The sequence below is a fragment of the Ectothiorhodospira sp. 9100 genome (assembly GCF_022227565.1).
Lineage (GTDB): Bacteria > Pseudomonadota > Gammaproteobacteria > Ectothiorhodospirales > Ectothiorhodospiraceae > Ectothiorhodospira > Ectothiorhodospira marina.
This window is the reverse complement of sequence record NZ_JAJNAN010000023.1, coordinates 1-45,688: the sequence shown is the minus strand read 5'-3', so window position 1 is coordinate 45,688 and position 45,688 is coordinate 1. Positions and strand designations below refer to the sequence as shown.

General features: G+C 61.2%; 50 protein-coding genes and 1 tRNA gene. 38 read left to right on the top strand and 13 right to left on the bottom strand.

Annotated elements, in window-relative coordinates; translation table 11 throughout:
- Positions 1 to 195 precede the first annotated feature (195 nt).
- Positions 196 to 834 (bottom strand): pyridoxamine 5'-phosphate oxidase, encoded by a 639-nt coding sequence (pdxH, locus tag LPW29_RS08955; RefSeq protein ID WP_238627717.1) that lies wholly within the window; start codon positions 832 to 834, stop codon positions 196 to 198.
- A 6-nt stretch (positions 835 to 840) separates the two neighbouring features.
- Positions 841 to 2,319, bottom strand: a complete 1,479-nt coding sequence (locus LPW29_RS08950; protein WP_238627716.1) for a phytoene desaturase family protein — start codon at positions 2,317 to 2,319, stop codon at positions 841 to 843.
- A gap of 234 nt (positions 2,320 to 2,553) precedes the next feature.
- Between LPW29_RS08950 and LPW29_RS08945 the strand changes: the two genes are divergently transcribed.
- Genes LPW29_RS08945 through hypB form a run of 3 tightly spaced genes read left to right on the top strand, consistent with a single transcriptional unit; the run spans position 2,554 to position 6,122 of the window.
- On the top strand, positions 2,554 to 4,926 hold the full coding sequence (locus LPW29_RS08945; protein WP_238627715.1) for a Tex family protein: 2,373 nt from the start codon (positions 2,554 to 2,556) through the stop codon (positions 4,924 to 4,926).
- 24 nt (positions 4,927 to 4,950) lie between these two features.
- Positions 4,951 to 5,292: a hydrogenase maturation nickel metallochaperone HypA gene (gene hypA, locus LPW29_RS08940; RefSeq protein ID WP_238627714.1), complete on the top strand. Its 342-nt coding sequence runs from the start codon at positions 4,951 to 4,953 to the stop codon at positions 5,290 to 5,292.
- Between the two features lie 20 nt (positions 5,293 to 5,312).
- On the top strand, positions 5,313 to 6,122 hold the full coding sequence (gene hypB, locus LPW29_RS08935) for a hydrogenase nickel incorporation protein HypB (protein ID WP_238627713.1): 810 nt from the start codon (positions 5,313 to 5,315) through the stop codon (positions 6,120 to 6,122).
- A 168-nt stretch (positions 6,123 to 6,290) separates the two neighbouring features.
- Here the strand turns inward: hypB and metK are convergent, their stop codons facing one another.
- From metK to LPW29_RS08920, 3 genes are read right to left on the bottom strand one after another with little or no spacing between them, the layout of a single operon-like run.
- On the bottom strand, positions 6,291 to 7,448 hold the full coding sequence (metK, locus tag LPW29_RS08930) for a methionine adenosyltransferase (RefSeq protein WP_090252776.1): 1,158 nt from the start codon (positions 7,446 to 7,448) through the stop codon (positions 6,291 to 6,293).
- 57 nt (positions 7,449 to 7,505) lie between these two features.
- Positions 7,506 to 8,342: a methyltransferase domain-containing protein gene (locus LPW29_RS08925; protein ID WP_238627712.1), complete on the bottom strand. Its 837-nt coding sequence runs from the start codon at positions 8,340 to 8,342 to the stop codon at positions 7,506 to 7,508.
- Complete coding sequence (locus LPW29_RS08920) at positions 8,342 to 9,151, bottom strand: glycine/sarcosine N-methyltransferase (RefSeq protein ID WP_370642776.1); 810 nt, start codon at positions 9,149 to 9,151, stop codon at positions 8,342 to 8,344. Before LPW29_RS08920 ends, LPW29_RS08925 begins: the two co-directional genes overlap by 1 nt.
- Positions 9,152 to 10,031: 880 nt before the next feature.
- On the opposite strand from LPW29_RS08920, the gene LPW29_RS08915 reads away from it, so the two are divergent.
- The 11 genes from LPW29_RS08915 to ispF all read left to right on the top strand — a co-directional run bounded on the left by LPW29_RS08915 (position 10,032) and on the right by ispF (position 18,503).
- Positions 10,032 to 10,574: a flavodoxin gene (locus LPW29_RS08915; RefSeq protein WP_090252781.1), complete on the top strand. Its 543-nt coding sequence runs from the start codon at positions 10,032 to 10,034 to the stop codon at positions 10,572 to 10,574.
- 130 nt (positions 10,575 to 10,704) lie between these two features.
- The gene (locus LPW29_RS08910) at positions 10,705 to 11,448 is read left to right on the top strand and encodes a MotA/TolQ/ExbB proton channel family protein (RefSeq protein ID WP_238627711.1); all 744 of its coding nucleotides are present in this window, start codon (positions 10,705 to 10,707) and stop codon (positions 11,446 to 11,448) included.
- Positions 11,438 to 11,836 (top strand): ExbD/TolR family protein, encoded by a 399-nt coding sequence (locus LPW29_RS08905; RefSeq protein ID WP_238627710.1) that lies wholly within the window; start codon positions 11,438 to 11,440, stop codon positions 11,834 to 11,836. Before LPW29_RS08910 ends, LPW29_RS08905 begins: the two co-directional genes overlap by 11 nt.
- Before the next feature lie 6 nt (positions 11,837 to 11,842).
- The gene (locus tag LPW29_RS08900; RefSeq protein WP_255705505.1) at positions 11,843 to 12,268 is read left to right on the top strand and encodes an ExbD/TolR family protein; all 426 of its coding nucleotides are present in this window, start codon (positions 11,843 to 11,845) and stop codon (positions 12,266 to 12,268) included.
- Positions 12,269 to 12,276: 8 nt separating this feature from the next.
- Positions 12,277 to 13,035, top strand: a complete 759-nt coding sequence (locus LPW29_RS08895) for an energy transducer TonB (RefSeq protein ID WP_238627708.1) — start codon at positions 12,277 to 12,279, stop codon at positions 13,033 to 13,035.
- Positions 13,036 to 13,153: 118 nt separating this feature from the next.
- A complete protein-coding gene (locus tag LPW29_RS08890) occupies positions 13,154 to 14,812 on the top strand; it encodes a CTP synthase (protein ID WP_238627707.1) in 1,659 nt (552 codons plus the stop codon).
- Positions 14,799 to 15,650 carry a 3-deoxy-8-phosphooctulonate synthase gene (kdsA, locus tag LPW29_RS08885; RefSeq protein WP_090252794.1) on the top strand — a complete coding sequence of 284 codons (852 nt, stop codon included), beginning with the start codon at positions 14,799 to 14,801 and terminating at the stop codon, positions 15,648 to 15,650. Before LPW29_RS08890 ends, kdsA begins: the two co-directional genes overlap by 14 nt.
- Before the next feature lie 12 nt (positions 15,651 to 15,662).
- Complete coding sequence (gene eno, locus LPW29_RS08880; protein WP_238627706.1) at positions 15,663 to 16,943, top strand: phosphopyruvate hydratase; 1,281 nt, start codon at positions 15,663 to 15,665, stop codon at positions 16,941 to 16,943.
- Positions 16,944 to 17,008: 65 nt separating this feature from the next.
- Complete coding sequence (ftsB, locus tag LPW29_RS08875) at positions 17,009 to 17,302, top strand: cell division protein FtsB (protein WP_090252800.1); 294 nt, start codon at positions 17,009 to 17,011, stop codon at positions 17,300 to 17,302.
- Complete coding sequence (gene ispD / locus LPW29_RS08870) at positions 17,299 to 18,027, top strand: 2-C-methyl-D-erythritol 4-phosphate cytidylyltransferase (protein WP_238627705.1); 729 nt, start codon at positions 17,299 to 17,301, stop codon at positions 18,025 to 18,027. Before ftsB ends, ispD begins: the two co-directional genes overlap by 4 nt.
- Positions 18,024 to 18,503: a 2-C-methyl-D-erythritol 2,4-cyclodiphosphate synthase gene (gene ispF / locus LPW29_RS08865; RefSeq protein ID WP_238627704.1), complete on the top strand. Its 480-nt coding sequence runs from the start codon at positions 18,024 to 18,026 to the stop codon at positions 18,501 to 18,503. The genes ispD and ispF overlap by 4 nt, the downstream gene beginning before the upstream one ends.
- Positions 18,504 to 18,625: 122 nt before the next feature.
- On the opposite strand, the gene fdxA is transcribed toward ispF, so the two are convergent.
- Together fdxA and mutS are read right to left on the bottom strand one after the other, a co-directional pair.
- Positions 18,626 to 18,949 (bottom strand): ferredoxin FdxA, encoded by a 324-nt coding sequence (gene fdxA / locus LPW29_RS08860; protein WP_063465319.1) that lies wholly within the window; start codon positions 18,947 to 18,949, stop codon positions 18,626 to 18,628.
- A 144-nt stretch (positions 18,950 to 19,093) separates the two neighbouring features.
- Positions 19,094 to 21,676, bottom strand: a complete 2,583-nt coding sequence (gene mutS, locus LPW29_RS08855) for a DNA mismatch repair protein MutS (RefSeq protein WP_238627703.1) — start codon at positions 21,674 to 21,676, stop codon at positions 19,094 to 19,096.
- 231 nt (positions 21,677 to 21,907) lie between these two features.
- Here mutS and LPW29_RS08850 point away from each other — a divergent pair, with 231 nt between their 5' ends.
- Complete coding sequence (locus LPW29_RS08850) at positions 21,908 to 22,702, top strand: DUF2189 domain-containing protein (protein WP_238627702.1); 795 nt, start codon at positions 21,908 to 21,910, stop codon at positions 22,700 to 22,702.
- A 171-nt stretch (positions 22,703 to 22,873) separates the two neighbouring features.
- Complete coding sequence (locus LPW29_RS08845) at positions 22,874 to 23,308, top strand: host attachment protein (RefSeq protein ID WP_090252813.1); 435 nt, start codon at positions 22,874 to 22,876, stop codon at positions 23,306 to 23,308.
- Between the two features lie 64 nt (positions 23,309 to 23,372).
- Here LPW29_RS08845 and LPW29_RS08840 read toward each other — a convergent pair whose 3' ends face one another.
- Entirely contained in the window at positions 23,373 to 24,032 is a 660-nt protein-coding gene (locus LPW29_RS08840) for a protein-L-isoaspartate(D-aspartate) O-methyltransferase (protein WP_090252816.1), read from the bottom strand.
- A 135-nt stretch (positions 24,033 to 24,167) separates the two neighbouring features.
- Between LPW29_RS08840 and LPW29_RS08835 the strand changes: the two genes are divergently transcribed.
- The 8 genes from LPW29_RS08835 (at position 24,168) to LPW29_RS08800 (ending at position 31,148) form a co-directional block, all read left to right on the top strand.
- The gene (locus tag LPW29_RS08835; protein ID WP_177169883.1) at positions 24,168 to 24,449 is read left to right on the top strand and encodes a PilZ domain-containing protein; all 282 of its coding nucleotides are present in this window, start codon (positions 24,168 to 24,170) and stop codon (positions 24,447 to 24,449) included.
- On the top strand, positions 24,449 to 24,952 hold the full coding sequence (locus LPW29_RS08830) for a CinA family protein (RefSeq protein WP_090252821.1): 504 nt from the start codon (positions 24,449 to 24,451) through the stop codon (positions 24,950 to 24,952). The genes LPW29_RS08835 and LPW29_RS08830 overlap by 1 nt, the downstream gene beginning before the upstream one ends.
- 129 nt (positions 24,953 to 25,081) lie before the next feature.
- Positions 25,082 to 26,122: a recombinase RecA gene (gene recA, locus LPW29_RS08825; protein ID WP_274520322.1), complete on the top strand. Its 1,041-nt coding sequence runs from the start codon at positions 25,082 to 25,084 to the stop codon at positions 26,120 to 26,122.
- Complete coding sequence (locus LPW29_RS08820) at positions 26,088 to 26,564, top strand: regulatory protein RecX (protein WP_238627700.1); 477 nt, start codon at positions 26,088 to 26,090, stop codon at positions 26,562 to 26,564. The genes recA and LPW29_RS08820 overlap by 35 nt, the downstream gene beginning before the upstream one ends.
- Complete coding sequence (gene alaS / locus LPW29_RS08815; RefSeq protein WP_238627699.1) at positions 26,561 to 29,176, top strand: alanine--tRNA ligase; 2,616 nt, start codon at positions 26,561 to 26,563, stop codon at positions 29,174 to 29,176. The genes LPW29_RS08820 and alaS overlap by 4 nt, the downstream gene beginning before the upstream one ends.
- A gap of 141 nt (positions 29,177 to 29,317) precedes the next feature.
- Positions 29,318 to 30,547 (top strand): aspartate kinase, encoded by a 1,230-nt coding sequence (locus LPW29_RS08810; protein WP_090252829.1) that lies wholly within the window; start codon positions 29,318 to 29,320, stop codon positions 30,545 to 30,547.
- A gap of 160 nt (positions 30,548 to 30,707) precedes the next feature.
- The gene (gene csrA / locus LPW29_RS08805; protein ID WP_090252830.1) at positions 30,708 to 30,911 is read left to right on the top strand and encodes a carbon storage regulator CsrA; all 204 of its coding nucleotides are present in this window, start codon (positions 30,708 to 30,710) and stop codon (positions 30,909 to 30,911) included.
- A 146-nt stretch (positions 30,912 to 31,057) separates the two neighbouring features.
- Positions 31,058 to 31,148: transfer RNA gene (locus tag LPW29_RS08800), tRNA-Ser, on the top strand.
- Between the two features lie 24 nt (positions 31,149 to 31,172).
- Here the strand turns inward: LPW29_RS08800 and LPW29_RS08795 are convergent.
- On the bottom strand, positions 31,173 to 31,709 hold the full coding sequence (locus LPW29_RS08795) for a TraI domain-containing protein (RefSeq protein WP_370642831.1): 537 nt from the start codon (positions 31,707 to 31,709) through the stop codon (positions 31,173 to 31,175).
- 10 nt (positions 31,710 to 31,719) lie between these two features.
- Complete coding sequence (locus tag LPW29_RS15505) at positions 31,720 to 31,851, bottom strand: hypothetical protein (protein WP_255705772.1); 132 nt, start codon at positions 31,849 to 31,851, stop codon at positions 31,720 to 31,722.
- 83 nt (positions 31,852 to 31,934) lie between these two features.
- On the opposite strand from LPW29_RS15505, the gene LPW29_RS08790 reads away from it, so the two are divergent.
- The 13 genes from LPW29_RS08790 to LPW29_RS08730 all read left to right on the top strand — a co-directional run bounded on the left by LPW29_RS08790 (position 31,935) and on the right by LPW29_RS08730 (position 43,228).
- Positions 31,935 to 32,303 (top strand): DNA-binding protein, encoded by a 369-nt coding sequence (locus tag LPW29_RS08790; protein WP_238627698.1) that lies wholly within the window; start codon positions 31,935 to 31,937, stop codon positions 32,301 to 32,303.
- An 81-nt stretch (positions 32,304 to 32,384) separates the two neighbouring features.
- Positions 32,385 to 32,828, top strand: a complete 444-nt coding sequence (locus LPW29_RS08785; RefSeq protein WP_238627697.1) for an RES family NAD+ phosphorylase — start codon at positions 32,385 to 32,387, stop codon at positions 32,826 to 32,828.
- A gap of 108 nt (positions 32,829 to 32,936) precedes the next feature.
- A complete protein-coding gene (locus tag LPW29_RS08780) occupies positions 32,937 to 33,158 on the top strand; it encodes a type II toxin-antitoxin system RelE/ParE family toxin (protein ID WP_238627696.1) in 222 nt (73 codons plus the stop codon).
- Positions 33,159 to 33,437: 279 nt separating this feature from the next.
- Entirely contained in the window at positions 33,438 to 34,568 is a 1,131-nt protein-coding gene (locus LPW29_RS08775; protein ID WP_238627695.1) for an efflux RND transporter periplasmic adaptor subunit, read from the top strand.
- Positions 34,568 to 37,744 carry an efflux RND transporter permease subunit gene (locus tag LPW29_RS08770; RefSeq protein WP_238627694.1) on the top strand — a complete coding sequence of 1,059 codons (3,177 nt, stop codon included), beginning with the start codon at positions 34,568 to 34,570 and terminating at the stop codon, positions 37,742 to 37,744. The genes LPW29_RS08775 and LPW29_RS08770 overlap by 1 nt, the downstream gene beginning before the upstream one ends.
- A 46-nt stretch (positions 37,745 to 37,790) precedes the next feature.
- A complete protein-coding gene (locus tag LPW29_RS08765; protein WP_238627693.1) occupies positions 37,791 to 38,237 on the top strand; it encodes a cache domain-containing protein in 447 nt (148 codons plus the stop codon).
- 327 nt (positions 38,238 to 38,564) lie between these two features.
- Positions 38,565 to 38,765, top strand: coding sequence for a light-harvesting antenna LH1, alpha subunit (gene pufA, locus LPW29_RS08760; RefSeq protein ID WP_090252844.1), 201 nt, complete (start codon positions 38,565 to 38,567; stop codon positions 38,763 to 38,765).
- Between the two features lie 26 nt (positions 38,766 to 38,791).
- A complete protein-coding gene (pufB, locus tag LPW29_RS08755) occupies positions 38,792 to 38,929 on the top strand; it encodes a light-harvesting antenna LH1, beta subunit (protein WP_090252848.1) in 138 nt (45 codons plus the stop codon).
- Between the two features lie 514 nt (positions 38,930 to 39,443).
- A complete protein-coding gene (locus LPW29_RS08750; protein WP_238627692.1) occupies positions 39,444 to 40,214 on the top strand; it encodes a motility protein A in 771 nt (256 codons plus the stop codon).
- Positions 40,211 to 41,143, top strand: a complete 933-nt coding sequence (locus LPW29_RS08745) for an OmpA/MotB family protein (protein ID WP_238627691.1) — start codon at positions 40,211 to 40,213, stop codon at positions 41,141 to 41,143. The genes LPW29_RS08750 and LPW29_RS08745 overlap by 4 nt, the downstream gene beginning before the upstream one ends.
- Positions 41,144 to 41,172: 29 nt before the next feature.
- Positions 41,173 to 42,261: an SO_0444 family Cu/Zn efflux transporter gene (locus LPW29_RS08740; protein ID WP_238627718.1), complete on the top strand. Its 1,089-nt coding sequence runs from the start codon at positions 41,173 to 41,175 to the stop codon at positions 42,259 to 42,261.
- A 44-nt stretch (positions 42,262 to 42,305) separates the two neighbouring features.
- Complete coding sequence (locus tag LPW29_RS08735; protein ID WP_238627690.1) at positions 42,306 to 43,022, top strand: DUF429 domain-containing protein; 717 nt, start codon at positions 42,306 to 42,308, stop codon at positions 43,020 to 43,022.
- A 50-nt stretch (positions 43,023 to 43,072) separates the two neighbouring features.
- The gene (locus LPW29_RS08730; RefSeq protein ID WP_370642832.1) at positions 43,073 to 43,228 is read left to right on the top strand and encodes a PQQ-dependent sugar dehydrogenase; all 156 of its coding nucleotides are present in this window, start codon (positions 43,073 to 43,075) and stop codon (positions 43,226 to 43,228) included.
- Between the two features lie 18 nt (positions 43,229 to 43,246).
- Here the strand turns inward: LPW29_RS08730 and LPW29_RS08725 are convergent, their stop codons facing one another.
- On the bottom strand, positions 43,247 to 43,894 hold the full coding sequence (locus tag LPW29_RS08725) for a DUF938 domain-containing protein (RefSeq protein ID WP_238627689.1): 648 nt from the start codon (positions 43,892 to 43,894) through the stop codon (positions 43,247 to 43,249).
- Between the two features lie 181 nt (positions 43,895 to 44,075).
- On the opposite strand from LPW29_RS08725, the gene LPW29_RS08720 reads away from it, so the two are divergent.
- On the top strand, positions 44,076 to 44,948 hold the full coding sequence (locus LPW29_RS08720) for a Fic family protein (RefSeq protein ID WP_238627688.1): 873 nt from the start codon (positions 44,076 to 44,078) through the stop codon (positions 44,946 to 44,948).
- A 168-nt stretch (positions 44,949 to 45,116) separates the two neighbouring features.
- Here the strand turns inward: LPW29_RS08720 and LPW29_RS08715 are convergent, their stop codons facing one another.
- Both LPW29_RS08715 and LPW29_RS08710 read right to left on the bottom strand, forming a co-directional pair.
- Positions 45,117 to 45,314, bottom strand: coding sequence for a type II toxin-antitoxin system Phd/YefM family antitoxin (locus LPW29_RS08715; protein ID WP_238627687.1), 198 nt, complete (start codon positions 45,312 to 45,314; stop codon positions 45,117 to 45,119).
- A gap of 1 nt (position 45,315) precedes the next feature.
- Positions 45,316 to 45,591 (bottom strand): type II toxin-antitoxin system RelE family toxin, encoded by a 276-nt coding sequence (locus tag LPW29_RS08710; RefSeq protein WP_238627686.1) that lies wholly within the window; start codon positions 45,589 to 45,591, stop codon positions 45,316 to 45,318.
- Between the last annotated feature and the right edge of the window lie 97 nt (positions 45,592 to 45,688).

Sequence of the window (45,688 nt, the reverse complement as noted above, 5' to 3'; positions counted from 1 at the left end):
CCCCCCCCCCCCCCCCCCCCGGGGGGGGGGGGGGGGGGCCCCCCCCCCCCCCAGGGCCAGCACAGTGCCTGCCTCACCCCCTCATCCCCGGCCCTTCTCCCCCGAGGGGAGAAGGGAGCTTCCGTAGCTGAACCTGGGGGCTTTCACGTCAAGGTGAGAAGGGCTCAGTGTGGTCATCACCGTGATGGATGAGCGTCAGGGCATCAGCCGCTGGATCTCCCAGGTCTCGTACTGCAGCCGGTACTGAAACCGGTCATGCAGGCGGTTGTCCCGCCCCTGCCAGAACTCGAAGGTATCCGGGACCAGCCGGTACCCCCCCCAGGTCTCGGGGCGGGTCACATCCCCATGGGGATAGCGCAGTTGCACCCGCTCAAGACGTTGCTCCAGGGCCTCCCGGTTCTTCACCGGGCCGCTTTGTTCCGAGGCGGCTGCAGCCAGCTGGCTGCCCCGTGGGCGGGACCGGAAATAGGCATCCGCATCCTTCGCGGGCAGGCGTTCCACGTAGCCCTCCACACGGATCTGACGCTCCAGCCCGGCCCAGTAAAACAGCAGGGCCGCCATGGGGTTCTCTGCCAATTGCCGACCCTTGAGGCTGCAACCATCGGAGTACCAGCACAGCCCCCGATCATCCACGTGCTTGAGCAGCACCGCCCGGGCCGAGGGGCGCCCCTTGGCATCCGCAGTGGCCAGCACCATGGCCGTGGCGTCGGGCTCGCCTTCGGCGTCCTTGAGCCAGTCGGCCAGCTGTTCAAAAGGGTCCAGGGCCAGGTCGGCACGGCGCAGGCTGGCGCGCTGATACGACCGGCGGGTCTGGCGATGGTCAATGGGCGACATGGGCCGTCAACTCCTGCACTGGTTGAGGATCTGTTCAGCGGCGATGGTGCCGGACAGGATCGTCGGGGGCACGCCAGGGCCGGGCACCGTGAGCTGGCCGGCATAGTAGAGGTTATCCAGCTTGCGGCTCTTGAGCCTGGGCTTGAGCATGGCCGTTTGCATCAGGGTGTTGGCCAGGCCGTAGGCATTGCCCTTGAAGGCATGATAGTCGTGGATGAAATCCTTGTGGGCGTAGGATCGGCAGAACACCACGTGATCGCGGATGGACTGGCCGGTGATGGCTTCCAGCCGTTCCAGGATCAGCTTCTGGTAATGGCGTCGCGTCTCGGGGGTGTCCTCCAGGCCAGCGGCCACCGGGATAAGCACCATGAGGTTCTCCTGACCCTCCGGGGCCACCGAGGGGTCTGTCTGCGAGGTGGCACTTACATACAGGGCAGGCTCGGTGGGCCAGGCAGGATCCTGATAGATCTGCGCCGCATGGGCCTCGAAGTCGGCATCGAACAGCAGGGTATGATGTGGCAGCCCCTCCAGCTTCTTGTCCACGCCCATGTAGAAGATGATGGAGGAGGGCGACATGACCCGTTTGTCCCAGTAGGCCGGTGAGTACATGCGGTCGGCCTCGGGGAGCAGATCCTGTTCCACATGATGATAGTCCCCGGCGCCGATCAGATAATCCGCCTCGAAGCGCCCCTGGTCCGTGTTCACGGCCACCACCTTGCCATCCCGGGTTTCAATGCCGCTGGCCTCGGTGCCGAACTGGAAGCGGGCCCCCATCTCCTCGGCCAGTTGATGCATCGCCTTGACCAGTTCGTACATCCCGCCCATGGGGTACCAGGTGCCCAGCTTGAGATCGCCATAATTCATCATGCTGTACAGGGCCGGTGTGGTGCGGCCCGTGCCCCCCAGAAACAGGATGGGAAACTCCAGCATGCGATGCAGGCGCGGGCTTTTGAAGTAACGGGTGATATGGCTGCGGTAGGAACGCAGCAGATGCATGGAGAAGAGATAACGCAACAGACGCAACTGGGCAAATTCCATGAAGGACAGGCAGGGTTTGTTGGCAAACTCGCCAATGCCCACCGTGTATTTCACCTCGGCCTCGTCCAGGAACCGTTCCAGCTGGAAACCGGCGCCCGGCTCGATGCTCTCGAACAGCTCAACGGTCTGTTTCACGTCCGCCGGGATCTCCACATAGTCATCCTTGCCGAAGTAGATCCGGTAGGATGGGTCCAGGCGTTTGAGTTCAAAGTAGTCGGAACTCTTGCGCCCGAATTCGGCGAAGAACCCATCGATGACATCGGGCATCCAGTACCAGCTCGGCCCCATGTCGAAGGTGAATCCCTTTGCGGAGAACTGCCGCCCCCGGCCGCCGGGGATATCGTGGCGCTCAATGACGGTGACATCCATGCCCTCACGGGCCAACGTGGCGGCAGCGGCGAGCCCGGCAAAGCCGGCACCGATGATGACGATCTTGTTTTTCTTCATGATTTCTTCAAGAGATGACGGTGAACGGGGACGTTACCCCGGTCGCCAGGAACTGGCAAGGATGTACCCCTCCAATGCCCTGATTGAAGGCGCGTACCCCCGATCCCGTAGGGGCCGTTCGCGAACGGCCCGCGCGGTGTATCAGATGTTGGGACTCACGCCGGGCCTCCCATGGGCGACGGGGCACACCTGGGGTATCATTGCCCTCTCATTTTGTTCAAGTAATGGCCTCCCATGACCTCCATATCCTCCCGTATCGCCCAGGAACTGGGCGTTCAACCCAGCCAGGTGAACGCTGCCGTGGAACTGCTGGACGGCGGCTCCACCGTGCCGTTCGTGGCCCGCTATCGCAAGGAGGCCACCGGCGGCCTGGACGATACGCAGCTGCGTAACCTGGAGGAGCGACTGATCTATCTGCGGGAGCTGGAGGGGCGTCGTCAGGTGGTGCTCAAGGCCATCGAGGAGCAGGGCAAGCTGACCGATACCCTGCGACAGGCCATCGATACCGCCGAGACCAAGACCCGTCTCGAGGACCTCTACCGGCCCTACATGAAAAAGCGCCGCACCAAGGCGCAGATCGCCCGGGAGAATGGCCTGGAGCCGTTGCTGGATACCCTGCTGGCGGATCCCGCTCAGTCTCCCGAGGCGGTGGCCGCGCGCTTCATCAGCGAGGAGATCACCGTGGAGGCCGCCCTGGAAGGGGCCGGGCATATCTTCATGGAGCGGATTGCCGAGGATGCCGATCTCATTGAAGAGATGCGCCAATTCGGCTGGGAGAAGGGCTATATGGTCAGCCGGGTGGTGGAGGGCAAGGAACAGGCCGGTGCCCGTTTCCGCGACTATTTCGATCATGTGGAGCCTTTGTGCAAGGTGCCTTCCCACCGGGCCCTGGCTATGTTCCGGGGGCAGGCGGAGGAGGTGTTGCGCCTGGAAGTGGCCTGGAGCCAGGCCCAGGCCCGGGGTGAGAAGGAAGAGCCCGGTGCCTCCCCCGGCGAGCGCGCTGTGGTGCGTCGCTTTGGCCTCTCGGACCAGGGGCGGCCCGCCGATGCCTGGCTGGCCCGGCACGCCCGTCTGGCCTGGCGGGCCAAACTCTCCATCCACCTGGATGTGGCCCTGAAGCGCCGTATCAGGGAACTGGCGGAGGAAGAGGCGATCCGTGTCTTCGGCGCCAACCTGGAGGACGTGCTGCTGGCCGCGCCGGCAGGATCCCGGGCCACCATGGGCCTGGACCCGGGCGTGCGCACCGGTGTGAAGGTGGCCGTGGTGGATACGGAGGGTGCGGTGGTGGACACCGCCACCGTGTATCCCTTCCCGCCGAAGAATCAGGTGGATGCCACGTTGCACACCCTGGAGACGCTGGTGAAGCGTCATCAGGTGGAGCTCATTGCCATCGGTAACGGGACCTTTTCCCGGGAGACGGATGCCCTGGCGGCGGAACTGTTGAAGCGCCTGAAACGGCCCGGGATGAGCAAGGTGATCGTGTCCGAAGCCGGGGCCTCGGTGTACTCCGCCTCGGAGAGTGCCTCCCGCGAGCTGCCGGATCTGGATGTCTCTCTGCGGGGCGCGGTCTCCATTGCCCGGCGTCTGCAGGACCCGTTGGCGGAACTGGTGAAGATCGAGCCCAAGGCCATCGGTGTGGGCCAGTATCAGCATGACGTGAATCAGAGCCAACTGGCCCGCAAGCTGGATGCCGTGGTGGAGGACTGCGTGAACGCCGTGGGCGTGGACGTGAACACCGCCTCCGTGCCCCTGTTGGCCCGGGTGTCCGGCCTGGGCCCGACGCTGGCGGAGAACATCGTGGTGCACCGTACCGAGAACGGGGCCTTCAGGAACCGGACGGCCCTCAAGGCCATCCCTCGCCTGGGGGCCAAGGCCTTTGAGCAGGCGGCGGGCTTTCTGCGTGTGCCCTCCGGGGATAACCCGCTGGACGCCTCGGGGGTGCACCCGGAGGCCTATCCCGTGGTCAAGCGCATCATGGCCAGGACCCAGCGGGATGTGAGGCAGTTGATCGGAGACGAGGCGTTCCTCAAGAGCCTCGACCCGCGGGACTTCACCGATGACGCCTTTGGTGAACCCACGGTGCGGGATATCCTCGCCGAACTGGCCAAGCCCGGCCGCGACCCCCGGCCCGAGTTCCGCACGGCCGCCTTCCGCGAGGGGGTGGACAAGCTGGAGGATCTGGAGCCGGGGATGGTGCTGGAAGGTACGGTGACCAATGTGGCCAACTTCGGGGCCTTTGTGGATGTGGGTGTGCATCAGGATGGCCTGGTGCACATCTCCGCCCTGGCCGAGGGCTTCGTCAAGGACCCCCGGGACGTGGTGCGGGCCGGGGACGTGGTGAAGGTCAAGGTCATGGAGGTGGACCCGGAGCGTCGACGCATCGGCCTCACCATGCGCCTGGGGGATGAACCCGGGCAGGAGAGCCGCGGCGGGCGCAAGGCATCTCGGGGCCCGAAGCCCTCCCAGCCCGGTCGCCAGGGCCACGGTAGGGGCCAGGCAAAGGGCAAGAGTGCCCCCGGGCAGGGCGCGCCTCGTGGCAAATCACGCGAGCCCGAGCCGGAGGGCGCCCTGGCCGCAGCCCTGAAGGCGGCCGCTGGCAAGGGCTGATATCCGCCGTCCGGGGGGCAGACCATGCATGAGATGTCCCTGGCCCGTGAGGTGCTGCACATCCTGGAAAACCAGGCCCGTTTGCAGAAATTTTCCCGGGTCCATGCGGTCACAGTGACCATAGGCCCGCTGGCGGCGGTGGATGGCCCGGCCCTGCATTTCGCCTTCGAAGCCGTGACCCAAGGGACGCTGGCTGAAGGGGCCGAACTGCATATGGAGCATCCTGCTGCCCGAGGGTGTTGCCGACACTGCGGGCACTGTTTCACCATGGACTCATGGCTGACCCCCTGTCCTCACTGCGGTGGTCCCGCGCAGGCCGAAGGTGGCCAGGAGATGCAGGTCAAGGACCTTCAGGTCAGTGATTAGGGCACGCGGAGGAAGCGATCATGTGCACGGTTTGCGGTTGTGGTGATGAAGGTCACCGTCACGAGCACCACGACAAGGAGGAGACCCGCCAGGTGTCCGTTGAAATCGACCTTCTTGCCCGCAACGATGCTCATGCCCGGGACAACCGGGCCTGGTTCGAGCGTGAACGGGTATTGGCTCTGAACCTTGTCTCAAGTCCCGGGTCCGGCAAGACCCACCTGCTGACGGCGACCATCGAGCAGTTACGGGATCGCCTGCCGATGGCGGTGATCGAAGGGGATCAACAGACCTGTCGCGACGCCGACCGCATTCGTCAGACTGGGGCGCCCGCCGTGCAGATCAATACCGGCAAGGGCTGCCACCTGGATGCCCATAGGGTGGGGCACGCCTGCGAAGACCTGGAGCCACCCCGGGGCGGCATCCTGTTCATCGAAAACGTGGGCAATCTGGTTTGCCCCGCAGCCTTTGATCTGGGCGAGGCCCGCCGAGTGGTGGTGCTCTCGGTCACCGAGGGGGATGACAAGCCGTTCAAGTACCCGGATATGTTTCAATCTGCCCACGTGATGATCGTGAACAAGCTGGACCTGCTTCCCCATGTGGACTTCGACATGGATGCCTGCATTGAACAGGCCCGTCGGCTCAATCCCGGGATTGAGGTCTTTCATCTTTCGGCCCGCACAGGGCAGGGCATGGAGGCCTGGGTGCAGTGGCTCGAGGCCCAGTGTGCCGGGTGGGGAGAGAGATCGGATGGACAGGAACTGGAGGCCTTGCGCCAGCGCGTGGCCGAACTGGAGTCCCGCCTGCAGCAGGCGGGACTGATGAAGTCCTGAGGGGCTGTGACTCGGGGGGCGTTCGCCTGCACCTGTGTATCCAGGGCCGTGTTCTGGGCCACTGAAGGGGCGGCCAGATATGCCAGACACAAAAAAGCCGGGAGAGGTTGCCCCCTCCCGGCCTTGAATATGCATCGGGCGATGCCCGATGCACCAGGCGCCAGATGCTTACTTGGCCGCCTTGGCCAGCGCGTCAGCGCGGTCGGTGCGCTCCCAGCTCACGCCCAGGTCTTCGCGACCGAAGTGGCCGTAGGAAGCGGTCGGACGGTAGATCGGCTTCTCCAGGTCCAGCATGGTCAGGATGCCGAACGGGCGCAGATCGAAGACGTCGCGGACGATTTCCGTCAGACGGGTCTCGTCGATCTTGCCGGTGCCGAAGGTTTCCACGGCAATGGAGGTGGGCTCGGCCACGCCGATGGCGTAGGAGACCTGAACTTCGCAGCGCTCGGCCAGGCCGGCAGCCACGATGTTCTTGGCCACGTAGCGGGCGGCGTAGGCAGCTGAACGGTCCACCTTGGAGGGGTCCTTACCGGAGAAGGCACCGCCACCGTGACGGGCCATGCCGCCGTAGGTGTCCACGATGATCTTCCGGCCGGTCAGGCCGCAATCGCCCAGTGGGCCGCCGGTGACAAAGCGACCGGTGGGGTTGATGTGGAACTTGGTGTCCTTGTGCAGCCACTTCTCGCCCAGCACAGGCTTGATGATCTCTTCCATCACGGCTTCCTGCAGATCCTTCTGTTCGATCTCGGGAGCGTGCTGGGTGGAGAGCACCACGGCGTCGGCAGCCACGGCCTTGCCGCCTTCATAGCGGAAGGTCACCTGGCTCTTGGCGTCGGGACGCAGCCAGGGCAGGGTGCCATTCTTGCGCACTTCGGCCTGACGCTGCACCAGTTTATGGGAGAAGTGGATGGGAGCGGGCATCAGCACGTCGGTTTCGCTACAGGCATAACCGAACATCAGGCCCTGGTCGCCAGCACCCTGTTCTTCCGGGCGGCTGCGATCCACACCCTGGTTGATGTCCATGGACTGGGCGCCCAGGGAATTGAGCACAGCACAGGTGTTGCCGTCAAAGCCCTTGTCGGAGCTGTCGTAACCGATGTCCAGCACCACTTCACGTACCAGGTCTTCCAGGTTCAGAACGGCAGTGGACTTCACCTCACCAGCAATCAGCACCATACCCGTCTGGGTCACGGTCTCCGCGGCCACGCGGGCCTTGGGATCCTGCGCCAGGTAGGCGTCAATGATCGCATCGGAGATCTGGTCGGCCATCTTGTCCGGGTGGCCTTCGGAAACAGACTCGGAGGTGAAAAGATAGGTCTTGCTCATGTAATGGTTTCTCCTAGTAATGGTCTTTCAGGATTGAAGTCGGATAATCGCCCGAAATCAGACCTTGCGGAAGCGGAAAATGCCCCAGCAAAGATGTCCGGCCTTGCCGCCATCAACCCAGTGTTGCAAACCCTTTTTCATGCGCGCGATGTAGTCATCGGAGATGAGGCCCTTAAGGCTCTCTTCACGGGATTCAAGCTCCTTGAACACCCGCCCATAGTGGCGCGGCAGCTGGTGACTGTGATCCTCGAAGCCGATTTCCTCAAGACCCACTTTCTTGGCGGTGTCCCGGTAGAAACCCGGAGAGCCCAGGGTCTCCAGATGGATGCGGTCCAGGATGGGCTGCAGCTTCTCCTTGGGCGCATCGTCTGTCTGCATCGGATCGGTAAAGATGAACACGCCACCGGGCTTGAGCACGCGGGCCACTTCTTCCATGACCTTGGCGCGGTTACCGCTGTGCAGGATGGCGTCCTGAGACCATACGACGTCAAAGCTGTTGTCTTCGGCCGGCACGGACTCAAAGCTGGCATCGAGCACGTCGACGAGGTGATCCAGCTTGAGGGCCTTGTTCATCTGCCGGTCGCGCTCATTCTCCACTTCGCTCAGGTTCAGCGCCGTGACGTGGCAACCGAAGGTGGAGGCCAGGTAGCGGGCTGCGCCACCGTAACCGGCGCCGATGTCCAGTACCTTCATGTCGCGGGTCGGCTCGCCCAGCAGGTCGCCCATGTGAGCCACGGTACGACGGCTGGCATCGGGAATCGCCTCCTCGTCGGACTCGTACAGGCCGATGTGGATGTCCTCGCCGCCCCACACGCGGTGGTAGAAGTTGTCGGCGTCTTCGCTGTTGTAGTAGTCGCGGGCAGTGGCGACGGCACCTTCATACTGATTCGTCATTATTCGTTCCCCGTATATTTCTTGTCGGCTACGTGGATGAAGAAGTCCGGCTCAGTGTCGTGGTAGGTTTCCTTGAAGTCACCATAGGTTTCGATCTTCTGGAAACCCACTTCGCGCATCAGGCGGCGTACGTAAGGTTTGCGCAACGGGAACATGTTCAGATGGAACACGGACTTGTCCGGGAAGGCGTACCGGAAGCGAGCCAGGCCGTCATCCACGTGCTCCGGATGCACGGACACATTGTCACCGCAGTAGTAGAACGTGTGGGCGCTGGAATAGCCGTGATCCAGGATGGCGTCGTAGTTGCGCTGGTCCAGGATCAATACGCCGTCGTGGTTCAGGGCGGCATGGAATTCGGCCAGGGCCTTGCGGCGATCGTTTTCATTGAACAGATGGGTGAAGGAGTTGCCAAGACAGACAACGGCATCATAGCGGCCATAGATGTCGCGATTGAGTTCGCGCCAGTCGGCTTGGGTGACACGCAGGATGTGGCCCCGCTTGCGACCGTTCTCGAAGGCCTTGATCAGCATCTCGGGAGCGCCATCCACGCTGACCACATCGAAGCCAGCCTCGAGCAGTCGGATGGAGTGGAAGCCGGTACCGGTGGCCACATCCAGCACGCGCTTGGCGCCACGCTTCTTGAGCTCCTGGATGAAGAAGTCGCCTTCACTCTTCGCGCGGCTATCCCAGTCGATCAGGTCGTCCCATTTGTCGACGAATGATTCGGTGTATTCGTTCACGTAGTTGTCGGTGTCGCGACGTTCTACCGGCTTCTCGCCGAAATCCTGGTCTGACATGGTGTTGGACATAATGATGTTCCCCGCCATTGAGGTGTTTGATTTTGCGTTGCATCGCGCGGCGCTTGAGCGCCTTCACGATATCGACCACACCGCCATGACCGGGCCAATGAGTTAGACCCTGTCTGCGGTGTGTGGCCGGCGTGATGCTTGCCGGAGATGGTGTCCGCCCTCACCATCCATTCTGTGCTGACTTGTTGCAATGTCCCGTGAAGCGTCGCGATGACCCGGATGACTGCATTCACCCAATGGGTGCCGGGGCGCGTCTTCTTTGCGACGGTTGCCGCGGCCGGATCGTGGGGCACGATCGTTTCGTTGGCCTCCGGGGCAGGTAGCCCGGGTGCGGAAAAACCGTGGACGCCTTGGTGGCAGGTGGTCGCCCGATAAGGCGACAAAATACATGTAAATGTCGACTACGCTATTGCTCGCGCCAAAGACCTGCCGGGTCGCGGCTGATTACCACACTGCACTGCGTGGCGGTCACCGTATGCACCTTGAAGGTTATGCGCTGATGCATCCCTAATACCTTGGGGGACTTTACCGAAGAATGCAAGTCGCCCCTCTGAGGTTCACTGAATCTTCACGCGGAAGTTTCCGTATTTCACCCCCTGTGCCAAGTGCATGCACGCGCCTTGGAATACGCCATGTCGTGAAGCCGACATTGAGACAAATGCCCCGTTGTAGCGCGCTCTCACGCCAGCGTCAGATACTGCATTGGCGGAATAAATTAACTGCGGAAACAGCATCATACGGGAGTGGCCCGCTTATTGCCAGGGTTGGCATGGGAATTGCCCTTATCTTCGGTGAGGTCTTCCGGGGTGATACGTTTCCAGGACGCATGTCCAGGCGCTGTTTCGCTCCGTCATTCGTCTTTTACCAAGAGGGCAACTGTATGGCACGCATCGGCATTTTTTTCGGTACCACCTCTGGCAACACGCGCAAGGTGGCCAAGATGATCAAGAAGAAGTTCGACGATGAAACCATGGCAAAGCCCCTGAATGTAAACCGGGTCTCCGCCGATGAAATTGCCGGTTATGACTATCTGATATTTGGAACGCCTACCATGGGTTCCGGCCAGTTACCGGGCCTGTCGGCTGATTGCGAGGAAGAGAGTTGGGAGGAATTCATGCCAACGCTTGAGGAGGTGGATTTCTCCGGAAAGACGGTCGCGCTATTCGGTTTGGGGGATCAGGTGGGGTACCCGGATGAATTCGTGGATGCCTTGATGGAGATCCATGACGTGGTCACGGATCGCGGTGGTCGTGTAGTGGGGCACTGGCCCACGGAGGGGTATACCTTCAACACCTCTCAGGCAGTGGTGGATGACCAGTTCGTTGGCTTGGTGCTGGACCAGGACAATCAGAGCGATCAGACCGAGGCCCGTCTGGAACAGTGGCTCAAACAGATCGCTTCGGACTTCGACTTGACGGTTTGATAACCTGTGCCGCTCCGGTACTTCCTGGGGCGGTTTTTTTACCCTAGCGGTTGATAATGATTCGCAACACCATTACCATGCCGGGCTTGCGTTGTCGAAACGATGGCGGGTTCCGCGAGGTCTTACTCCGATGAATTCAGATGATACAACCCCAGGTGGCATTCTCCACGCCCTGCAGACGGTCACTGACGTGGGCGGCCCGGTGGTGGTCATTCTGCTGCTCATGTCTGTTGTTGCGCTTACCGTGATCCTTGTCAAGCTTTGGCAATTCAGCTGGTGGCGTCTGGGAGATCAGCGCAGCCTTGATGAGGCGTTGGCGCATTGGCGTCAGCATCAGGGCGATCAGGCGTTGGAGGTGCTTGCCCGATCTCGTAGTCCCGCGGCCCGGGTGATGGAAGTGGCTATCCGGGGCCGACGCGACCCGACCCTGCCTGAGCCCCTGCTTCGGGAAGAAGTGAGTCGTGTTGCCAGTCGCTGGTTGGAGACCTTGCGTGGGCACTTCCGGGTACTGGAAGTGATCGGCAGCTTGGCCCCCCTGCTGGGACTCCTGGGCACCGTCCTGGGCATGATTGTGGCTTTTCAGCAACTGGAGGCAGCGGGCAACCGGGTGGATCCCTCCGTCCTTTCCGGGGGCATATGGGTGGCCTTGATGACCACTGCTGTAGGGTTGGGCGTTGCCATCCCCGTGGTAGCCGTGCTCAATGGCCTGGAGCGCTGGCTGGAGCGTTTCCGTCACCGCCTGCAGGATGCCGTGACCCAGGTCTTTACCGTGCGGCAACCGGAATCCATCGCCCACGGGGAGAAGGCAGATACCCCGGTTCAACAGGCCCGCATCAAACTTTGGAAGGGGCGGGCGGCCTCCGATGCAGATTGAGTCCCCACCACGGCGTCGGCGGGCGCTGATCAGCCTGACACCACTGATCGATGTGGTCTTCATCCTTCTGATTTTTTTCATGCTGGCCTCCAGCTTTCTCGAATGGAGCGCGGTTCCCCTGAGCACACCTTCCGCACAGCAGTCGCCGGCCAGTGTGGATGAGCCCCCACTATCGGTGCGCATCGCGGTTGGGTCCGGCGTGCGGATCGAGGGGGAGGCCGTTGAGCATGGTGCGATCGAGGGTGTGATTCGGCAGTATCTGGATGAACACCCCGGGCGCACCGTGGTGGTGCAGCCCGAAGGGGGTGTGGCCTTGCAACAGGTGGTGAAAGTGCTGGACGAAATACGTCATGCCAATCCACGCTCCATGCGGCTGGCCCGCGAGTAAAGACGGATGAACCTTCCAGAGTTACCAGCGCGCCAGGCGGATGAAAATCATCTCATCCCATTGATTAATATTGTTTTCTTGCTGTTGATCTTCTTCATGGTGGCTGGCGCCCTGTCTTCTCAGGATGTCTTTGAGGTCGAGGCGCCCGGCTCGAATATCGATGAGTCGATGGATGATCAGGGCTGGCTGGTCTTGCTGGGCGAAGGCGGGCGCCTGGCCCTGGAAAATGAGGAGCTGGACAGTGGAACCCTGAAGGCGCGTCTGGCGGAGGCCAAGGAGGAACGGCAAGCCCAAGGCTCGGATTCCCTACCCGCCGTGCGCATCAAGGCCGATCAGGACGCTACCACCCATGATCTGCTGGATCTGATGGAGCTCATGAGGGACGCTGGCGTTGAAAAAGTCCAGCTTCTCACCGTGCTAGGTGATCATTGATCATGCGGATGCGAGGTTTTCCATGGGTTGTTGCGTTGACCCTGGCGGTGGGGCTGCATGCCTCGGTCATTGCCTACCTGGCGCGCACCGATATGGATCCCGATGGTGCTGAAGCACCGGGTGAATCCGGTGTGGTCATTGATCTGGCTCCCGCAGGCCAGACCCTCGGTGATCCGGAGGCGTTGATAGAGCCCGAGCCTGAACCCGAGCCCGAGCCCGAGCCCGAGCCCGAGCCCGAGCCCGAACCTGAACCTGAACCTGAACCTGAACCTGAACCTGAACCTGAACCTGAACCTGAACCTGAACCCGAGCCCGAGCCTGAACCCGAGCCGGAAACCGAATCCGCACCTCAACTCAGTGAATCCGAGGAGGATCCGCCCCAGGATGCAACTGTCCAGGGTGAGGAGAGTGAGCACGATGCGCCGTTTGAGGAGGCCCGCGACGCTCCTGTCGCCCATCAGGGCGGGGGAGACCCCGCTGCGGAGCAGGACTATGCCCGGGAGCTACGCGCCTGGCTGGAACGGCATAAGGAATATCCGCGCCAGGCTCAGCGTCGGCGACAGGAAGGGGTGGCCACGGTGCGTGTGACCATCGATCGGCAAGGTCACGTACTTTCCTACGAGCTCGCGCAGGGTTCCGGGTATCGCCTGCTGGATCAAGCTGTGGAGGACATGATCCGTCGTGCCGATCCCTTGCCCGCCATGCCGGCCGATGTGGGAGAATCCATGTTCACGTTCTCGCTCCCGGTCTCCTTCAACCTTTGGTGAAGGCCTCGTCCCGACGGTGACTCGAGCAAGTCGCGTTGAGGGGGTATGACCCCTCTGGTATCCTTGCGTGCCATTCGGCGCGATTCGCCTCCGTCACCCCATATCCAATGACCAACTCATGACTCGATACGTATTCATTACCGGGGGTGTGGTTTCCTCCCTGGGCAAGGGCATTTCTGCTGCCTCTCTGGGGACCATCCTCGAAGCGCGCGGCCTGAAGGTCACCCTGCTCAAGCTCGATCCCTATATCAACGTGGATCCGGGCACCATGAGTCCGTTTCAGCATGGAGAGGTCTTTGTCACCGAAGACGGGGCCGAAACCGATCTGGACCTGGGCCATTACGAGCGCTTTGTGCGGATCCTTACCACCCGCCGCAATAACTTCACCACCGGTCAGATCTACGAGAACGTGATCCGCAAGGAACGCCGGGGCGACTATCTGGGGGGGACCGTACAGGTCATTCCCCACATCACCGATGAGATCAAGCGTTCCATCCGGGCCGGTGCCGAGGGGGCCGACATTGCCCTGGTGGAGATCGGCGGAACCGTGGGCGATATTGAGTCGCTGCCTTTCCTGGAGGCCATTCGCCAGATGGGAGTGGAACTGGGCCATGAGAATGCCCTTTTCATGCACCTGACCCTGGTTCCGTACATTGCGGCCGCCGGTGAGATCAAGACCAAGCCAACCCAGCATTCGGTGAAGGAGCTGCGGTCCATCGGCATTCAGCCCGACATTCTGCTCTGCCGCAGCAACCACCCCTTGCCTGAGGGAGAACGGCGCAAGATCGCCCTGTTCACCAACGTGGAGGAAAAGGCAGTCATCTCGGCGGTGGATGTGGATAATATCTACAAGATCCCTCTGTGGCTGCACTCCCAAAAGCTGGATGAGATTGTCCTGCGCAAACTGCACATGGAGGCCCGGCCTGCAGATCTTTCCGACTGGAAGAACGTGGTCAATGCCATGGAGTTCCCGGAGGCCGAGGTCACCATCGGTATGGTCGGCAAATATGTGGAGCTCACCGAGTCCTACAAATCCCTCAACGAGGCCCTGACCCATGCGGGTATCCATACGTCCACCAAGGTGAATATCCGTTATATCGACTCGGAGAAGCTGGAGAACTCCGATGATGATGTGCTGGGCGAGGTGGATGCCATCCTGGTGCCCGGTGGTTTCGGCGAGCGGGGCGTTGAGGGCAAGATTGCCGCCGTGCGTTATGCCCGGGAGCGTCAAGTGCCTTATCTGGGCATTTGCCTTGGAATGCAGGCGGCCGTGATTGAGTATGCCCGTCATGTGGCCGGCCTGGAAAATGCTCACAGCACCGAATTCCGGCCTGATACACCGCATCCGGTCATTGCCTTGATCACCGAATGGCAAAATGCCGAGGGTGAGTTGGAGCGTCGCGCCGAGGACGATGACATGGGCGGCACCATGCGTCTGGGCGGTCAGCAGGCGCGTCTTGATCCCAAGACCCTGGTGTGCCGCGTGTACGGGAACGAGATCATCAGCGAGCGTCATCGGCACCGCTATGAGTTCAACAACCAGTACCTGGACACCCTGACCCAGGCGGGTCTGGTGATCTCGGGAAAATCCATGGATGATGCCCTGGTCGAAGTGGTGGAACTCCATGATCACCCCTGGTTTCTGGCTTGCCAGTTCCACCCGGAATTCACCTCCACCCCTCGGGATGGGCACCCACTCTTTTCCGGATTCGTGCGTGCCGCGCGGCTCCAGCACGAAAAAAAGGCCAACCTGAGTGAGCACTATGAATCTGTGTGACTTCCAGGCTGGCAATGATCAGCCGCTGTTCCTGATCTCCGGCCCCTGCGTGATCGAGAGCGAACAGTTGGCGCTGGACACCGCTGGGCAGCTCAAGGAGATGGCGGATCGCCTCGGCATTCCGTTTATCTACAAGTCCTCATTCGATAAGGCGAATCGGTCCTCTGTGACAAGTTTTCGCGGCCCAGGGATGGATGAGGGCCTGAAAATCCTGGAAAAGGTACGACAGCAGATCCGGGTGCCGGTGCTCACGGATGTCCACGAGGACACTCCCATGGAGGCCGTTGCCGCCGTCGTGGATGTGCTGCAGACGCCAGCCTTCCTGTGCCGTCAGACCAACTTCATCCAGAAGGTGGCAGCTCAGGGTTTGCCGGTGAATATCAAGAAGGGCCAGTTCCTGGCACCGTGGGACATGCAAAACGTGGTGGACAAGGCCCGAGCCACGGGTAATGAGCACATCATGGTCTGCGAGCGTGGGGTCTCCTTCGGCTATAACACGCTGATCTCCGACATGCGTGGCCTCGCAGTCATGCGCCAGACGGGGTGTCCGGTGGTATTCGACGCCACGCATTCGGTGCAGCAACCTGGGGGACGCGGTAGCAGTTCCGGTGGTCAGCGGGAGTTTGTTCCGGTGCTGGCCCGGGCGGCGGTGGCGGCGGGTGTGGCCGGATTGTTCATGGAGACCCATCCCGATCCGGACAAGGCCCTCTCCGACGGCCCGAATGCCTGGCCCATGCCCCTGCTGGAAGACCTGTTGATCACCCTCAAGGCGCTGGATGAAGTCACCAAGCGCCAGGGTTTCATTGAAGATCAGTTCCTGATCGCATCCCAAGATTAGTAGAGGACACTCATGACCGAGATCGTCGATATCCATGCCCGCGAAGTGCTGGATTCCCGCGGCAATCCTACTGTTGAGACGGACATCAAGCTTGTTTCCGGTGCGACCGGTCGCGCGATTGTTCCCTCTGGCGCCTCGACCGGGTCCCGCGAGGCCCTGGAACTCCGTGACGGTGGCGACCGTTATTGCGGGAAGGGTGTTCAAAAGGCGGTGGCCAACGTCAATGGAGAGATTCGCGAAGCCTTGCTGGGCGTTGCTTCGGATGACCAGGAGGTCATCGACCGTCGAATGATCGAACTGGATGGCACGGATAATAAGGGACGTCTGGGAGCCAATGCCCTGCTGGCGGTTTCCATGGCCACTGCCCATGCCAATGCCCAGGAGAACGGTTACCCTCTTTATCGACATCTGGGCGGGGAGGGCGCAAACCTGCTGCCCGTGCCCATGATGAACATCATCAATGGCGGGGCGCACGCCAGCAACAATGTGGACATGCAGGAATTCATGATCCTGCCTGTAGGCGCCCCGAATGTGGCCGATGCCATCCGCTATGGGGCGGAGGTATTCCACGCCCTGAAAAAGGTGCTGGGTGCCCGTCAACTATCCACCACAGTGGGTGATGAGGGCGGTTTTGCCCCGGATCTTGATTCCAACGAAGCGGCCATTGAGGCCATACTGGAAGCCATCCATCAGGCCGGTTTCACCCCGGGCAAAGATATCCATCTGGGCCTGGATTGCGCCGCTTCCGAGTTTTACAGGAATGGTCGTTATGAACTGGCCTCTGAGGGCAAGAGCCTGGATGCCGCCGGCATGGTGGAGTACCTCTGCCGGTGGATGGACCAGTACCCCATCATCACCATTGAAGATGGGCTGGACGAGGGCGACTGGGATGGATGGAAGCTGCTGACGGAGAAACTGGGCAACCGCGTGCAGCTGGTCGGTGATGATCTGTTCGTGACCAATACCCGAATTCTTCAGGAAGGCATTGATAAGGGGATCGGCAACTCCATCCTCATCAAACTCAACCAGATTGGCACCCTCACCGAGACCCTGGAGGCCATCCGTCTGGCCCAGGGCGCCGGTTACACCGCCGTGATCTCCCATCGTTCTGGCGAGAGCGAGGATGTGACCATTGCAGACCTGTCGGTCGCCACCAACGCCGGGCAGATCAAGACCGGCTCCCTGTCACGTTCCGATCGGGTGGCCAAGTACAATCAGTTGATCCGTATTGAAGAGGAGCTGGGTTCGGCGGCGCGCTATGCCGGTCGGCAGGCTTTCCCGCATCTGAAGTAAAGCCTTCACCCGCCCCCCATTCCCGCGGTTGCGGAAGTGGGGGCGCCCCGCGCCTGGACAGTAACATGAAGTGGTTGACCGTACTGCTGCTGGTCTTGCTGGTGGGCTTGCAGTACAAACTCTGGTTCGGCGAGGGCAATCCGCCCGAGGTCTGGCAGTTGCGCGAGACCCTGGAGGCGCAAAAGGCGGAGAACCAGCAATTGCGTAGCCGTAATGAGGCCCTGGAGGCCGAGGTGATCGACCTCAAGACCGGACTGGACGCCATCGAGGAACGCGCCCGACGTGAGCTGGGCATGATTGGCGAAGATGAGGTCTTCTTCCAGGTGGTGGACCGTGACCGCTTTCCCGAGTATCGATGAAACCTGAGCCAAAGTTCTGGGCGGTCATTCCCGCCGCAGGTGTCGGCAGCCGGATGCAGGCAGACCGACCCAAGCAATACCTGCCGCTGGATGGTCGCACTGTGATCGAGCAGACGCTGGACATCTTCCTGCGTCATCCGCGCATTGCGGGTGTGGTCGTGGCCGTGAGTCATGACGATGCCTATTTCCCATCCCTGTGCCCCGTGACCGACAAACCCTTCCAGGTGGTGGACGGGGGCGCTGAACGCTGCCACTCGGTGTTGAATGCCCTGCGGGGGCTGGAGGCGCTGGCTCACCCTGAGGACTGGGTGCTGGTTCACGATGCCGCACGTCCCTGCTTGAGTGATGACGATCTGGAGAGGCTGATCGAGACCCTGCGCGACGATCCCGTGGGTGGCATACTGGCAACCCCGGTCAGGGACACCAAGAAGCGGGCCACCCCTGACGGGTACATCGCCGCCACGGTGGACCGCGCCGATTTGTGGCGTGCCTTCACCCCACAGATGTTTCGCCTGGCCACCCTGGCCAGCGCCCTGGAAAAGGCGCTGGAGGACGGCTTCATGGTCACCGACGAGGCTTCGGCCCTGGAACATGCAGGCCATGCCCCCCGGTTGGTGGAAGGCAGCGCCGAAAATATCAAGATCACTCGCCCCGAGGACCTGCGCCTGGCCGAGTTCTACCTGGCTGAGCGCAGACGGGCATCCACTATTCGGGAAGAGACATGAACCTGCGTATCGGACACGGCTATGATGTACATGCCTTCATGGAGGGCGATCATCTGGTGATTGGCGGGGTCAGCATCCCCCATGACCGGGCATTCAAGGCCCACTCCGACGGCGATGTCCTGTTGCATGCGATCAGTGATGCCATCCTGGGGGCACTGGCCCTGGGGGATATTGGTCGCCACTTCCCGGACACGGATCCGGCGTTCAAGGGCGCCGACAGTCGTGACCTGCTGCGACAGGTCATGGAGCTGATCCGGGAGCGGGGCTGGCGCGTGGGCAACGTGGACGCCACCATCGCCGCCCAGGCCCCGAAGCTGTCACCCCACGTGGACAGCATGTGCGCCCACATCGCCGATGACCTGGGGCTGGCGGTCGAAGACGTGAACGTCAAGGCCACCACCACCGAACGTCTGGGGTTCGTGGGGCGCAAGGAGGGCATTGAGGCCCACGCAGTGGTCCTGCTCACCAGGGATTGAATCCCTGTCCCACCCGGGAGCAAAGACGGTGGGAGGCACGTGCCAGGGCCCTCTCCCCCTCGGGGGAGAAGGGCGCTTCTGTCGCTGAACCTGGGTTCTTTCACGTTGACGGGGGGGGCGCGCTAACGTTCCAGATGTTTCAGCTTGTCCGGTTTTCCGTTCCATTCCTCCGCATCCGGTAGTGGATCCTTGCGCCGGGTGATCACTGGCCATTGCTGGGACAGTTCCGCGTTCAGTTCCAGCATATGTTCCTGCCCTTCGGGCACCTCATCCTCCGGCACGATGGCCTCGGCAGGGCATTCTGGTTCGCACAGGGAACAGTCGATGCACTCATCCGGGTCGATGACCAGGAAATTGGGGCCCTCATGAAAACAGTCCACCGGGCACACCTCCACGCAATCCGTGAACTTGCAGCGGATACAGTTCTCCAGTACTACAAATGTCATCGCGCATCTCCCTTCAGATGGGTGGGATCGGAGCAGGCCAAGAACAGCCAGTGTGTCAAGCCTGAGGCCTGAGTTGGCTTAACGTCAATATCCCCTCATTTCGGTGCCGTTACCCCCATGAAAACAGGGTTTTTCCAGGGGGCATTAACTGACCGACCCCGTGGTTTCGTGCTTGATCAGGGATTGCAGCCGGTAAAGGGTCTCCAGTGCCTGCCGGGGGGTGAGATCATCCGGGTCCAGCGCTTCAACCGCCTCGCGCAGCGCCTTTGCGGCCGGGTTCTCGGGCTCCGGTGCCGGGGAGGCGCATCCGCCGTTGGCGCCAAAAAGGCTGAGTTGGGGGCTGTCTGTCGCCGTGCCTGCCAGGCTCTGCTGTTCCAGTTCCGACAGGCGTTCGCGGGCACGCTGGATCACGCTGCGGGGTACGCCGGCCAGCGCAGCCACATGCAGGCCATAACTTTGATTGGCTGGCCCCTCCTTCAAGGCATGCAGAAAAACGATGCGTTCACCGTGCTCAATGGCATCGATATGCACGTTGACGATGGCCGGGAATTGCTCAGGCAGGGCGGTGAGCTCGAAATAATGGGTGGCAAACAGGCTAAAGGCCCGGTTTTTGCGCGCCAGATGTTCAGCGCAGGCCCAGGCGAGGGAGAGGCCATCAAAGGTGCTGGTACCACGCCCGATCTCGTCCATGAGCACCAGGCTGTGGTCGGTGGCATGGTTGAGGATATTGGCGGCCTCGGTCATTTCCACCATGAAGGTGGAGCGGCCCGAGGCCAGGTCGTCGCTGGCACCGATGCGAGTGAAGATACGATCCACGGGCCCCAGCCGGGCATGACGGGCGGGTACGAAGCTGCCCACATGGGCCATGAGCACGATCAGGGCAGCCTGACGCATGTAGGTGGATTTACCCCCCATGTTGGGGCCGGTGATCACCAGCATGCGGCGCCGGTCGCTCATCTTCAGGTCATTGGGTACGAACGGCTCATCCAGCACCTGTTCCACCACGGGGTGACGTCCCTCCTCGATCAGCAGTCCCGGCGTGTCGGTGAGTTCCGGGGCGCGATAGTTCAGCGTCTCGGCTCGCTCCGCCAGATTGGTCAGGACGTCCAGCTCCGCCAACCCCTCGGCAGTTTGCCGCAGCGCCGGCAGGGGGGCATGCAAGCGGGTGAGCAGGGCCTCGTAGAGTTGTTTCTCCCGAGCCAGCGATCGTTCCCGCGCCGACAGAACCTTGTCCTCGAAACGCTTGAGTTCCGGAGTGATGAAGCGCTCAGCTCCCTTGAGGGTTTGGCGACGGGTGTAATCTTCCGGGGCCTTGTCCGACTGGCTGCGACTGATTTCGATGTAATACCCATGCACACGGTTGTAGGCAACCTTGAGATTCGCAATGCCCGTGCGTTCTCGCTCACGCTGCTCCAGATCCACCAGGAACTGGTCGGCGTTCTCCGACAGGCCGCGTAATTCATCCAGCTCGGCATCATATCCCGGTGCAATGACGCCGCCGTCGCGGATCAGTACCGGGGGCTGGTCGATCACGGCGCTGCGCAGCAGATCCACCACCTGGGGGTGTTCGCCGATCTGCCCAGCCAGGGTCGTGATGCGTGGCGACACCAGGGTGGTCAGTTCTGACTGCAGACTGGGCAGTTCCGCCAATGAGTCACGCAGGGTGGTGAGGTCGCGGGGGCGGGCGGAACCCAGGGCCACCCGGGTGAGGATGCGTTCCAGATCGCCAATCCCACGCAGTTGAATCTGGAGCGATTCAAAGGCCTGTCGCTCCTGCAGTTCCCCCACCGTGCCGTGACGCTCCTGCAGGGTGCAACGATCCCGCAGGGGCTGATGCAGCCAACGCCCCAGCAGGCGGCTGCCCATGGCCGTGACCGTGCGGTCCAGCACCGAGGCCAGGGTATTTTCCTGGCCCCCGGAGAGATTGACGGTCAGTTCCAGGTTGCGCCGGCTGGCGGCATCCAGAATGATGCCAGCATCCCGACTCTGCACGCTCAGGCCATCGATATGGGGCAAGGCGGTCTTCTGGGTGTCCTTGACGTACTGCAGCAGGGCGCCCGCAGCCCCCACCGCCCGATGCATCTCCTCGCAGCCAAAGCCAGCCAGATCCCGAGTGCCAAATTGGCGGGTGAGCAATTCGTGGGCAGCATCCACCTCAAAATGCCACGGCGGCCGACGGCGCACGCCCGTCCGCTCGGGTCCTGGCAGGGTCATGCCCTCGGGAATCAGGATCTCTGCCGGGCGCAAGCGCTCCAGTTCACCCAACAGGGGTTCCGTACCCGTGAGTTCCTGAACCTGAAAGCGCCCCGTGCTCAGATCCAGGGCGGCCAGCCCCGTGTGTTCGCCATCGCCCCCAAGGCACACCAGTAGGTTGTCCCGGCGCTCCTCCAGCAGGGCATCCTCGGTCACCGTGCCGGGTGTGACGACGCGCACCACCTTGCGCTCTACCGGACCCTTGCTGCTCCCTGGGTCGCCCACTTGCTCACAGATGGCGACCGACTCTCCCAGCCGCAGCAGCCGGGCCAAATACGACTCCACGGCATGCACCGGTACCCCTGCCATGGGAATGGGAGCCCCGGCGGACTGTCCGCGGCGGGTGAGCGTGATGTCCAGGAGCCTTGCCGCGCGGGTGGCGTCATCAAAGAAGAGCTCATAAAAATCCCCCATGCGGTAGAACAGCAGGATATCCGGATGCTCAGCCTTGATGCGCAGGAACTGCTGCATCATGGGGGTGTGTGCAGAATGATTCTTTACTTCAGTCACTTAATGCCTTTTGTTGTTAAAGGTTCTGAAGGATGTCCAGCCATCGGTGGCCCGCGGACCACAATGGGCGGGATGATGCCCTTAAATGGCCTTGCCGTGAAGCGAGTGGATAGGAGGGATGAGCAAACCTGAGTATTTATGTCTATATAACGATATCAGCACTGTTGCATTCACCGATCCTTGCGAAGTGAGGCCATGACATGGACCGATCGATCAATCAATACCGGTGAGGATACCCCACCTGCCCAACCCGCCTTGCCCGAAGTGCCACCGGACCGACCGATCCAATGGCTCACGCAGGGTATGCGGGATTTCCTGAAGGCCCCGTTGCCCGGATTGATCTATGGCCTCATTGCCAGTGGAGCAGGGTATCTGATCCTCTGGGGAGTGCGGGCCGAACCCTTCCTCATTCTCAGCTTTGTGGCGGGCTTTCTGCTGGTGGGCCCCTTGTCTGCTCTGGGCATCTACGAGAGCAGTCGATTATTGGAACAGGGTCAATCCGTCGGTTTCGTCGCTACATGGCGGGTATGGCGCGAAAACCCCGTAACGATAGGGCTTTACATCGCCTTCCTGTCAGTGGTGATGATTGCCTGGATTCGTTTCACCTCCCTGATGCTGGCCCTGTTGTTCGATCGCCTGCCCGCGGGATTGCAAACCGGGTGGTCTCCCTTGTTCACCAGTCTGGAAGGTCTCATGTTCCTGGGCGTTTTCGTTGTCAGCGGTGCGGCAGCGGCTTTTCTGGTCTTCGTGACCGGTGTGGTGACCCTTTGCGTGGTGACCGATCGTCGTGGTGATCTGATCGAGGGGGTTACAACCAGTGTGGGTGTGGTGCGGCGCAACCCTGCCACCATGGCGATATGGGCGATCCTGCTGGTGGGGTTGACTGCTGTGGGTCTGAGTACGCTGATGCTGGGGCTGGTGGTCATTCTGCCGGTTTTGGGGCATGCAACGTGGCGTGCGTACCGGGATCTTGTGCAGTGGCCGGCTTAAGCGCCCGCCTGGTTGAAGGTGCTGTCCAGCGGGTCAGGATCGTCTAGTCTCTCCCTAGGGGGTGGTTGGCGGCTCTTGCAGCCCGCGCAACCCCCGTTCACGACGCAGCCGGGTGCTGCGGGATCGGGCTCCGGCCCGGCCTTTTCAGTCACGCAGATAGGAGGTTCGTCCATGACAACATGGGTCATTGTCGCGGATGCGAGTCGGGCCAGAGTATTCAGTGCCGAAAAGTCCTTCAGCCCCCTGGTCGAAGAGGCAGACTTCACGCATCCCGAGGCCCGATTACACGAACATGACCTGCAAGCCGACCGGATGGGGCGAACATTTGACAGCAGCGGCGACGGGCGTCACGCCATGGGGAAGGAGACGCCGCCCAAAAAGCACGAGGCCAATCGGTTTGCAAGGGAACTGTGTGAGCGGCTCAATGTGGCCCGTGCCAAGGGGCAGTTCACCAAACTCTACATCATCGCCGCCCCGTCGTTCCTGGGGGCGCTGCGCGGCTGCATGAACGCCGTCACGCAGAAGTCCATCGCCGGTGAGATCGACAAGAACCTCACCACTCAGGATCCGGAGGATATCCGCCGGCAGCTACCGCAGTTCCTTTGAGCCAACGGCCCTGCCGGGGCCGTGCCCCCACGCCCGGGGGCATCCCGTGGCGGTGGGGGTGTGCTCAGGACTTTTTTCCTACCAAGGGGACAAAGCGCACTGCCAGCACGCGCTGGCAATCCAGTTCTCCGCTCTCGTTGCGGGTGGCCACCACCAGATCCTGGCTTTGCCAGTCGGAATTCACCGGGATCACCATCCGCCCGTTGGGGCGCAACTGCTCTTCAAGGCTGGCGGGAATGCGAGGGGCGCCGGCGGTGACGATGATGGCATCGAAGGGGGCCTCCTCCGGCCAACCGGCATGACCATCGCCCACTCGGGTATGGACGTTGTCATAGCCCAGGGTTCGCAGGCGTTCGCGAGCACTCTCGGCCAGTTCCGGGATGACCTCAATGGTGAAGACCTCCCTGGCCAGTTCCGCCAGTATGGCGGTCTGGTAACCGCATCCAGTGCCCACTTCCAGCACCCGCGCCTTGGGGGAGAGGTTCAGCAGTTGTGTCATCAAGGCCACCACGAATGGCTGCGAGATGGTCTGCTGGTGGCCAATGGGCAGGGCGGTGTTATCCCATGCCTGGCTCTGTTGTCTGGCCGGCACAAAATGGTGTCGGGGCACCCGGGTCAGGGCCGCTTCCACCTCGGGCGCGAGGGATTGAAGGCCCGTGGTGTCGGCGGTGGCCTCAAAATCGAGGCGAATCTGCTCAATGAGCCGGGTGGCTGGGTCTTTCATCGTGCGGCACCTCCCATTGACGCCTGAATCGAGCCTGGGGAGGCTCGTGTCTCACGGCATGATAGTATTTCGCAGGCGCGCTGTAGAGGCCCGTACCGATCCATCAATGAACTGGGGGCATGCATGAACATGGGAATGGATGAAAAACGTGATTTCCAGCGTTTGCAGGTGGATCATCCGGTCAAGGTGAAGGAAATGGATTCGGGCCGGGAGCATCAGGGACTGGGGCGGGACCTAAGCCCGAATGGCCTGTCCTTTTATCTGGATGATCCACTGCCACTGGGGGCTCAGCTCACGGTAGCGATTGAACCGATCAAGGCCCTGGTGGCGCCTTTCAATGCGGAAGTGGAGGTGTTGCGGGTGGACCCGGAAGGTCTGGGTTACGTGGTGGCCACCAAGATCCAGCGCATGCTGTGATGATCAGTTGCGATGATGCCATCCTGGAGCGCCGGGCCAGGGTTCTCGGGGATGCCCTGCTGGCCCATGGCTGGCAGGTGGCGCTGGCCGAGTCCTGCACCGGGGGCTGGATTGCCAAGGTCATGACCGATATTCCAGGTAGCTCAGCCTGGTTTGATCGGGGTTTTGTGACCTACAGCAACGCCGCCAAGCGGGAGCAGTTGCAGCTAAGCCAGCAGATCCTGGATACCGCCGGTGCCGTGAGTCGCGAGACGGTTCAGGCGATGGTGGAGGGGGTCTTTCGCCATTGTGGTGCCGATCTTGCCGCAGCGGTCAGCGGTATCGCTGGCCCTGGGGGCGGGACGCCCGCCAAGCCGGTGGGCACCGTCTGGGTAGCCTGGGGCGCGAGGGGGCGGTCCATGCATGCTGAGTGCCTGCATCTGAACGGGGGGCGCGAGGCGATACGACGTCAGACTGTGGCCCGGGTGCTGGAGGGCCTGCAAACCCTGTTGGAAAGCCGATGAAGCCCCGTGTCAGGGATTGGCGACGGAGGGCGGGAGTGTGAGATACTTCCACGCTTTCCAGAATGGTTTCAGGGGGCGCCGTGGATGGCGCCTTACCACATGACTAGGGATGATCGAGAGGGCAGGATCTTGGACGAAAATCGTAAAAAGGCGTTGAGCGCGGCACTGGGCCAGATCGAACGGCAGTTCGGCAAGGGCGCTGTGATGCGCATGGGCGATTCCAGCGTGGTGCGCGATGTGTCGGTGGTGTCCACCGGGTCTCTGGCCCTGGATATTGCTCTTGGTGTGGGCGGTCTGCCTCGTGGCCGTGTGGTGGAGATCTTCGGGCCCGAGTCCTCAGGCAAGACCACCCTCACCCTGCAGGTGATTGCCGAGTGCCAGAAGGAGGGCGGCACTGCAGCCTTCGTGGACGCGGAACACGCCCTCGACCCCACGTATGCTCAGGCACTGGGGGTGGACGTGGACAATCTCCTGGTATCCCAGCCCGACACCGGTGAACAGGCTCTGGAGATTGCCGACATGCTGGTGCGTTCCGGTGCCGTGGATGTGGTGGTGGTGGATTCCGTGGCTGCGCTGACCCCCAAGGCCGAAATCGAAGGCGAGATGGGTGATACCCACGTAGGCCTGCAGGCACGCCTCATGTCCCAGGCTCTGCGCAAGCTCACCGCCAACATCAAGCGTTCCAACACCCTGGTGGTGTTCATCAACCAGATCCGTATGAAGATCGGTGTGATGTTCGGTAACCCCGAAACCACCACCGGCGGCAACGCCCTGAAATTCTACTCTTCCGTTCGACTGGATATCCGCCGTACCGGCGCCATCAAGAAAGGCGACGAGGTGGTCGGCAACGAAACACGGGTAAAAGTGGTCAAGAATAAGACAGCCCCGCCGTTTCGTGAGGCGCACTTTGAAATCCTCTATGGCGAGGGCATCTCGCGTCTGGCTGAAGTCATTGACATGGGCGTGAAGGACGGCATTGTCGACAAGGCCGGCGCCTGGTACAGCTACAAGGGGGAACGCATCGGGCAAGGCAAGGATAATGCCCGTAACTTCCTCAAGGAAAATCCCGAGATAGCCGCGGATATCGAGTCCCAGGTCCGTGAGAAGCACATGCCCAAGCGGAAACCAGTCGAGAGTGACAGCAGCGAAAGCGAAGCCGCCGAAGGCTGAACAGGATCCTCAGGATTGCGCCCTGCGCCTGCTGGCACGCCGCGAGCACAGTCGATATGAGCTCGCAGGCAAGCTGGCCGCACGGGGGTTCGCCAGGGATAGCGTGGAAGCGGCGCTGGATGATCTCGAATCCGATGGCTGGCTCAGCGACTCGCGTTTCGTCAGTGAATTTGTACGTTACCGAATCCGCCAGGGCCAGGGCCCTTTGCGCATCACCGCCGATCTTCGCCACCGCGGTATCGATGAGGCGCGGGCCCGCCAGGCCCTGCAAGCAGCAGAGGTGGACTGGCAGGTTCAGGCCCTTGATGTGTACGAGCGCCGCTTTGCCGGCGAGCCACCCCGGGACTACAGGGAACGCGCCCGGCAGATGCGTTTTTTGCAGAGCCGGGGTTTTTCCGCGGAAATCATCCGCCGGGTCATGAATGAAGTAGGCAAGATATGAAAAGCGCCGATATCAGAACGAGTTTCCTCGAATACTTCCGCTCCAAGGGTCATGAAGTGGTGGCTTCGGCCCCCTTGGTCCCCGGAAATGATCCCACCTTGCTGTTCACCAATGCAGGCATGGTGCAATTCAAGGAGACCTTCCTGGGGCTTGAGCAGCGTGCCTACCAGCGGGCGACGTCCTCGCAGCGCTGTGTGCGCGCTGGCGGCAAGCACAATGACCTGGAAAACGTGGGCTACACCGCACGGCATCACACGTTCTTCGAGATGCTGGGCAATTTCAGTTTCGGCGATTACTTCAAACGTGATGCCATTCACTACGCCTGGGAGTACCTCACTCAGGTGCTCAAGATGCCTGCCGACAAGCTTTGGGTGACAGTCTACGAAACAGATGACGAGGCCTACGACATCTGGGTGAAGGAGATCGGCGTTCCCGCGGACCGTGTGACCCGTATTGGTGATGAACCGGGTGGCGGTTCCGACAACTTCTGGCAAATGGGGGATACCGGCCCCTGCGGACCCTGTACCGAGGTTTTTTATGACCATGGCCCGGGTGTCTGGGGTGGTCCCCCGGGTTCGCCCGAGGCTGACGGGGATCGTTACATCGAGATCTGGAACCTGGTCTTCATGCAGTACGACCGGGACAGCGAAGGCACCCTGACCCCCCTGCCCAAGCCTTCCGTGGACACGGGTATGGGCCTGGAACGTCTGGCTGCAGTACTGCAGGGTGTTCACTCCAATTATGAAATCGACCTGTTCCAAAACCTTCTGGATGCCGTGGGTCGCATCATGGGCAGTGACGACACCCATGCCCCCTCCTATAAGGTGATTGCCGACCACATTCGTTCCTGCAGCTTCCTCATTACCGACGGCGTCATGCCAGCCAACGAGGGGCGTGGTTACGTGCTGCGCCGAATCATTCGTCGCGCCGCCCGCCATGGGCACAAGCTGGGCATGACCGATCCCTTCTTCCACCGGCTGGTGGAGCCCCTGGTGCGAGAGATGGGGGAGGCCTATCCCGAACTGGCCAAGGCGCAAAAGCAGGTGGAGCGGGTGCTGCTGCAAGAGGAGGAGCGCTTCCGTGAAACCCTGGAGCATGGCCTCAAGCACCTGGAAGAGGGCCTGGATAAGGTCTCTGACAAGACCATTCCCGGTGGCCTGATTTTCAAGCTTTATGATACCTACGGCTTCCCCGTGGATCTGACGGGCGACATCGCCCGGGAGAAGGGTCTGGAACTGGATATGGCCGGCTTTGAACACGAGATGGAGCAGCAGCGTGATCGTGCCCGGGCCGCCAGCAGTTTCCGTATGTCTGATGCCGGCACGGTGGCCAAGGGCATATCAGACTCCCGCTTTGTGGGCTATGAGCATATTGAGGAGCAGGCCCGTGTCTTGCGCCTGGCCGGTAGTGATGGCAAACCCGTGGACAGCCTGAACGGCTCCAGCGAAGGCAGTGTGGTATTGGATGTCACCCCGTTTTATGGGGAGTCCGGTGGTCAGGTGGGTGACACCGGTTTCATTGAAGGGCCGGATGGCCTCTTCCAGGTGAATGATACGGTGAAGCAGGGTGGCGTGTTCATCCATCGCGGTACCATGTTGCGCGGGACCCTGGAGACCCACGCGACCGTGTCTGCCCGAGTGGATGGTGAACGCCGTCGCGCCGTGGTGCTCAATCACTCGGCCACCCATCTGCTGCACGCCGCCCTGCGCGAGGTCCTGGGCGAGCATGTGCAGCAGAAGGGCTCCCTGGTAGCCCCGGATCGCCTGCGCTTTGACTTCTCCCACTTCGAGCCCATCAGTAGTGAGCAACTGGCCCGTATCGAGCGCATGGTGAACCATGCCATTCGCGCCAATGCCCCAGCCGAGGCTCGCGTCATGCCGATCAAGGAGGCACTGGAAGCGGGGGCCATGGCCCTGTTTGGCGAGAAATACGGCGACGAGGTGCGAGTACTTTCACTGGGCGACTTTTCAGTGGAGCTCTGTGGCGGAATCCATGTGCAGCGTACCGGAGATATCGGTGTGTTCAAGGTGATCAGCGAGGGTGGGGTGGCCTCCGGTATCCGTCGCATCGAAGCCGTCACCGGCGACAATGCCCTGGACCATATGGACGATACCGAAAAGCAACTGGACGAGGCCGCACGGATGCTGCGCGCCGGCAGGGGCGACCTAATCGAAAAGATTCAGCAGGTACTCGATCGACACCGTAGCCTGGAAAAGGAACTGGAGGCCATGAAGGCCAAACTGGCCTCCCAGGCGGGTTCCAGCCTCACCGATCAGGCGGTGGAGGTGAATGGTGTGAAGGTGCTGGCAGCGCGTATGGACGAGGCCGATCCCAAATCCTTGCGGGATACCGTGGATCAACTCAAGAACAAACTGGGCGAGGCCATCATCGTTCTGGCCACGGCCCGCGATGGCAAGGTAAGCCTGGTGGCCGGCGTGACGGCAGGCCATTCCAGCACCATCAAGGCAGGCGAACTGGTGAACCAGGTGGCCCAGCAGGTGGGCGGCAAGGGGGGTGGTCGGCCTGATATGGCCATGGCGGGCGGTAATCGCCCGGAGGCACTGGACGAGGCCCTGGCTTCCGTGAAGGGTTGGGTGGAGTCACGTCTTTAATGGCTGGTCTTGAGCGTTGCCACCCTTTTTGGCTCCGTTCCTCGGCTGGATGGAGGACTTCAGCGCCTGGTGCGGACATACTGCTTTCGTGTACCCCGCTGCCTGTTGTCTAATGTCAACCTTATACCCAAGTAAATTAATATGGCATTGATCGTTCAAAAATACGGCGGAACCTCGGTAGGCAGCGTGGAGCGTATCCAGCACGTGGCCGATCGCGTGAGTCAGTCGCGTCGCCAGGGCCACGATGTGGTGGTGGTGGTATCCGCCATGAGCGGGGAGACCGACCGATTGCTGGGGCTGGCCCGCAGTATCCGCAGTGACGCCGACGGTCGAGAACTCGATGTGCTGCTGTCCACCGGTGAACAGGTGACCATCGCCCTGTTGTCCATGGCCCTGGAGAGCAAGGGGTGCCCAGCCCGCTCCTATACCGGTGCCCAGGTGCACATCCGTACTGACAGTGCCCACAACAAGGCACGGATCCAGGAGATCGATGGTGCCCGGGTGCGCCGTGATCTGGCTGACGGCAAGGTGGTGGTGGTCGCCGGTTTCCAGGGCGTGGATGAGTCGGGCAATATCACCACCCTGGGCCGTGGTGGCTCCGACACCACAGCCGTGGCCCTGGCGGCGGCCCTCAAGGCCGAGGAATGTCAGATCTTCACCGACGTGGATGGGGTGTATACCACCGATCCCCGTGTCGTACCCCAGGCCCGGCGACTGGACCGCATCACCTTTGAGGAGATGCTGGAAATGGCCAGCCTGGGATCCAAGGTCCTGCAGATCCGCGCTGTGGAGTTTGCAGGAAAATACAATGTACCGTTGCGTGTTCTATCCTCCTTTCAGGAAGGAGGAGACGGCACGCTCATCACCTTTGAGGAAGGGAGCATGGAACAGGCGCTCATTTCCGGAATCGCCTTCAACCAGAACGAAGCCCAGCTGACGGTGACGGGGGTTCCCGACCAGCCCGGCGTGGCCTACCGCATTCTTGGTGCGGTCGCTCAGGCCAACATCGAGGTGGATATGATTGTGCAGAACGTGGGGGCCGACGGCACCACCGACTTCACTTTCACCGTTCACCGCAACGATTTCGACAAGGCCATGGGCATCGTGCGTGCCCGGGCCGAGGCCCTGGGTGCCCGCGAGGTCTCCGGAGATCCAAAAATCGTCAAGATCTCTATTGTGGGCGTGGGCATGCGCTCGCACGCCGGCATTGCCAGCAAGATGTTCGAGGCCCTGGCGGGAGAGGGCATCAATATTCGTATGATCTCCACTTCGGAAATCAAGATCTCCGTGGTGGTGGACGAGAAATACCTGGAGTTGGGGGTGCGCGCACTGCACGATGCCTTTGAATTGGAGCGGGCACCTGCGGCGTAATGCGTTTTGACTGGGCCCGGGAGGGTGGACAGAGGATATATCCACTTTCCTGAGGTCCATCCAGGTTGAAGTCGGCACATGATGGCCGACCGGCACCAGGCCATAGAGTCTGGTTTACTATAAAACCAAGGTGATTGAAGTTCAGATTGGAGAAAAGGAAATGTTGATTCTTACTCGTCGGGTAGGCGAAACGCTGATGATCGGTGATGAAGTCACCGTGACCGTGCTGGGTGTGAAAGGTAACCAGGTTCGCGTCGGCATCAATGCACCTAAAGATGTGGCTGTGCATCGGGAAGAAATCTACGAGCGCATTCAGCGCGAGCAGGATCCCGATGATTACGTGGCTGGTAACGACCAGCCCTGAAAAGTGCCGGTGGAGTGACCGTACCCGGACGGGGCAGGGCGGGCGATTCGCAGGGCGTCCAACCTTTCCGGGTGGCGGTGTACTCCGGTCTTTACGGGAGCTTATCAAGAAGGTACCATACTGGCCTTCAATGAAGTCCCCCTCCCGGAGAGATGGCCGAGCGGCTGAAGGCGCTCCCCTGCTAAGGGAGTATGGGTCAAAAGCCCATCGAGGGTTCGAATCCCTCTCTCTCCGCCATACGATGCATCGAAGCCCCTGATTTCAGGGGCTTTTTTGTTTGCTGTCTGTGGCGATTGGCTCTGAGAGGGTAGGTGTGGGCACATCACCCGTCGGATCCTCGTAGACGCGTTTCTGTGAAGTCTCTGTCGAGGCCTGGGTAATGTCCTCGCTCGCGTCCGGGACTCTCGGGGTGACGGTCCCCTCAAAGCAACCCGGACGACTGTCCGGCTCCGCCCAGATGCGCCGCACAGAAATCCGGATCAGGGTCAGTTCATGTGACCATCCGGCACCGGCCACCGTGGTATGCCAGATGGCGCGCTCCCCGCAGGGTTCCAGTATCCCGTGCTCCTGGAGCGTGTCGTAGATCCGGTCGTTGGAGGAGGGGATGCCGGAATGACCCTCTGCGATGAGGTGGGCCCGCAGGGCATCAATGGCCCGTTTCGAGACCAGCCAGAGATCATCTCCCACCAGCCATCCGGCAGCGCCATTGCGGTTCAGGGGCAGTTCTCCCTGATCAAGCAGGTATCTCAGCCCAGTCAGCAGGCGTTCCCACAGTGGCCTGGTTCTGGTGGGCGCCACCCGGGGTGAATCACCGGCGCCCAGATTTCTTGCCACCGAAGATGACATTGGTGCCTGCGGCGGCGCCGGTGCTGGCCAACACCAGTGAGAAGCGGCCGCGCACGGCGCCGTGACCGACTGCAGCCGCGATGGAGGAGCTCATCAGCACAGTAAAACTAGACTTGCTGAGTGCGCATTCTGTGCGTAAACTGTGCACCCTTGGATTATCCCGTCTGGAGTAACGTCATGACCGCCATCTTCGCAGACGTGCTCGAGTCGACGCGCGAAGTCGGTACTTCGCGGTTCTCCGCATCGAATGTCGCCACCATTCTCGGCATGCAGCAGCAAGACCTGGCCGAGTTGGCGGGTGTCCATCGCAACACCCTTCGCACCCACCCGGAATCCCCCAAACTCCAATCCGCACTACGTGACCTCATGCGGGTGTTGTCGGCGGCCATGGCGGTGGAGTCGGATCTGCAGCGAGCCATCTTCCTGGTCAAGAACGAGCCCATTCCGGCCTTCCGCCACAAGACCGTGTTGCAATTGGTACAGGAAGGTCGCACCGACGATGCGATTGGCTATCTGGAGTCGATCAGCACCGGTTTCGTCGGGTGATCCTCGTTAACCTCCCTGCCGGTACTATCTTATTCCGGGCGCATACCCCGCAGTGGGCCAGCAGACCGACAAGCGGCGCGGGTGCCGCGCTCCAGGGGGGGGCGTTTTAACCGAGACGGCGTTGAGGCACTGTATCTATCGCTGGACGAGGTGACTGCGTTGCGTGAGTACCAGCAGACCTCACCCTTCCTGCCGCCCTGTACGATGTGCTCCTACACCGTGACGCTCCGAGATCTGGTTGACCTTCGCCAGTTGTATCGTGGGGAGCCCTGGGACGACCTCTGGCATGATTGGCGCGAGGATTGGCGGCACCTGAGGTTCGATCTTCACATCGAACCCCCCACTTGGGTTCTTGCAAACATGGTGTTGGCCCGTGGCTGCACCGGCATCCTTTTCCCGAGCCAGGTGCATGAAGGTGGTACGAACCTCATCGTGTACTCAGCCCGTCTCAAGCATGGGAATTCGGTCATGGTGAACGACCCGGACAGGCGGCTTCCCCGCGATCAATCCAGTTGGGTGCGCTGATGAACTGGCATACCATTGGCGCCGCCGGCCTACCATCAGCTGTCGGCTGTCTTCTCGGGGGCATGCGCGTATCGCTGGCTGACCGGCCCAGGCATATCAGCTTCCAAGGTGGGCGTCCAGAGCGGGCATGCTGCCAAGCTGTCCCGTCAACTCGCTGTGCTGAATCGGGCTAGCGCCCCGGAGGACATGAATCTGCCGGGCTGGTCTTTGCACCCACTCAGGGGCAACCTGTCGGAGCATTGGTCCGTTTCGGTCAGCGGCAACTGGCGGCTGACCTTCAGGTTCGATAACGGTGATGCAATCCTGGTCGATTATCAGGACTACCACTGAGGAGGGGCATGATGACGATGCACAATCCGCCGCACCCCGGAGAAATACTGCGCGATGACGTGTTGCCAGCGCTTGCCGTCATTTCATCAACCCAATGGGAGCTATCGATGACATTTCGCAAGACAGTCCTGACTCTGGCCATCACGTCTCTCTTTGCACTGGGGGGGGGAGTGGGTTGATTCGTCAGGCGACTCCAACGGCACAGCCAAACGGAAGAGCGACTCGATCCGTGCCGCAAAATAGGGGTGCGGCGCGCGAGACTCATTTTGAGGAGGCCAGATGGCACAGGCGATAGCGGTGGCAGTAGAACCCGTGGTGATTTTCCTTAAAAAGAACAAGGAGTATTACTTTTGGGTCTTTGGGTGCCTGATGGTGCTGTCCCAGACGGCACTGGCCGATGTTCCTGGAGTTGAGTTGGCACAGGTGGAGAAGTCCGAGGTCGTTGAGGAGGTGCGCCTGAATGGCACGGTCAATGCGCTGCGAACTTCGGCCCTGTCTACATTGGTTCCGGGGCAAGTGGATGAAGTGATGGTGGAAGTGGGTGACCGGGTTCACCAGGGGGATCCCCTGATCCGACTGGACTCGGAACTGGCGCAACTGACCCTGGAGAGTGCCCGCGCCGAGACACGAGAGGCGCGGGCTCGACTTGCCGAAGCGCGTCGCCGACTGGAGGAGGCGGAGCGTGTCGGAGCCGGTGGCCATATTGCCCGCACCGAAATCGGCACCCGCGAGAGTGAAGTGGCCACCGCCGAGGCCACTGTGGCTCGTCTGCAGGCAGCCGAGAGGCGCGAGCAGGCGGTGGTCCGATACCATCGCATCGATGCGCCCTTTGATGGGGTGGTGACCGAACGTTATAGCGATCTGGGCGAGTGGGTGGATCCGGGATCTGAGCTCCTGCAACTGGTGGACACCGAGAACCTGCGGCTGGATTTTCGGGTACCGCAGGAATTTCATGGGCGGCTCGATGAGCGGACCATGCTGGAAGTATGGCTGCGTGGCCGGGCCCAGGAAGCGCTGCAAGCAGAGATTCGCACGGTGGTGCCGGTGAATGATGCCCAGGCACGGACCTTCCTGATCCGGGCCGCCAGGCCGGAGGGACGGGACCTGCCGCCGGGTACCGCCCTTTCGGGCCTCCTCAGGATTCGTCAGGGCGAGGAAGGTCTGTCGATACCTCGGGATGCGATCAACCGGTATCCCGAGGGCCGCACCACGGTCTGGGTTGCCGAACAGGACGACGGGGATAAGGGGCATTACCGTGTGACCGAACAGCGCGTCCGCCTTGGTGTCAGTTACGATGAGCGGGTGGTGGTCACCAACGGCCTCAAGGAAGGCCAATGGGTGGTTTCGCGGGGCAATGAGGTGCTGGAGGAAGGCATGCGGGTGAGGCTGTCTGAAAGGGAAAGCAACTGATGTTCGCCGCCATTATCCGTCACGGTATCCTGGTGACGGTGATCACCCTGATCCTGGTGATTCTCGGCGTGGCGGCGGCCTTGCGCATTCCGGTGCAGATGATTCCGGATCTGGAGGTCCGCACCGTGACGATCGAGACCCGCTGGCCGGGTGCCACGCCCCAGGATATCGAGAAGGAAATCCTGATCGAGCAGGAGCGCTATCTGCGCAATGTGCCCAACCTCAGCCGCATGTCTTCCAGCGCCAACAGCGGCGCATCCGAGATCGAGCTGGAATTTCCATTCGGTGTCGACATCACCGAAACCCTGATCCAGATCAATAATGCCCTGACCCAGGTACCGGACTACCCTCAGAACGTGGACGAACCGCGGGTGGTGGCGGCCTCGTTCTCCGCCAATGCCTTCATGTACTACCGGGTATCCACGCTGGAGGGCAACCCGAAGGATCTCGATATCGACCTGATGAAGGACTTTGTCGAGGATGAGGTGCGTCCCCGCATGGAGGGCGTCTCCGGTGTCTCGGAAGTGACGGTCGGTGGTGGCGCCGATCGCCAGATGCAGATCATTGTGGATGAGCAGGAACTCGCCCAGCGGGGTATCAGCCTGCTGCAGTTGCGCGATGCCATCACCGCGCGCAACCAGGATATCTCCGGCGGTGAAGTGGATTCCGGCAAGCGTCGGTACTTGCTGCGCACTGTGGGTCGCTTCGAGACTGCCCGGGAGCTTGAGTCGCTGGTGATCGCTCGCACTGGAGACAGCGTTCTGCGTCTGTCCGATGTGGCCAGGGTGGAGCAGGGGCAGGCCCGTCAGCAGGCGGTTTCCTATGTGAACGGGCAGCGGGTCATCGGCCTTCAGGTGCGCCGCGAGAGCGGCTCCAACGTCATCGATATCAAGCGCAACATGATCGCCGAGGTGGAGCGAATCAATCGGGAACTGCTCGAGCCCGAAGGTTTGCAACTCACGCTCAACACCGATGACGTGCGTTATGTGGAGGCCTCCATCGTCAATGTCTGGACCAACCTGGGCATTGGGGCGGTCTTTGCAACCCTGGTAATGTATGCCTTCCTGCGCTCATCCAGGGCGACCTTTGTGGGCGTGGTGGGCATCCCGCTGTGCGCCCTGGCGGCATTTCTCGGGCTCATGATCACAGGCCGTACCATCAACGTGATTTCCCTGGCGGGCATCGCCTTTGCCATCGGTATGACGGTGGACAACACCATCGTTGTGCTGGAAAACATCGAACGTCATCGTCGCCTGGGGCTGGACCGTTTCAGGTCGGCCCTGCAAGGGGTCCAGGAGGTCTGGCCAGCCGTGCTGGCTTCCACCAGCACCACGGTGCTCGTGTTCTTGCCGATCCTGTTTATCCAGGAAGAGGCCGGACAGCTCTATTCGGACGTGGCCATTGCCATCTCCTCGGCCATCATTGTCTCCATGGTGGTGGCGGTCATCCTGATTCCCACCCTCAGTTCCCGCCTGAAGTTCGCCAGTGATAATCGCCATCTGCCGATGGATGAGGATGGCAATGTGCTGGGCGCCCGCTGGGAGCGGTTCGTGATCCACCGGGTTCGCTGGCTGATCGCCACACCGATGCGGCGGCTTGCGGCGATCGTCCTGACGGTGGCCTGCAGCGCCCTGATCATTGTCTTTTTGACGCCCCCGGCGGAATACCTGCCCGAGGGTGAGGAGCCCAAGACCTTCGCGGTGATGAACGCACCGCCCGGTTACAACCTGCGGGAAATGGAATCCTACGCCAAGGAAGTGGAGGCGCACTTCCTGCCGCACGTAGGCGCCGATGGCGAGGCCTATGCCCGGGGAGAGACCAGCGTACCCCCTTTGCGCAACCTGAATATGCAGGTCCAGCCCACCCATGTGCGGATCATCTCGGAAACCCTCGACCCGACGCACATCGAGGCCCTGATGGATGAGATCACTCGGTTTTACGAGGGCTTCCCGGGAATGCGGGCCTTTGCCTCCAAGGGCTCGATTATCTCCAGCAATGACGGCGGAACCCGTAGTATCAACGTGGATGTATCTGGCGCCAACCTGCAGGATATTTACCAAACGGCAAACCGTGTGTACGAGCGGGCGCAGGATATCTTCGATCGCCCCCGCATCCAGACCCAACCTTCGGCACTCACACTGGGACAGCCGCTTATAGAGGTTCGGCCCGATTATGAGAAGGCTGCGGAACTGGGTCTTGATACCGAGGCGATTGGCTTCACTGTGGCCTCCATGACGGAAGGCGCCTACGTGGATGACTTTTTCCTTGACGATGACAAGATCGATATCTACCTCTACGGGGAGCAGGGGCGGGATACAGGTCTTGGGCGGCTGTCCAATGTCCTGGTGCACACGGAACAGGGGGCGACCCTGCCGTTGTCCAGCCTGGCGAGTATCGAGGAAACCGTGGCTAGCAGCACCGTGCGACGGGTCGACGGCCGTCGCACCGTGACACTGAATATCATCCCGCCCGATGACGTGGCCCTGGAAGCCGGTGTTGAGCGGGTCCGCGACGATCTGGTGCAGGCCATGCGCGACGCAGGTGAGGTGCCATCGGGCATCACCATGACCCTGTCCGGTGCCAGTGATCAGCTAGAGGCCACCCGGAATGCCCTCAGTGGCAATTTTCTGATTTCCCTGTCCATCGTCTATCTGCTGCTGGTGGCCATCTTCTCTCACTGGGGTTTCCCGTTGCTGATCATGACGGCCATTCCTCTGGGTATTGCCGGTGGTATCGTCGGCCTCGCCCTGATGAACCTGGTAGGTTCCATGCTGCCCGTCATCGGTCTGCAGCCGTTGCGTCAGCCCTTTGACATGATCACCATGCTCGGTTTTCTGATCCTGCTGGGGACGGTAGTAAACAATCCGATCCTGGTGGTGGATCAAGCCCGGATGAATCTTCGGCGCGCTGGGATGAGTGTGGTGGAAGCTGTGGCCCGGGCGGTCCAGACCCGGTTGCGACCGATTGCCATGACCACCCTGACAACTGTATGTGGGTTGTCACCGCTGGTCTTTCTGCCCGGTGAGGGAACAGAGCTGTACCGGGGCGTCGGCGTGATCGTCCTGTTCGGCCTGATGGGAGCTGCGGTGGTGACCCTGACCTTCCTGCCAGCCCTCTCTGTCTTTGTCCTGACAAAGGGCGGTCATCGAGCGATGGACGTACGCCACGACTTGTAATACCGTCTGTCAGGCCAACAAAGAGAGATAGATCGAGGAGACAAAAATGAAGAAGATCCTGATAGGTATTGCCGCCGCTGCCCTGATGGCCCCGGCCTTCGCCGACGAGATGGCCACACCTGATGAGGCCAAGGCGATGAGCGAGAAGGCACAGAGCGCCGTCAACGAGATGGGTAGCGAGGCGGCCTTCGCAGCCTTCGCCGACCCGGAGGGTGACTTCCAGGAGAAGGATCTCTACGTGTTCTGCATGGACATGGATGGGGTCATGCTGTCGCACGCGGTGAAGCCCGAGCTGGCCGGCAAGAACCTGCTCGATTTCAACGAATACGGGGATCTGCTGTTCCAGGATATGGTCACTCTGGCCCAGGAGTCCGGCGAAGGCTGGGTGGACTACAACTGGCCTTATCCTGGCACTGATGAGATCAAGCAGAAGACGAGCTACATTGCGACCAACGACGAGGGCTTCTTCTGCGGGGTCGGCGCCTACAAATAACCTGATTTCCCAGCCCCGTGAAATGTTCTGGGGCCGGCGCTAACCTGGCATGGGGTGGCACAGGACGTGCTGCCCCATCTTTTCGTTATACAGGGCAAGTCAGTCTCACTCCGGTCGGGACTTGACCTCGCGCAAGCTTTTTCGTCTTCGCCCCGGGAAGCTGTATCGTTTGCTTGACATCTTTTCGCGTCAACGTAGACTTACATCCAGGCTACAGTTCGGGTGATTCAGGCAGTCGAGATTCAGCAACGCGAATACTGTGGCAGTGCTTGGAAGATCACCGATTTCCTCAAGAAATCCGGTTTTTAAACCTAGAGGGCTTTACCCATGAGCGAATACAGAGCGAGCAAGCCGAGCAACCCCGCTGACGACTGGAAGCTGTGGCTGGTAGTCAATCCAGGTACCTGGCTGATGCCGATCCTGATGACTGTACTGGTGGTGGCTCTGGTAGTGCACGCCTTCGTTTACAGCAATGACAGCTACAACCCGCTGACGTACGAAGTGTCCGCGGAAGCCGTTGCTGAATAATCTGACGTAATTGGAGGGTTTATACCATGTATGACAGCATTTCCGGCCTGAGCGAAGAGCAGGCACAAGAATTCCACGAACAGTTCAAGACCACCTTCACCGTGTTCATGGTGCTGGCCGCTGTGGCCCACTTCCTGGTGTATCTGTGGAGACCGTTCTACTAAGAACGGAATGGCTGTCTTTTTGAGGCAGCGGTACGGGTGGAGGAGTGACCGGTGTACCCGTGGTTGATCGGGCTCATCGGCTTCCTCCACCTTCCCACTTTCTTTCCGTTTCTTTCCTTGTATTCCCTACATGTGGCGAGATGAGGGCGTAGGTAGGAGTTTGACTAAAAGCATCGGGTATTGCAACCCCCTGCGCATGCTTTATCGCCAGTCCTCCGAATTTCCCGGTGTCTCTCCGACGCCATCGGCCCCCACTCCGTCAAATCCCTGACACTACGTGAAATCTGCACCTCTCATCGGTGCCGGTCCCTCTTCTGCGTGGCCGAAAACCGGCAAGGCCTGGCCGCTTCACGCAGCTTCAAACCTTAATTGATGATCCTGGGCGGCCATTGGTTGCCACCCGAGAAGGATCTGATCGAGATGGCATGCACCGTGCATCGGATGTTCCAAACAACATCAAACGGGTGCACCGATGCGCAAGAAAATTCTCTGGGTTTTAGGTGGCTTGGTCTTTATGGTCCTGATGACCCTGCTGGCCTCCACCGTGGGTCTGGCCTGGGCCAACCTCCCTGGGCTGCTGCTTGTGGTGGGTGGAACCTGGCTAGCCTCCGTCATCGGACATTCCCCGAAACCGGTCATGGACTTGCTCAAGCGTCTGCCTGAACTGTTCAGACAGCCTCCGGTTGTCCATCTGCCCACCCAGGATCATAAGCGTCTGCTTCAGGTGGCCGATTTGTGTCGCCGTGGTCAGGTGCGCAGCGCCGAGAATACTGCCAAGGATATCGGGGACCCTTTTCTAAGAGCCGGGAGCCGGTTGGCCCTCGACCGTCATAGCGGTGACGAACTGCTGCGCATGCTGCAATGGCGCATCCGCCGCCAGAAAGAGTCGGATCATCGGGATATCCGCATCCTGCGCACCATGGCCACGTTCGCCCCGGCGTTCGGCATGCTTGGCACGCTAGTGGGGCTGGTGGCCTTGTTGGGCAACCTGGGTACCTCCGGCCTGGAATACGTGGGACTGGCCATGGGTTTTGCCTTGATGAGCACGCTCTATGGTCTGCTGGCGGCTAATCTCCTCTTCAAACCTCTGGCCCTCAAACTGGAGGATCGATCCCGGCACCAGCTGCTTTACATGAATTTCCTGCTGGATGCGGTGCTGATGCTCCATGAACGTCAACATCCCGTCATGATCAACGAATTTCTGGAGTCCGTTCCCCGTGATGAAGCCGTTGAACCGGCAAGGGCACCGCTCAGGGCTTTATCACAGGAGAGGCTGAGGGCATGACGACTTCTGTCTGGCGCACGACTGCAGACCACCGGAATGGCCCTGCTGAGGTCTCTTACCGGGATCGGGAACGCGTTGAGTTCGAAGAACCAGGGCAGGGAGGGGATGGCGGTTGGACAGTGGGCTACCTGGATGTGTTGCTGGTGCTGGTAACACTGTTTGCCGCCTTGCTGGCTGCGGCCTATCTGCAGATCGATGAACTAAAGGAGCAGTTCGCCAAGGTGGAAGGTGAACCGGAAGCCGCATACCAGCAAACCCTGGTGGATCCGGTGATGCCGGTCGCTTTTCCGGGCATCCCAGCCCTTGAGGCGATGCCCGTATGGCTCGAGGAGTCGGCCCCGCCGCCGATATCATCGGCATCCCATCTCGCGCCTGAACTGTTGACCCAGACCCTCCCGGCTTTGGCCGCGGTGGAGGAGGCTCCGATTGTTCGTATTGAGTCGGTACCGGCGCCTATCCTGCTTGAACCTGTCGAGCCCCTGCGGATGCCGCCGGAACTCGAGGCGCTGGCCAGCCTGGTGGCGAGCCAGGGGGCAGAACAATCGCTGGAGCTGATCATCGAGGATCATCAGGTACGTCTGGAAGTGGGTAATGACATCCTGTTCCCTTCTGGTGCAGCCCAGTTGAGTGCGGCGGGCCTGGATCTTCTGGCGGAGGTCTATCAGGTTCTTGCCCAGGAGCCATTGAGTATTATCGTTGAGGGGCACACGGATAATGTCCCCATCAATACGGAGCGATTTCCCTCCAACTGGGAGCTATCCTCCCTGCGCGCTACCACGGTGGCCCGGCAACTCATTGAACTGGGTATACCTGCCGAGCAATTGCGCGTTGCGGGTCATGCCCACACACGCCCCAGGGTCGCTAACGACACGCCGGAAAATCGTGCCCTGAACCGCCGCGTGAGCCTGGTGCTTGAGGTGCCCCAGTAAAGAGATTTGTTTTATTCTTGCCTATACTGATGGGCATGATAATACTCAATACCATTATGGATCTGGCGCTGACGGCGGCCCCCTGGCTGCTCCTGGGTTTGTTGGTCGCAGGCCTTATCAAGGGGTTTCTCTCCGAGGCCCGAATGAAGAGTTGGGTGGGTGGGGAAGGCTTGAAGGGCATTTCCCGGGCTGCCGTCATCGGTGCGCCATTGCCCTTGTGCTCCTGTGGGGCGATCCCCACCGGCCTTGCCTTGTACCGGGGTGGGGCAGGGCGAGGGCCTTCCACCGCCTTCATGATTGGCACGCCAGGGATCGGGGTGGATTCGCTGGCCATCAGCTATGCCTTGCTCGGTCCCTTCATGATGGTGGCAAGGGCGGCGGGTGCGGTCACAACGGCCGTGACCACTGGACTGCTGGTCAACCTGAGTCGCCCCACTGTGACGCCGAGCCCCGAATCTCCTGATTCAGGCGCGACGGAAGACAGCTGTTCCAGCGGTTGTTGCAACACGGGTTGCGACGGCGATCCCAAGCCTGAACCACAGGCTGCAGCGGCAGGCGTGGCAGGGTGGCGGGTTCGCCTGGCCTCCGGCATGCGCTATGCCTTCTCCGATCTACTGGATGACATCAGCACCTGGATACTGGCTGGGCTGATCCTTGCCGGTGCGCTGGTGGCCCTGGTGCCCCCGGAGTCCCTCTCGCAATGGGGTAGTGGGCCGCTGGCCATGCTGGTGATGGCTCTGATCGGGGTGCCGCTTTACATTTGCGCCACCGCAGCCACACCGGTGGCGGCGGGAATGCTGATGGCCGGTGTCTCCCCTGGCACGGCGCTGGTCTTCCTGCTGGCGGGACCCATCACCAGCATGGCCACGCTGGGGGTTTTGCGCCGGGAAATGGGCAATCAGGCTCTGGCACTTTACATGACCGGCATCGTGACCACCACGATCGCACTGGGGCTGACATTGGATCTGATTGTGAAGGCCAGTGGCCTGGATCTTGTTCAGCAACTGGGGGCAGCCCGTGAGTTGACACCCATGTGGCTGGAAATCACCGCCCTGGTGATCCTTCTGGCTGTGGCAATTCGCCCGGTACGCCGAGTCCTGATGCCTCGCTGGAGCTGAGCCATGTGTAGACATGAAGGGATGGACCTGATTGAACCACTCACATGCTAGATCAGGGCCAAGTGGCCGGCCTGGATGGCTGCCGGGGGCGATGGTTGTGCGTGATGGGCGATCCCCAGTGCCCTGAGACGATCCGCGCCTTGATCCTGGAGAACCCAGGCGATCTCCTGCGCCTGGATCCCCGTCCCCAGGTGGTGGGTGCGGACATCCCCATTGGCCTGGCAGACACGGCACCTCGCCGTGCCGATAGGGAGGCCCGTCAGCGCCTGGGTCGCCCGCGCGGCAGCAGCGTGTTTCCGGCACCCTTGCGGGTGATGATGAAGGCTCCATCCTACGAGCAGGCCTGCCTCATGGGTCGCCAGCAGGCGGGGCGGGCCCTGTCCCGGCAGGCCTGGAACATCATTCCCATGATCCGAGCCATGGACGACTTCCTGCAGGCGGGTAATGACCGTCAGGCCTGGGTACGGGAGGTGCATCCTGAACTGAGCTTTCAGGCCTGGAATCAGGGGCTGGCCATGACCCACAACAAGAAGACCCCTGTTGGGCGGCAGGAGCGACACCAGTTGGTGGAAGCGACGTTTCCAGGAGCCTACGAGGCGGCCTGCAGTGATCTGGTCAACGAACGCTACGCACCGGACGACTTGCTGGATGCCTTCGCCGTATTCTGGACCGCGGCGCGGATTGCGCAAGGGCGCGCCATCCAACTGCCCGAGATGCCCGAGAAGGACGCGACCGGATTACGGATGGAAATAATGTTTTAATGAACCCTACCCGGAACACGTGGATACCATGATCACGCAACTGACCCAACCTGGATGGGACGCAGGTGGTGGACGAAGAAATCCTCTTCGAAGAGGTGGGTGAGCGCATCCGGGATGTACGCACAGGGCCCGATGGTGCCCTGTACCTGCTTACGGACAAGGCGGATGGGCGCGTGCTGCGGGTGGATGCACCGCCGGCCCGGTGATGGCGCTGATGGGCTGGATTAAGACTCACCGTCCGGTACGCGCTCCAGGATGATGGAGAAATTATTCACCGGCATGTCGATCACGGATTGCAGCGATAGCCCGTGTTCCCGCCCCAAGGTTTCGATGTCTGCGATGTCCCGCACGCCCCAGTCCGGGTTCTGGGCCCGAAGGTACTGGTCAAACCGCTGGTTGCTGGGCGCTGTGTGCGTCCGGTCGCGGGAGTAGGGGCCGTAGAGGTAGAGTAGACCGCCGGGTGTGAGGTACTGGCCAGCACCTCTCATCAGGCCTTCCGTGGTGGCCCATGGCGAGATGTGCGTCACATTGATGCAGACCATCGCGGCAAACCCATCCGCGGGCGGGCGATCCGATTGCCCCAGCCCCCAATCCGCCTGACCCGCATCCAGCCGCACCGGCGCCTTGAGATTGGGCAGGGACGCGCTCTCCCGCCAAGCCGCAATACTGCTCAGGTGATGCGGATCCACATCGGTGGGCCACCAGGTGATCCCGGGGAATGCGCGGGCAAAGTCCACCACATGCTGGCCAGTGCCGCTGCCCACCTCCAGCACGTGGCCGCTCACATCCGCAAGGGCATCCCGCAGGACGTCCAGAATGGGGGTGATGTTTTCGTGGTAGGAGGGCGAATCCAGGCGAGCGTTGGCGGACATGAAGTCAGGCTCCAGGGCTCATTGGTGTGGGTCGTGTGCGGCGACTGGGGCAATCAGCATGAGGGAACCTCGAAAAATCGCCCCAGTCAGGGCATCATACCCCCAACGCTCCCAATCGGGTGGATACCCGTCGTGCAATCCGGATTCACTGACCAGGAACCCATTGGGCAGGGCCCCGTGCATGCATCCTCCTCAAGCGCTGCCAATACCCAAGCTCAAAGCCCTCGGTGGACTCGACCGCGATCTGCAACAGTCGTTGTTGAGCCAGATCCGCGACCTCTGGACCCATACCTCCACCGCTCTGGAGGGCAACAGCCTCACCCTGGGCGAGACCAAGTTCATCATCGAGGAGGGGCTGACGGTCTCCGGCAAGCCGTTGAAGGATCATCAGGAGGTGATGGGGCATGCCCGCGCCATCGCACTGGTCTACAACGCGCTGGGCGGGGCGGTCACCGAATCGCACTTGTTTGACCTGCACCGGGCGGTGCAATCAGAACTCGTGGCGGACATCTACAAGCCCTGCGGGGCCTGGAAAGTGGAGCCCAACGGCACCTATGCCGTCACCGAGGAGGAGCGCCAGACCTTCATCGAGTACGCCTCGCCCGAAGACGTGCCCGCACTGATGGCGGGGTGGCTGGCGGAGCTCAATCGGCTCGCTGACGAATCCCTGAGCGAGACGGACGCGGTCGATGCCTATGCCCGGTTGCACCTGGGGTTCGTCCACGTACATCCGTTCTGGGACGGCAACGGGCGCCTGGCCCGCCTGTTGAGCAACATCCCGGTGCTGCGCTGTGGTCATCTGCCGGTGGTGATCGATGTGCGCGACCGCAAGGAATACATCGACATCTTGGCCCAATACGAGCTGGCAAGCGGGCAACTCACCGCCGACACCGGTGTCTGGCCCGCCGAGGCCCAGGAGGCACCCTTCCGGGCGTTCTGTCAGCGGTCCTACCAGGCAACGCGGCAACTGGTTGAACAGGCGAGTGAGCAGCAGGCGAGGCGCGACCTTCGCCGCAACGTACACAAACCGCACTCGGATCGGGATGACGAATGACTGGCTGAACCGCCAGGGTTTAATCAGCATCCGCGATCAATGGATGAAAGCGCATGGTGATGCCTGAAATCGTCGTGTGCTCCCTTCTTATGAACCGCTCGGTGCGGACCCGCATGCCAGGTGGCGTGGGGAGGTCGGGCTAAACACCCGCCCTTACCCGATTCGCCATTAAATCCCCAGTTTCTCGCGGACTTCCGATAATGGTGTGCCTGAACTCCCACCCTCTGCCTCTTTGGCTTCCCTCAAGTCACGCAAATCCTCATAGTCGGAAAGAGCCTCCATGAGGCTCTCAAACTCTTCATAAGGAAGAACAGCGAATTCCTTCTTACCGTCACGTTCCAGGATGTTTGGATGTACTTCAATCATCTTAGGTGCCTCTCTTATATATCTCTTTACGATGTTTGATCCGGTAAATCATGACCAGATCAGGCGTTTCTATCTCGAATAGCGCACGATAGTTACCGACGCGCAGCCTGTATTCTGGGCTAAAATTGGTCAGCTTTTTCACATCGCCACTCAGATTGTCACATAGTGACTCCAAGGCATTCGCCATCCGTGCCGCGTCAGACTTGGGAAGCGACCTCAGGTAATTTACTGCCTTTGGCTTTAGTTCAATTCGATATTTCACATATCCAGCCTTCATGTCTCGAAAACATCAATCAGGCGAACGCCCGCCATCACCGGTGACAAAACCGGAGCAAAGCGGAGGTTTTGGCATCCGGTGGATGGCCTGGTTAGCT

Bases quoted from the DNA above. Each gene is read 5' to 3' on its own strand.
- pdxH (WP_238627717.1), bottom strand. From the start codon at position 834: ATGTCGCCCATTGACCATCGCCAGACCCGCCGGTCGTATCAGCGCGCC.
- LPW29_RS08950 (WP_238627716.1), bottom strand. From the start codon at position 2,319: ATGAAGAAAAACAAGATCGTCATCATCGGTGCCGGCTTTGCCGGGCTC.
- LPW29_RS08945 (WP_238627715.1), top strand. From the start codon at position 2,554: ATGACCTCCATATCCTCCCGTATCGCCCAGGAACTGGGCGTTCAACCC.
- hypA (WP_238627714.1), top strand. From the start codon at position 4,951: ATGCATGAGATGTCCCTGGCCCGTGAGGTGCTGCACATCCTGGAAAAC.
- hypB (WP_238627713.1), top strand. From the start codon at position 5,313: ATGTGCACGGTTTGCGGTTGTGGTGATGAAGGTCACCGTCACGAGCAC.
- metK (WP_090252776.1), bottom strand. From the start codon at position 7,448: ATGAGCAAGACCTATCTTTTCACCTCCGAGTCTGTTTCCGAAGGCCAC.
- LPW29_RS08925 (WP_238627712.1), bottom strand. From the start codon at position 8,342: ATGACGAATCAGTATGAAGGTGCCGTCGCCACTGCCCGCGACTACTAC.
- LPW29_RS08920 (WP_370642776.1), bottom strand. From the start codon at position 9,151: ATGTCCAACACCATGTCAGACCAGGATTTCGGCGAGAAGCCGGTAGAA.
- LPW29_RS08915 (WP_090252781.1), top strand. From the start codon at position 10,032: ATGGCACGCATCGGCATTTTTTTCGGTACCACCTCTGGCAACACGCGC.
- LPW29_RS08910 (WP_238627711.1), top strand. From the start codon at position 10,705: ATGAATTCAGATGATACAACCCCAGGTGGCATTCTCCACGCCCTGCAG.
- LPW29_RS08905 (WP_238627710.1), top strand. From the start codon at position 11,438: ATGCAGATTGAGTCCCCACCACGGCGTCGGCGGGCGCTGATCAGCCTG.
- LPW29_RS08900 (WP_255705505.1), top strand. From the start codon at position 11,843: ATGAACCTTCCAGAGTTACCAGCGCGCCAGGCGGATGAAAATCATCTC.
- LPW29_RS08895 (WP_238627708.1), top strand. From the start codon at position 12,277: ATGCGAGGTTTTCCATGGGTTGTTGCGTTGACCCTGGCGGTGGGGCTG.
- LPW29_RS08890 (WP_238627707.1), top strand. From the start codon at position 13,154: ATGACTCGATACGTATTCATTACCGGGGGTGTGGTTTCCTCCCTGGGC.
- kdsA (WP_090252794.1), top strand. From the start codon at position 14,799: ATGAATCTGTGTGACTTCCAGGCTGGCAATGATCAGCCGCTGTTCCTG.
- eno (WP_238627706.1), top strand. From the start codon at position 15,663: ATGACCGAGATCGTCGATATCCATGCCCGCGAAGTGCTGGATTCCCGC.
- ftsB (WP_090252800.1), top strand. From the start codon at position 17,009: ATGAAGTGGTTGACCGTACTGCTGCTGGTCTTGCTGGTGGGCTTGCAG.
- ispD (WP_238627705.1), top strand. From the start codon at position 17,299: ATGAAACCTGAGCCAAAGTTCTGGGCGGTCATTCCCGCCGCAGGTGTC.
- ispF (WP_238627704.1), top strand. From the start codon at position 18,024: ATGAACCTGCGTATCGGACACGGCTATGATGTACATGCCTTCATGGAG.
- fdxA (WP_063465319.1), bottom strand. From the start codon at position 18,949: ATGACATTTGTAGTACTGGAGAACTGTATCCGCTGCAAGTTCACGGAT.
- mutS (WP_238627703.1), bottom strand. From the start codon at position 21,676: ATGATGCAGCAGTTCCTGCGCATCAAGGCTGAGCATCCGGATATCCTG.
- LPW29_RS08850 (WP_238627702.1), top strand. From the start codon at position 21,908: ATGACATGGACCGATCGATCAATCAATACCGGTGAGGATACCCCACCT.
- LPW29_RS08845 (WP_090252813.1), top strand. From the start codon at position 22,874: ATGACAACATGGGTCATTGTCGCGGATGCGAGTCGGGCCAGAGTATTC.
- LPW29_RS08840 (WP_090252816.1), bottom strand. From the start codon at position 24,032: ATGAAAGACCCAGCCACCCGGCTCATTGAGCAGATTCGCCTCGATTTT.
- LPW29_RS08835 (WP_177169883.1), top strand. From the start codon at position 24,168: ATGGATGAAAAACGTGATTTCCAGCGTTTGCAGGTGGATCATCCGGTC.
- LPW29_RS08830 (WP_090252821.1), top strand. From the start codon at position 24,449: ATGATCAGTTGCGATGATGCCATCCTGGAGCGCCGGGCCAGGGTTCTC.
- alaS (WP_238627699.1), top strand. From the start codon at position 26,561: ATGAAAAGCGCCGATATCAGAACGAGTTTCCTCGAATACTTCCGCTCC.
- LPW29_RS08810 (WP_090252829.1), top strand. From the start codon at position 29,318: ATGGCATTGATCGTTCAAAAATACGGCGGAACCTCGGTAGGCAGCGTG.
- csrA (WP_090252830.1), top strand. From the start codon at position 30,708: ATGTTGATTCTTACTCGTCGGGTAGGCGAAACGCTGATGATCGGTGAT.
- LPW29_RS15505 (WP_255705772.1), bottom strand. From the start codon at position 31,851: ATGAGCTCCTCCATCGCGGCTGCAGTCGGTCACGGCGCCGTGCGCGGC.
- LPW29_RS08790 (WP_238627698.1), top strand. From the start codon at position 31,935: ATGACCGCCATCTTCGCAGACGTGCTCGAGTCGACGCGCGAAGTCGGT.
- LPW29_RS08775 (WP_238627695.1), top strand. From the start codon at position 33,438: ATGGCACAGGCGATAGCGGTGGCAGTAGAACCCGTGGTGATTTTCCTT.
- LPW29_RS08770 (WP_238627694.1), top strand. From the start codon at position 34,568: ATGTTCGCCGCCATTATCCGTCACGGTATCCTGGTGACGGTGATCACC.
- LPW29_RS08765 (WP_238627693.1), top strand. From the start codon at position 37,791: ATGAAGAAGATCCTGATAGGTATTGCCGCCGCTGCCCTGATGGCCCCG.
- pufA (WP_090252844.1), top strand. From the start codon at position 38,565: ATGAGCGAATACAGAGCGAGCAAGCCGAGCAACCCCGCTGACGACTGG.
- pufB (WP_090252848.1), top strand. From the start codon at position 38,792: ATGTATGACAGCATTTCCGGCCTGAGCGAAGAGCAGGCACAAGAATTC.
- LPW29_RS08750 (WP_238627692.1), top strand. From the start codon at position 39,444: ATGGTCCTGATGACCCTGCTGGCCTCCACCGTGGGTCTGGCCTGGGCC.
- LPW29_RS08745 (WP_238627691.1), top strand. From the start codon at position 40,211: ATGACGACTTCTGTCTGGCGCACGACTGCAGACCACCGGAATGGCCCT.
- LPW29_RS08740 (WP_238627718.1), top strand. From the start codon at position 41,173: ATGGGCATGATAATACTCAATACCATTATGGATCTGGCGCTGACGGCG.
- LPW29_RS08735 (WP_238627690.1), top strand. From the start codon at position 42,306: ATGCTAGATCAGGGCCAAGTGGCCGGCCTGGATGGCTGCCGGGGGCGA.
- LPW29_RS08725 (WP_238627689.1), bottom strand. From the start codon at position 43,894: ATGTCCGCCAACGCTCGCCTGGATTCGCCCTCCTACCACGAAAACATC.
- LPW29_RS08720 (WP_238627688.1), top strand. From the start codon at position 44,076: ATGCATCCTCCTCAAGCGCTGCCAATACCCAAGCTCAAAGCCCTCGGT.
- LPW29_RS08715 (WP_238627687.1), bottom strand. From the start codon at position 45,314: ATGATTGAAGTACATCCAAACATCCTGGAACGTGACGGTAAGAAGGAA.
- LPW29_RS08710 (WP_238627686.1), bottom strand. From the start codon at position 45,591: ATGAAGGCTGGATATGTGAAATATCGAATTGAACTAAAGCCAAAGGCA.